This is a genomic window from Saccharomonospora iraqiensis subsp. paurometabolica YIM 90007 (assembly GCF_000231035.2).
GTDB classification, from domain to species: Bacteria; Actinomycetota; Actinomycetes; order Mycobacteriales; family Pseudonocardiaceae; genus Saccharomonospora; species Saccharomonospora paurometabolica.
Genome location: NZ_KI912258.1, coordinates 134716 through 183460, shown reverse-complemented (window position 1 = coordinate 183460; position 48745 = coordinate 134716). Strand labels below are relative to the sequence as shown.

At 71.5% G+C, this 48745-nt stretch carries 45 protein-coding genes, 1 tRNA gene and 1 pseudogene; 25 read left to right on the top strand and 22 right to left on the bottom strand.

Annotation, left to right across the window (positions count from 1 at the left end; genetic code table 11):
- Positions 1-619, top strand: a pseudogene (locus tag SACPADRAFT_RS33355) (serine/threonine protein kinase); the annotation flags it as partial.
- 25 nt (positions 620-644) lie between these two features.
- On the opposite strand, the gene SACPADRAFT_RS0220130 reads toward SACPADRAFT_RS33355, so the two are convergent.
- The 3 genes from SACPADRAFT_RS0220130 to SACPADRAFT_RS0220120 all read right to left on the bottom strand — a co-directional run bounded on the left by SACPADRAFT_RS0220130 (position 645) and on the right by SACPADRAFT_RS0220120 (position 4153).
- Entirely contained in the window at positions 645-1565 is a 921-nt protein-coding gene (locus SACPADRAFT_RS0220130; RefSeq protein WP_007023083.1) for an N-acetylmuramoyl-L-alanine amidase, read from the bottom strand.
- 192 nt (positions 1566-1757) lie between these two features.
- The gene (locus SACPADRAFT_RS0220125) at positions 1758-2813 is read right to left on the bottom strand and encodes a cobalamin B12-binding domain-containing protein (RefSeq protein WP_007023084.1); all 1056 of its coding nucleotides are present in this window, start codon (positions 2811-2813) and stop codon (positions 1758-1760) included.
- Positions 2814-2815: 2 nt separating this feature from the next.
- Entirely contained in the window at positions 2816-4153 is a 1338-nt protein-coding gene (locus SACPADRAFT_RS0220120) for a PP2C family protein-serine/threonine phosphatase (RefSeq protein WP_007023085.1), read from the bottom strand.
- Between the two features lie 218 nt (positions 4154-4371).
- Here SACPADRAFT_RS0220120 and SACPADRAFT_RS0220115 point away from each other — a divergent pair, with 218 nt between their 5' ends.
- Entirely contained in the window at positions 4372-5325 is a 954-nt protein-coding gene (locus SACPADRAFT_RS0220115) for a lipid kinase (protein ID WP_007023086.1), read from the top strand.
- Positions 5326-5425: 100 nt separating this feature from the next.
- Here the strand turns inward: SACPADRAFT_RS0220115 and SACPADRAFT_RS0220110 are convergent.
- A tRNA-Thr gene (locus tag SACPADRAFT_RS0220110) sits at positions 5426-5498 on the bottom strand.
- Between the two features lie 227 nt (positions 5499-5725).
- On the opposite strand from SACPADRAFT_RS0220110, the gene SACPADRAFT_RS0220105 reads away from it, so the two are divergent.
- The 3 genes from SACPADRAFT_RS0220105 to otsB are packed head-to-tail and all read left to right on the top strand — an operon-like array spanning position 5726 to position 11299.
- The gene (locus tag SACPADRAFT_RS0220105) at positions 5726-7252 is read left to right on the top strand and encodes a threonine/serine exporter family protein (protein ID WP_007023087.1); all 1527 of its coding nucleotides are present in this window, start codon (positions 5726-5728) and stop codon (positions 7250-7252) included.
- 24 nt (positions 7253-7276) lie between these two features.
- Positions 7277-8725 carry an alpha,alpha-trehalose-phosphate synthase (UDP-forming) gene (locus SACPADRAFT_RS0220100; RefSeq protein ID WP_007023088.1) on the top strand — a complete coding sequence of 483 codons (1449 nt, stop codon included), beginning with the start codon at positions 7277-7279 and terminating at the stop codon, positions 8723-8725.
- Between the two features lie 42 nt (positions 8726-8767).
- Positions 8768-11299, top strand: a complete 2532-nt coding sequence (otsB, locus tag SACPADRAFT_RS0220095) for a trehalose-phosphatase (protein ID WP_007023089.1) — start codon at positions 8768-8770, stop codon at positions 11297-11299.
- A gap of 120 nt (positions 11300-11419) precedes the next feature.
- On the opposite strand, the gene SACPADRAFT_RS0220090 is transcribed toward otsB, so the two are convergent.
- From SACPADRAFT_RS0220090 to SACPADRAFT_RS0220080, 3 genes are all read right to left on the bottom strand, one after another.
- On the bottom strand, positions 11420-12382 hold the full coding sequence (locus SACPADRAFT_RS0220090; protein WP_007023090.1) for a hypothetical protein: 963 nt from the start codon (positions 12380-12382) through the stop codon (positions 11420-11422).
- A gap of 236 nt (positions 12383-12618) precedes the next feature.
- The gene (gene radA / locus SACPADRAFT_RS0220085; protein WP_007023091.1) at positions 12619-13971 is read right to left on the bottom strand and encodes a DNA repair protein RadA; all 1353 of its coding nucleotides are present in this window, start codon (positions 13969-13971) and stop codon (positions 12619-12621) included.
- A gap of 168 nt (positions 13972-14139) precedes the next feature.
- A complete protein-coding gene (locus SACPADRAFT_RS0220080; protein WP_007023092.1) occupies positions 14140-14787 on the bottom strand; it encodes a copper chaperone PCu(A)C domain-containing protein in 648 nt (215 codons plus the stop codon).
- Between the two features lie 235 nt (positions 14788-15022).
- Between SACPADRAFT_RS0220080 and SACPADRAFT_RS0220075 the strand changes: the two genes are divergently transcribed.
- From SACPADRAFT_RS0220075 to SACPADRAFT_RS0220025, 11 genes are all read left to right on the top strand, one after another.
- Positions 15023-15514, top strand: a complete 492-nt coding sequence (locus SACPADRAFT_RS0220075; protein ID WP_007023093.1) for a CarD family transcriptional regulator — start codon at positions 15023-15025, stop codon at positions 15512-15514.
- Between the two features lie 71 nt (positions 15515-15585).
- The gene (locus SACPADRAFT_RS0220070; protein ID WP_007023094.1) at positions 15586-16203 is read left to right on the top strand and encodes an IspD/TarI family cytidylyltransferase; all 618 of its coding nucleotides are present in this window, start codon (positions 15586-15588) and stop codon (positions 16201-16203) included.
- Positions 16200-16679, top strand: coding sequence for a 2-C-methyl-D-erythritol 2,4-cyclodiphosphate synthase (ispF, locus tag SACPADRAFT_RS0220065; RefSeq protein WP_007023095.1), 480 nt, complete (start codon positions 16200-16202; stop codon positions 16677-16679). The genes SACPADRAFT_RS0220070 and ispF overlap by 4 nt, the downstream gene beginning before the upstream one ends.
- A complete protein-coding gene (locus tag SACPADRAFT_RS0220060; RefSeq protein ID WP_007023096.1) occupies positions 16676-17362 on the top strand; it encodes an HAD family hydrolase in 687 nt (228 codons plus the stop codon). Before ispF ends, SACPADRAFT_RS0220060 begins: the two co-directional genes overlap by 4 nt.
- 18 nt (positions 17363-17380) lie before the next feature.
- On the top strand, positions 17381-18760 hold the full coding sequence (cysS, locus tag SACPADRAFT_RS0220055; protein WP_007023097.1) for a cysteine--tRNA ligase: 1380 nt from the start codon (positions 17381-17383) through the stop codon (positions 18758-18760).
- A 3-nt stretch (positions 18761-18763) separates the two neighbouring features.
- Positions 18764-19732 carry a 23S rRNA (guanosine(2251)-2'-O)-methyltransferase RlmB gene (rlmB, locus tag SACPADRAFT_RS0220050; RefSeq protein ID WP_007023098.1) on the top strand — a complete coding sequence of 323 codons (969 nt, stop codon included), beginning with the start codon at positions 18764-18766 and terminating at the stop codon, positions 19730-19732.
- A 19-nt stretch (positions 19733-19751) separates the two neighbouring features.
- Positions 19752-20351 carry a DJ-1/PfpI family protein gene (locus tag SACPADRAFT_RS0220045; protein WP_007023099.1) on the top strand — a complete coding sequence of 200 codons (600 nt, stop codon included), beginning with the start codon at positions 19752-19754 and terminating at the stop codon, positions 20349-20351.
- Between the two features lie 135 nt (positions 20352-20486).
- Entirely contained in the window at positions 20487-21923 is a 1437-nt protein-coding gene (locus SACPADRAFT_RS0220040; protein WP_028662630.1) for an MBOAT family O-acyltransferase, read from the top strand.
- Between the two features lie 138 nt (positions 21924-22061).
- Positions 22062-23381: an AAA family ATPase gene (locus tag SACPADRAFT_RS0220035; protein WP_007023101.1), complete on the top strand. Its 1320-nt coding sequence runs from the start codon at positions 22062-22064 to the stop codon at positions 23379-23381.
- The gene (locus tag SACPADRAFT_RS28915) at positions 23381-23992 is read left to right on the top strand and encodes an RloB family protein (RefSeq protein ID WP_007023102.1); all 612 of its coding nucleotides are present in this window, start codon (positions 23381-23383) and stop codon (positions 23990-23992) included. The genes SACPADRAFT_RS0220035 and SACPADRAFT_RS28915 overlap by 1 nt, the downstream gene beginning before the upstream one ends.
- Before the next feature lie 112 nt (positions 23993-24104).
- Positions 24105-25451 carry a DUF2252 domain-containing protein gene (locus tag SACPADRAFT_RS0220025; RefSeq protein ID WP_007023103.1) on the top strand — a complete coding sequence of 449 codons (1347 nt, stop codon included), beginning with the start codon at positions 24105-24107 and terminating at the stop codon, positions 25449-25451.
- 39 nt (positions 25452-25490) lie between these two features.
- On the opposite strand, the gene SACPADRAFT_RS0220020 is transcribed toward SACPADRAFT_RS0220025, so the two are convergent.
- The 4 genes from SACPADRAFT_RS0220020 to SACPADRAFT_RS0220005 all read right to left on the bottom strand — a co-directional run bounded on the left by SACPADRAFT_RS0220020 (position 25491) and on the right by SACPADRAFT_RS0220005 (position 28416).
- Positions 25491-25973 carry a hypothetical protein gene (locus tag SACPADRAFT_RS0220020; RefSeq protein WP_007023104.1) on the bottom strand — a complete coding sequence of 161 codons (483 nt, stop codon included), beginning with the start codon at positions 25971-25973 and terminating at the stop codon, positions 25491-25493.
- Between the two features lie 97 nt (positions 25974-26070).
- Entirely contained in the window at positions 26071-26769 is a 699-nt protein-coding gene (locus SACPADRAFT_RS0220015; RefSeq protein ID WP_007023105.1) for a hypothetical protein, read from the bottom strand.
- A gap of 56 nt (positions 26770-26825) precedes the next feature.
- A complete protein-coding gene (locus SACPADRAFT_RS0220010; RefSeq protein WP_007023106.1) occupies positions 26826-27494 on the bottom strand; it encodes a class II aldolase/adducin family protein in 669 nt (222 codons plus the stop codon).
- On the bottom strand, positions 27472-28416 hold the full coding sequence (locus SACPADRAFT_RS0220005) for a DivIVA domain-containing protein (protein WP_040924628.1): 945 nt from the start codon (positions 28414-28416) through the stop codon (positions 27472-27474). Before SACPADRAFT_RS0220005 ends, SACPADRAFT_RS0220010 begins: the two co-directional genes overlap by 23 nt.
- Before the next feature lie 130 nt (positions 28417-28546).
- On the opposite strand from SACPADRAFT_RS0220005, the gene SACPADRAFT_RS0220000 reads away from it, so the two are divergent.
- Positions 28547-29776, top strand: a complete 1230-nt coding sequence (locus SACPADRAFT_RS0220000) for a DUF445 domain-containing protein (protein ID WP_007023108.1) — start codon at positions 28547-28549, stop codon at positions 29774-29776.
- Here the strand turns inward: SACPADRAFT_RS0220000 and SACPADRAFT_RS0219995 are convergent.
- From SACPADRAFT_RS0219995 to SACPADRAFT_RS0219985, 3 genes are all read right to left on the bottom strand, one after another.
- Entirely contained in the window at positions 29773-30714 is a 942-nt protein-coding gene (locus SACPADRAFT_RS0219995; protein ID WP_007023109.1) for a metal ABC transporter permease, read from the bottom strand. The genes SACPADRAFT_RS0220000 and SACPADRAFT_RS0219995 overlap by 4 nt on opposite strands.
- Before the next feature lie 105 nt (positions 30715-30819).
- Entirely contained in the window at positions 30820-31656 is an 837-nt protein-coding gene (locus SACPADRAFT_RS0219990; protein ID WP_051442531.1) for a metal ABC transporter ATP-binding protein, read from the bottom strand.
- A gap of 32 nt (positions 31657-31688) precedes the next feature.
- Positions 31689-32711: a metal ABC transporter solute-binding protein, Zn/Mn family gene (locus tag SACPADRAFT_RS0219985; RefSeq protein WP_007023111.1), complete on the bottom strand. Its 1023-nt coding sequence runs from the start codon at positions 32709-32711 to the stop codon at positions 31689-31691.
- A gap of 157 nt (positions 32712-32868) precedes the next feature.
- On the opposite strand from SACPADRAFT_RS0219985, the gene SACPADRAFT_RS0219980 reads away from it, so the two are divergent.
- From SACPADRAFT_RS0219980 to SACPADRAFT_RS0219960, 5 genes are all read left to right on the top strand, one after another.
- Entirely contained in the window at positions 32869-33969 is a 1101-nt protein-coding gene (locus SACPADRAFT_RS0219980) for a LacI family DNA-binding transcriptional regulator (protein WP_007023112.1), read from the top strand.
- Between the two features lie 49 nt (positions 33970-34018).
- Positions 34019-34510 carry a beta-class carbonic anhydrase gene (locus tag SACPADRAFT_RS0219975; RefSeq protein WP_007023113.1) on the top strand — a complete coding sequence of 164 codons (492 nt, stop codon included), beginning with the start codon at positions 34019-34021 and terminating at the stop codon, positions 34508-34510.
- A 24-nt stretch (positions 34511-34534) separates the two neighbouring features.
- Positions 34535-35461 (top strand): HhH-GPD family protein, encoded by a 927-nt coding sequence (locus SACPADRAFT_RS0219970; RefSeq protein ID WP_007023114.1) that lies wholly within the window; start codon positions 34535-34537, stop codon positions 35459-35461.
- A gap of 113 nt (positions 35462-35574) precedes the next feature.
- Positions 35575-36003, top strand: coding sequence for a helix-turn-helix domain-containing protein (locus SACPADRAFT_RS0219965; RefSeq protein ID WP_040924655.1), 429 nt, complete (start codon positions 35575-35577; stop codon positions 36001-36003).
- 64 nt (positions 36004-36067) lie between these two features.
- Positions 36068-36646: a PIN domain-containing protein gene (locus SACPADRAFT_RS0219960; protein WP_007023116.1), complete on the top strand. Its 579-nt coding sequence runs from the start codon at positions 36068-36070 to the stop codon at positions 36644-36646.
- Here the strand turns inward: SACPADRAFT_RS0219960 and SACPADRAFT_RS0219955 are convergent.
- Positions 36625-37443: an alpha/beta fold hydrolase gene (locus SACPADRAFT_RS0219955; RefSeq protein ID WP_007023117.1), complete on the bottom strand. Its 819-nt coding sequence runs from the start codon at positions 37441-37443 to the stop codon at positions 36625-36627. The genes SACPADRAFT_RS0219960 and SACPADRAFT_RS0219955 overlap by 22 nt on opposite strands.
- Between SACPADRAFT_RS0219955 and SACPADRAFT_RS0219950 the strand changes: the two genes are divergently transcribed.
- The 3 genes from SACPADRAFT_RS0219950 to SACPADRAFT_RS0219940 all read left to right on the top strand — a co-directional run bounded on the left by SACPADRAFT_RS0219950 (position 37442) and on the right by SACPADRAFT_RS0219940 (position 40192).
- Positions 37442-38899: a M1 family metallopeptidase gene (locus SACPADRAFT_RS0219950; protein WP_051442520.1), complete on the top strand. Its 1458-nt coding sequence runs from the start codon at positions 37442-37444 to the stop codon at positions 38897-38899. The genes SACPADRAFT_RS0219955 and SACPADRAFT_RS0219950 overlap by 2 nt on opposite strands.
- A gap of 115 nt (positions 38900-39014) precedes the next feature.
- Positions 39015-39329: an antibiotic biosynthesis monooxygenase family protein gene (locus tag SACPADRAFT_RS0219945; RefSeq protein WP_007023119.1), complete on the top strand. Its 315-nt coding sequence runs from the start codon at positions 39015-39017 to the stop codon at positions 39327-39329.
- Positions 39326-40192, top strand: a complete 867-nt coding sequence (locus SACPADRAFT_RS0219940; RefSeq protein ID WP_007023120.1) for an SIR2 family NAD-dependent protein deacylase — start codon at positions 39326-39328, stop codon at positions 40190-40192. Before SACPADRAFT_RS0219945 ends, SACPADRAFT_RS0219940 begins: the two co-directional genes overlap by 4 nt.
- 96 nt (positions 40193-40288) lie before the next feature.
- On the opposite strand, the gene SACPADRAFT_RS0219935 is transcribed toward SACPADRAFT_RS0219940, so the two are convergent.
- The 7 genes from SACPADRAFT_RS0219935 to SACPADRAFT_RS0219905 form a co-directional block, all read right to left on the bottom strand.
- Complete coding sequence (locus SACPADRAFT_RS0219935; protein ID WP_157577232.1) at positions 40289-41317, bottom strand: endonuclease/exonuclease/phosphatase family protein; 1029 nt, start codon at positions 41315-41317, stop codon at positions 40289-40291.
- 148 nt (positions 41318-41465) lie between these two features.
- Positions 41466-44018 carry an ATP-dependent Clp protease ATP-binding subunit gene (locus SACPADRAFT_RS0219930; protein WP_007023122.1) on the bottom strand — a complete coding sequence of 851 codons (2553 nt, stop codon included), beginning with the start codon at positions 44016-44018 and terminating at the stop codon, positions 41466-41468.
- Between the two features lie 498 nt (positions 44019-44516).
- The gene (locus SACPADRAFT_RS0219925; protein ID WP_007023123.1) at positions 44517-44867 is read right to left on the bottom strand and encodes a histone-like nucleoid-structuring protein Lsr2; all 351 of its coding nucleotides are present in this window, start codon (positions 44865-44867) and stop codon (positions 44517-44519) included.
- 411 nt (positions 44868-45278) lie between these two features.
- Positions 45279-46088: a type III pantothenate kinase gene (locus tag SACPADRAFT_RS0219920; RefSeq protein ID WP_007023124.1), complete on the bottom strand. Its 810-nt coding sequence runs from the start codon at positions 46086-46088 to the stop codon at positions 45279-45281.
- Positions 46089-46568, bottom strand: a complete 480-nt coding sequence (gene panD, locus SACPADRAFT_RS0219915; RefSeq protein ID WP_007023125.1) for an aspartate 1-decarboxylase — start codon at positions 46566-46568, stop codon at positions 46089-46091. It abuts the gene before it with no gap.
- An 11-nt stretch (positions 46569-46579) separates the two neighbouring features.
- Positions 46580-47578: a pantoate--beta-alanine ligase gene (gene panC / locus SACPADRAFT_RS0219910; RefSeq protein ID WP_007023126.1), complete on the bottom strand. Its 999-nt coding sequence runs from the start codon at positions 47576-47578 to the stop codon at positions 46580-46582.
- Positions 47575-48483, bottom strand: coding sequence for a Rossmann-like and DUF2520 domain-containing protein (locus SACPADRAFT_RS0219905; protein ID WP_084258524.1), 909 nt, complete (start codon positions 48481-48483; stop codon positions 47575-47577). The genes panC and SACPADRAFT_RS0219905 overlap by 4 nt, the downstream gene beginning before the upstream one ends.
- Between the last annotated feature and the right edge of the window lie 262 nt (positions 48484-48745).

The following is a 48745-nucleotide window of genomic DNA, read 5'->3' as shown; positions in this document are numbered from 1 at the left end:
GACCGCGACGCGGCCCGGGGCACCGACACCGCGACCGGCGCACACGGTCACCCGGGACGACCTGGACCGGGCCCGGGCCGACGCCGGGGAGTTGGCCACCCAGGCCCGCTACCGGGAGGCCGCCGAGATCCTCGACGCCACCGCCACGGACGCGGTCGCCACGTTCGGCGCCGCCGACCCGGACGTGGTCAATGTCCGCCTGGAGTGGGCCAACGTCCTGTTCGAGGGCGGGGACTACCGCACGGCCGCCCCGGCGTACGAGGCGTTGATCGACGATCTCACCGCGCGGGACGGCCCGGACACCGAACTCGTGTTCCGCTGCCGCGTGCAGTACGCGGAGTGCCACGCCCGGCTCGGGCACACGACGACGGCGCTGGACGTCGCCCACCGGCTGCGCGGCGACGAGGAGCGGGTGTTCGGGCCGTCCGACCCCCGCCCCATCGAGCTGCGCAGGCGGATCGGGTTGTGGCAGCTCGGCGCGGGCCGCCGCGCCGAGGCCCGGCGCACGCTGACCACCCTGCTCGACGACCTGCTGGGCGAACACGGGGAACACCACCCGGCCGTGTCCGGTGTGCGTGATCTCCTCGCCGGGCTCCCCGACGGACCGCCCGGCAACTGAGGCACCACGGACGGGGTACCGGGCTTCAGGCCGTGGTCCGGTCACCCTCCCCGGCCGTGGCCGACGGGTCCGGGGGCGCCGGTGGAGGTGACTCCGGTGACTCCGTCGGCTCCGGGACGTCGTAGGCGGAGGCGGCGTCGTAGCGCTCGACCGCCACCGAGTCGGCCTCGGCCTCGGCCTCGCTCTCGTCCAGTGCGCGCCGGACACCCCTGCGGGCGGCCTCCTCGACAGCGGTGTTGTCCACCTCCCCGCCGGCGACGAGCTGCTCGACCAGGTTGCGGATGGCGGCGACCTCGCCGCGCAGCGGCGCGATCTGCTGTCGGATGATGCGGTCCTCGGAGCTGCCCAACAGGGTCTCGGAGTACTCGCGGCGCTTGAGCCTGCGGTTGTAGATCCAGTGGGTCCACACGGCCCGGGCGACCTCGTCGGAGCTGGGCATGTCGTCCTCCTGTGCCGAACGGTTGATTTCTGCGATGCGTGCCTGCGCGTAGCGGCCGGGGCACAGCGTGGAAGCGCCCGGGGCATCCCGGTGGCCCCCGGTGAGCCGGGCCTGCCGCCACCAGCCCCGCGCGTGGCCGTGCCGCAGCAGCGCGGCCACCGCGTCGACCTGCTGTCTGCTCACCCGCCGCCGCTCGTAGTTGCCGATCAGGCAGATCGCCCGCGAGAAGTCGTTGCGCCCGCCGGTGTGCGCGCCCTGGCGGTGCACACTGTGTCCCTCGAAGACCCGCCCGGACGGGGGCACCACGAACGTGTAGCTGATCCCGCCGCCGAACCGTTCCTGGCCGATCTGTTCGAGGCGGCGGACCGCGGCGGCCTCGTCGGCGAAGTTCCACTCCGGTGCCGGGGTCACCGAGTGGTGTAGCCACACCTCCGAGGCGGGCAGTGGCGCGTTCCGGAACCCGTCCGGATACCGCGCGCCCCACCGTGCTCGACCGATGATCTCCACGTCAGCCTCCCTACCGAGTGCTGATCCTGTGATCTGTACCACCAACGGTAACGCGCTCGTGCGGTTTCGTGCGGACACGTTCAGGTACTACTCGACCCGTTTCCGGTTACGAAGCGTGATATCCGGAGTGTCCGTCGGCCGCGACCCGACCTCGGGGGCATGGCATCGCGGCGCCCGCCGGGCCCGGGCCGGTCACGCGGCCCAGTGACGTTCCAGCAGAGACCACGCCAATGGCAGGTCGTCCAGTACGGCGGCGAGTTCGGCGCCGAGGTCGGCGAAGGCCCCGTCGTCGATCCGCCGTTCGACGAGCACCGTCCGCGCCCAGTCGGCGACCTCGCGCACGAGCCGGTCGTCACCGGTGATCAGCGCACCCTGCAGGGTGCGCAGCGGTTGCTCGACACAGTCGTGCAGCACGGAGGCCAGGTCGCTCTCCGCGTCGGTGCTTTGCCAGGGGCCGGACACGACCTCCGCGGCATCGGGGCGCCACCGCTGCGTCACCCGCTCGACGAGCCGGTGGTGGGTCAGTTCCAGGGCGCGCTGCTCGGCCAACGGTTCCGCGGGCAGCGGCTCGACCGGGTCGACCGTGGTCGGCAGGCGTTCGAGCAGAGCGAACGCCTCCTGCGGGCTCGCCGCCCACGCGGTCGCGCCGAGAGCACGGGCCCGGGCGTCGTCCGGCCCGAACGCGGCCCCGCCCGCGATGACCGGGACGCCCACCGTCGTCGCGGCCTCGATGAAGCGGCGGGCGTGGGGCAGACCGCCCGCCAACGAGGTGCTCACCGCCACCGCGACCGGGTCGAGCTTCTGCAGGTGCGACGACAGCCGCTCCGCCGGGGTGGCCGCGCCCAGGTAGGTCACCTCCCACCCCTGCCTGCGCAGCGCGGTCCCCACCATCAGCGCCGGCAGCGCGTGCCACTCGCGTTCCGGGCAGCCGACCACGGTGCGCCCCCGGGTCACCGGGTACCACTGCCGCACCCGCTGGGCGACACACTCGGTGACCGCCACCGAGACGCCGGTGGCGATGTGTTCCTGCGCCACCGACCACTCACCACGCTGCCAGCGCTCGCCGATCCGGCGTTGGATCGGCGCCAGTAGACCGGAGAGCACGGCCACCGGGTCGCTCCCCGCGTCGAGAGCCTGTTCGACCATCGCGGTGGCCTGCGCGGTGTCGCCCAGAACCAGCGCCCGCTCCAACGGCCGCACCAGCTCCGTCAGGTCCCTCGCCCCCGCGCCCGACACCGCCCGCGGCACGGTCAGCTCTCGTTCCGGATCGCCAACACCGCGATGTCGTCGTGGCCCTCGCCGCCGATGTGCTCGACCACGTGCTGCTCGACCGCCTCGCACACCGTCGCCGGGCTCGCGCCCGCGTAGTGCGGCAGCAGACGCCGCAGCCGGTCGGCGCCGAAGAATCCGTACGGGCCCCGCGCCTCGTCCACCCCGTCGGTGTAGAGCAACAGCGTCTCCCCCGGGGCGAGCCGGAAATCCACCTCGTCGTAGGACAGGTTCGGCACGATGCCCGCCACCGTGCCGCGCGCGTCGGGTTCGTCGACGGTGCCGTCCCGGCGCAGCACCAGCGGGGGTGGATGCCCGGCCACGGCCAGGGTGGCGAGCAGGTCCCCGTCGTCCCGCCCCCGGCGCAGCCGGACGCAGGCGAGACTGACGAAGCGCTTCTCCGGCTGGGTGCGCAGCACCTCGTTCAACGTGCGCAGCACGCGGGACGGTGACCGGTCGACGTGCGCGGCCGTCTTGATCGTCTGCCGCGCCAGGCCGGTGAGCATCGCGGCCCGGATGCCCTTGCCGCAGACGTCCCCGATCACCGCGGTGAAATCGTCCGCGGCGCCGTGGACGTCGTAGAAGTCACCACCGATGTCGGTGCGTTCGGAGGAGGAGCGGTACCGCGCCGCCATCCGGACCTCCGGATACTGCGGCAGCTCGGGCGGTCGCAGAGTCTCCTGCAGCGCCTCCGCCATCTCCGCCCGCTCCTCGTACAGCTTCGCCGACTGCACCGCGACGGCGACCCGACGCCCGAACTCCTCGGTCAGCCGCACCTCACCGTCGGTGTAGGCGCGGTCGGGGCCGGTGACGGTGACCAGCACACCGTTCGTGGTGCCACCGCTGTCCAGCCCCACCGCGAGCACGCTCGACGGTTCGAGGCTCTCCGCCTGCTCCCGGAGCGTTTCCAGCGGAACGAGGTCCCGCAGCACGGCGTGCAGATCGTCGTCCCGCGCGGTGCGCAGCTCCGTGTGGCCGACGCGCTTGATCCGGGGCAGGGCACTGCCCGGGTCGAGCCTGCCGACGGGCACGGGGGCGACGGACGCGTCCACCGACGCCTCCTCCGCCCCGCCGACGACCCACGCCCCCATGTCGTCGAACACCGCGACCATCGCCCAGTCCCCCAGGTAGGGAACGGCCAGGCGCAGTGCGCGCAGCATCGTGCGGCGCACGTTCAGCGACAGCGCGAGCTGGTGGGAGGAATCCTGGATGAACCGCACGGCCGCCCAGTCGGGAGGACGGTCGCAGGATCGGTCGTTCCGACGGCGGGACTGGCCCGGCACTCGGTTCGGGGTCTGTCGGTTCACTGCCGTGTCCACATCGAACTCCTCGGCACAACGGCGACGAATCCGACTGTACGTGACCGCGGCGCCGAGTTCGCCGCGTTGCGGTGACCGGATTTTCGTGGTTTGCCGGACTTCGGCGCTTCTCCCGGACCACCCCTCTCCCGGGGTGCCGGGCCGGGCACAGGGGGCGACCGACCCGGCCCGGAACACGCCACACCGCCGCCGTACACGACCGGGCATAGTCTCGGGTCATGGTGCGGGAAGCGGCAGAGGCCCGGCGCGTCGCGGTCGTCGTCAACACCGGCTCCCGGCGTGGAGCGGAGCACTACGGGCCGGTCGTGCGCCGGCTGGCGCGCACGGGACTGCCCGTGGTGACCACGCACGCGGTCACCGACGGGGCCGAGATGGAACCCACCCTGCGGCAGGTGATCGACGCCGACCACGACCTGATCGTGGTCGGCGGGGGCGACGGCACGCTCAGCACCGCCGCGGGGCTGCTCGCGGGCACCGACCGCACCCTGGGCATCCTGCCGCTGGGCACCGCGAACGACTTCGCCCGGACCCTGCACGTACCCGCCGACCCGGTCACCGCCTGTCACGCACTGGCCTCGGGCAGGGTCGTGGACGTGGACGTGGGGCGGGTGGACGGTGAACCACTGCTCAACGTCGCCTCGGTGGGCCTGGCCGTGGGTGTGACCGAGGCGTTGACCGCGCGGCTGAAGAAGTTCCTCGGCCCGCTGGCCTACCCGGTGGCCACCGCCCGCGCGTACCGGCAGCACCGGCCGTTCCGGGCCCGGCTGGAGTTCCCGGACGGCGACCACGATCCGGTGGACCTCGACGACCTGCTCCAGGTCACGGTCGGCAACGGGCGCTACTACGGCGGGGGCAACGCCATCTCGCCCACCGCGGGCATCGACGACCACGAACTCGACCTCGTCGCCATCGTGCGCGGCAGCCTGCCGGAGCACGTGACGATCGCCCGCCGCCTGCGGGACGGCACCTTCGTGCGGCACGACAACGTGCACTACCTGACGACCCGGCGGGTGCGGCTGAGCACCGACCCGCCGTCGGACGTCACCGTGGACGGCGAGATCGCCGGGACCACGCCGACGCTGTTCACGATCGAGCGCAACGCGCTGCACGTGGTGGTGCCGACCGGCAGCACCGCCGCGACCCTGGACGGTGCCCGCGCCCGGGCGGACTGAGGACCGGGACCGTCCGCCCGGTTCTCCACCGACGGTGACGAACCGGACGCACTCCGCACCTCCGGGGACTTCCGATCATGGCGTCGGCTGTCCGATACTGAGCCGGCAAGGGGGCTCGAACCCCTGACCTTCTGTTTACAAGACAGACGCTCTACCAACTGAGCTATACCGGCCGGACGCCTCCCGTGACGACGGGGGCTCCACCCCAACTATATCCGCCGCGATCTCCGCCACAGTGGCCGCCCACCACCCGGGACGACCCTGCTCAACGGTTTGGCAGCGACTACATTCGATACGGGTCACCGTACTACAACAATGTGGTATACGGCACGACCGTCGGTGTGCAACGGCCGGTGACAAGCGGCCGATGTTCTTTCGGGGATCCCGCGAGGAGGTGGAAATGAAGCTCAGGCCGCGCGCTCGTGCGGCGGCACCCAAGCGCCGGCACGCGTGGCAGATCCTGGAAGCACCGGCCGAGGAGCACACCGAGAAGCGCTCGCCACGGCAACAGCGCGGCGGCAGGACCCGGCAACGGGCCTGGCAGGTTCTGGAGGCCCCGACCGGGGAACTGCCCGCCGTCCAGCCGGCACCGGAAGGGGCCATCGGACCGGAGCTTCCGGACGAGGCGACCGTGCACATGGTGCTCGACCTCGTCACCCGGATCGGTGAGGTCCAGATGGCGAACGGAGCGGGTGCCTCCGACGTCACCGCCACCATCCTGACGTTGACCCGCGCACTGGGTCTGCCGCGGTGCGAGGTCGACGTCATCTTCACCTCCGTCACGGTGAGCTGCCTGCGGGGCAGTGACCTGCCCCCGGTGACCGTGCTGCGCGTCGTCCGCTCCCGCAGCCTCGACTACACGCGGCTGTCGGAGACCGAGCGGCTCGTGCAACGCCTGATCCACAACCGGATCAGCACCGAGGACGCCTACACCGAGCTGCACCGGCTCACCACGGCCAAGCACCCCTACCCGCGCTGGGTCTCCACGCTGGCCTGGGGCGGCATGGCCGCGTTCATCACCCTGCTGCTCGGCGGCTGGGGCACCTGGGCCCCGGTCACCGCGTTCCTGATCAGTTCCGTGGTGGACCGGGTGGGGCGCGTGCTGAACCGGTACTCCCTGCCGTTCTTCTTCCAGCAGGTCGCGGGTGGGTTCGTCGCCACCCTGTCGGCCATGGTGATCGTCAACCTGGACTTCCTCGAACTGCAGAGACCCACGCTCGTGGTGGCCGCCGCGTTGACCGTGCTGCTGTCCGGCCTGTCCACCGTGTCGGCGGTGCAGGACGCCATCACCGGCTACTACGTCACCGCGGCCGGGCGGATGCTGGAGGTCGTGCTGATGAGTGCCGGGCTGATCACCGGGGTGGCGGCCGGGATCAGCATCGCGATCCAGTTCGGCGCGTCCCGGGCGCCGGACCCGATCGCGCCCTCCACCGCCGTCGGCGAACTGCACATCATGATGTTCGCGGGCACGGGGGCGGCGGCCTGCTTCGCGCTGGCGTCCTACTCGAAGATCCGTCCGCTGCTGGTCGCCGCGGTCGCGGGTGCGGTGGGTGCCACCGGATACGGGATCCTGAGCGTCCTCGGGTACAACCCGATCATCGGCGCGGCCTTCGCCACCACGCTCGTCGGCCTCGGTGGGGGTGTCCTCGCCCGGAGGCTCAAGGTGACGCCGCTGGTGGTCGCGGTCTCCGGCATCACCCCGCTGCTGCCCGGGTTCGCCACCTACCGGGGCATGTCCGAACTGATCGACAACGGCACCATCACCGGACTGATGACGGCGGCCGCGATCGGCCTGGCGCTGGCCGCGGGCGTGGTGCTCGGGGAGTTCCTCGCGCAACCCGTCCGCACCGGCCTGAGCAGGCTCGAACGCAAACTGGCGGGACCCCGGATGGCGGGCCCGCTGGACACTGGCCGCCCGCTGGAGTAGCGCCCGCGCGATACTGTTTGAACCATGTCACCCGCCGGAAACGCCGAGTCGCACGCCCGGGCCGAATTCGTGGTCGTGGCCAACCGTCTGCCGGTCGACCTCGAACGCGCCTCCGACGGAACCCAGCGCTGGACACAGAGCCCCGGCGGGCTCGTGTCCGCGCTGGAACCGTTCCTCCGCTCCCGTCAGGGCGCGTGGGTCGGCTGGCCCGGCGTCCCGGACGTCGAGGTGGAGGAGTTCACCGACGACGGCCTGATCCTGCACCCGGTGATGCTGACCTCGACCGACGTCCGGGACTACTACGAGGGCTTCTCCAACGCCACGCTCTGGCCGCTGTACCACGACGTGGTGGCCCGGCCCGTGTTCGACCGGAGCTGGTGGGAGAGCTACGTCCGGGTCAACCGGCGATTCGCCGAGGCCGCCGCCGCCGTGGCGGGCGACGGCGCGACGGTGTGGGTGCAGGACTATCAGCTCCAGCTGGTACCCACGATGCTCCGGGAACTGCGTCCCGACCTGCGGATCGGGTTCTTCCTGCACATCCCGTTCCCGCCGGTGGAGCTGTTCATGCAGATGCCGTGGCGGGCCGAGATCGTGCGCGGGCTGATCGGCGCCGACCTCGTCGGGTTCCACCGGCCCGGTGGTGCGCAGAACTTCCTCTGGCTGGCCCGCCAGCTGATCGGGCTGGAACCCAGCCGCGGGTCGGTCGGGGTGCGGTCCCGGCCCGGCATGGTGCAGGTCGGCGACCGCACCGTGCGGGTCGGCGCGTTCCCCATCTCGATCGACGCGGCCGGGCTGGACACGCTGTCCCGCAGCCGCGCCGTCACCGAGCGGGCGGCCGAGGTGCGGCACGAGCTCGGCGACCCGAGGACCGTGCTGCTCGGCGTCGACCGCCTCGACTACACCAAGGGCATCGACCTGCGGCTGCAGGCCTTCCACGAACTGCTGCAGGAGGGGCGGGTCAAACCCGAGGACGTCACGTTCGTCCAGCTCGCCACGCCGAGCCGCGAGCGCGTCGAGCACTACCAGCGTATGCGCAGCGACATCGAGCAGATGGTGGGCCGGATCAACGGCGAGTTCGCCCGGGTCGGCAGACCGGTGGTGCACTACCTGCACCAGTCGGTGCACCGCTCGGAGCTGGCCGCGTTCTTCGCCGCCGCGGACGTCATGGTCGTCACCCCGCTGCGGGACGGGATGAACCTGGTCTGCAAGGAGTACGTCGCCGCCCGCCACGACCTCGGCGGTGCCCTCGTGCTCTCCGAGTTCGCCGGTGCGGCGGCCGAGCTGAACAGCGCCTTCCTGGTCAACCCGCACGACCTGGACGGGGTGAAGAACGCCCTCGAACAAGCTATTACTCTCGACCCGGCGGAAGGGCGGCGCCGGATGCGCGCCTTGCGCCGTCAGGTCCTGACGCACGACGTGGACAGGTGGGCACGCTCGTTCCTCGACGCGCTCGGGACCGAAACGGCCTCCTGACGTCCCCCGGACTGACTGTGTAGCTCCCCTGAAGGAGGAGTGTTGACCGCTGAGGCCCTGCCTGCTGAGCTGCGGCGCGCGATAGTGCAGATCGCCAGGACGCCGCGCCTGCTGGTCGCCTGCGACTACGACGGGACGCTGGCGCCGATCACGACCCAACCGGAGGACGCCCGCGCCCGCCCCGAGTCCGTCGGCGCGCTGCGGTCGTTGGCGGCGCTGCACGAGACCACCACCGCGGTGATCTCCGGGCGTGCCCTGCGCGACCTCGCCATCCTCTCCCGGCTGCCCGCCGAGGTGCACCTCGTCGGCAGCCACGGCTCCGAGTTCGACATCGGTTTCGTGCACGCGCTGGACCCCGAGGCGCGCGAGCTCCACCGCGCCGTGCAGGCCGAGGTGGAGCGGATCACCGACGGCGTCTCCGGGGCGGCCCTGGAGGCCAAACCAGCGGGGGTCGCCGTGCACGTCCGCAGGGCCGACCGCGACGAGGCACGCCGGGTCGTGGACGCCGTCCACGCGGGACCCTCCACCTGGGACGGGGTGACGACGACCGACGGCAAGGAGGTCGTCGAGCTGTCGGTCGTGCGCACCGACAAGGGGCAGGCCCTCGACACCCTGCGCCACCAGGCGGGCGCCACCGCCGCGGTGTTTCTCGGCGACGACGTCACCGACGAGAAGGCGTTCGCCCGGCTGACCGGACCCGACCTCGGGGTGAAGGTCGGCGACGGGGAGACGCTGGCCCAGTACCGCATCGCCGACACCACCGACGTCGCCACCGTGCTCGCGTTCCTGCTGGAGGAACGGCGCAACTGGCTCTACGGCAAACAGGCCCCGCCCATCGAACGGTTGTCGATGCTGGCCAGTGAGCGGTCGGTGGCGCTGCTGACGCCGGACGCGAAGCTCACGTGGCTGTGCCACCCCGGCCCGGACGCGCCCGCCGTGTTCGCCGACCTGCTCGGCGGCGAGGGCGCGGGGCACTTCTCGGTGAAGCCGCACCGCAACGGTCTGCCACTGGGGCAGCGGTACCTGCCGAACACGATGACCGTGGAAACCCGTTGGTCGCGGCTGCTGGTCACGGACTACCTGGAGCCGGAGAGCCCACCGCACCGCACCGACCTGGTGCGGGTCATCAGTGGGGAGACGCCGGCGTCGGTGGTGTTCGCGCCGCGGCCGGAGTTCGGCGGGGTGCCGGTGCGGCTCCTGCGGGAGGAGGACGGACTGCGGGTGCTCGGCACGTCCGAGCCGTTCGTGCTGCGCTCGCCGGGCGTGCAGTGGGAGATCACCAACGACGGGCTGAACGACACCGCGACCGCGCTCGTCGAGCTGGAGCCGGACCGGCCCGTGGTGCTGGAGCTGCGGTGCGGCACCACCGACCTCGGTCCGCACGACCTGTCCGAGGTCGACCGCCGTGCGCGGGCGGGCCGGTACTGGAGCGAATGGGCCACGACGCTGAAGCTCCCGCAGGTGGCGCCCGACCTCGTCGCCCGGTCGGCGCTGACCCTGCGCGGACTCGCCGACACCGACACCGGCGGTGTGATGGCCGCGGCCACCAGCTCCCTGCCCGAGGAGCTCGGCGGGGTGCGCAACTGGGACTACCGCTACTGCTGGATCCGCGACGGCGCGATGACCGTGCGCGAGCTGGTCACCCTCGGCTCGCTGGACGAGGCCGAGGGGTTCCTGCGCTGGCTGCACGGGGTGCTGTCCACGCTGGCCGGTCCGGAACGGCTGCACCCGCTGTACACGCTCGCCGGGACGCAGATCGGTGCTGAGGCGGTGATCGACTCGCTGCCCGGCTACAAGGGGTCGCGCCCGGTGCGGGTCGGCAACCTCGCCAACCACCAGGTGCAGCTCGACGTGTTCGGGCCCGTGGTGGAGCTGGTGATGACCCTGGCGGAGGCGCGGGGGGAGTTGCGCGACGAGGACTGGCAGATGGTGCGGGCGATGGCGGAGGCCGTCACCCGCCGCTGGTCCGAGCCCGACCACGGCATCTGGGAGGAGCGCCACGTGCCGCGGCACCGGGTGTACTCCCGGGTGATGTGCTGGGTGACGATCGACCGTGCGATCAAGCTCGCCGAGATCTACGGCCGTCCGGTGCCCACAGGTTGGCCGGAACTGCGCGACGAGATCGCCGCCGACGTACTCGAGAACGGCTGGAACCCGACCGTCCGCGCCTACACCACCGCCTACGACGGCACCGACCTCGACGCCGCGTCGCTGTTCGTCGGCCTGTCCGGGCTGCTGGACCCGCAGGACGAGCGGTTCCAGTCGACCGTGACGGCGATCGAGGCGGAGCTGCGCAGCGGGTCGACGGTGTACCGCTACCACCGCGACGACGGCCTGCCCGGTGAGGAGGGCGGTTTCCACCTGTGCGCGGCGTGGATGATCGAGGCGTACCTGCTCAGCGGCCGCCGCACCGAGGCGCAGGAACTGTTCGAGCAGATGATGGACGCGGCGGGCCCCACCGGCCTCCTGCCGGAGCAGTACGACCCGGTCGCCGAACGCTCCCTCGGCAACCACCCCCAGGCCTACTCCCACATCGGCCTCATCCGCTGCGCCCGCCTCCTCTCGGAGACGTGACCGGGGTTGTGCCGTGAAGGACTCCTTGCCTGCTCTGAGTACCGTGAAGGACTCCTTCGCTGCACCTGACGCAGGGAAGGAGTCCTTCACGGCAACACGCCGGCACTGCGCTGCGGGGAGTCAGACCGCCGGTTTCAGGCGGACATCGGGACGTGGGCGCGCGGCGGCAGCGCGGTAGGCGGCGTCGAGTTCGCCGACCACAGCGGCGGTCGCGCTGCGGAGTCGGGACGGCAGGGTCTGCAACACGACTATGCCCGTCTGGGCATAGCGGCCGTTCCGTGCCAGCGTCTGCGCATAGTCACCGCTTGAGTAGTGAAACTCGACAGAATCGATCTCCCATGCGAGGCCGACATCGTCCCACCACGCATCCGGCCGACCGATGTAGGTGCCGTCCGGGGTGTACAGCGCAGGATTCCAGTGTGTCGGCGGAACGCTCAGGTGATTCGTCAGCTGGCGACCGTGTAGCTCGGCCACGGATCGGAGCCCGGCGATGTCACCGAGAATGCGCCTCGGGATCGCGGTACCGCGTTGCGAACCGTGTTCGAGTTCCGACCGAAGTCCGCGAACGGTACAGCCACCCCGCTGCACAGCTTCGATCAGGAGTTTCGCGATATCGTCCGACGAGCGCAGCTTGCGCGCGGCGTCGAGAGCCGCTCTCCCTACCGGAGCGAGTGGCACCTGGCCGCTGAAGACGGTGGCCGGTAACCGATGGGTGCGCTCGACCACCACGAAGCCGCTGCTGACGACCTTTTCGTCATGTGGGGTCAACACGTGGATGGGATCGTGCTCGCGGCCCGGACCTGTCCGGAGATTCTGCCTCCGGCATGCTTCGACTCCGGTCACCAGGGCCCGCGGCCCCGCGTAGAGCAGCGCGGCGATGACCATCTGCTCGCGGGTCGGGGCGGAGTTCTGCAACATCACGACACCGGGGAGGAGCCTCCGCCACGGACCACCCGGCAAGCACCGACGATAGACGGTGGAGCTGTCCATCCCCTCCGCCTCAAGGGTTGCCACCCTGATGACCCGGTTCCTGCTGCGCTGTCGGATGATCTCGAGCCGATCGGCCCAACGTCCTTGCTTCATGGGCCCCACTCCATCGCGACCGCACCTCTTCAGCACCCACGCGGACATGCGGCTGTGGACGGGCACCGCCCTGTGGACAAAGGGAGCATGAAAGGAGCCGTTGCCTACCCATGGAGTGTGCCGTGAAGGACTCCTTCACTGCGTCACATGCAGTGAAGGAGTCCTTCACGGCACCCAGCGCAGGCAAGGGGGCCCTCACGGCACCACACCGGCGCCGCGCCTGGGGAGGTGGGAGGTCAGAGGGTGTTGAGGGCTTCGGCGAGGTTGGTGACTTCGCGGGTCTTGATGCCGTCCGGGAGGGGGCCCGCGTCCGGGGGGACGAAGGCATGGGTGAAGCCGAGGCGCGCGGCCTCGGCCAGGCGGCGGCCGACGCCGGTCACCCGGCGGATCTCCCCCGCGAGGCCGACCTCGCCGATCGCCACCAGCCGTGGGGACAACGCCCGGTCGCTCATCGCCGACCACACCGCCAGGGCGACGGCGAGGTCCACCGCCGGTTCGGTCACCTTCATCCCGCCCACGGTGGCGGTGTAGACGTCCTTCCCGCCGAGCGGATGACCGGTGCGCTTCTCCAGCACCGCCAGCACCATGCTCACCCGGGACGAGTCGAGTCCGCTGACGGCACGCCGGGGCTGCGGCAGGGCGGAGTCGGCCACGAGGGCCTGCACCTCCCCCAGCAGGGGGCGTTTGCCCTCGACAGTGACGGTGACGGCGGTGCCCGGGACGGCCTCGGCGTGCCGGTTCAGGAAGAGCCCGGACGGGTCGGCGACACCGACGATGCCCTCGTCGTGCAGTTCGAAGCAGCCGATCTCGTCGGCGGCGCCGAAACGGTTCTTCACCCCGCGCACCATGCGCAGCGTCGAGTGCTTGTCCCCCTCGAACTGGAGCACGACGTCCACCAGATGCTCCAGCACCCGCGGCCCGGCGACCGAGCCCTCCTTGGTCACGTGCCCGACGAGCACCACCGGCAGGCCCCGCTCCTTGGCCAGCGCCACCAGCGCGGACGCCACGGCCCGCACCTGCGTCACCCCGCCGGGTGCGCCCTCGGCCTGCGGGGACGACATCGTCTGCACCGAGTCCACGATCAACAACCCGGGCTTGACGTCGTCAACGTGGCCGAACACCGCGGAGAGGTCGCTCTCGGCCGCGAGGTACATCCGCTCGGCGACGTTGCCGGTGCGCTCGGCGCGCAGCCGCACCTGGCCGGCCGACTCCTCCCCCGTCACGTACAGCGCGCTGGTGCCACTGTGCGTGGCCCACTGGTGGGTGACCTCCAGCAGCAGCGTCGACTTGCCGACGCCGGGTTCCCCGGCGAGCAGCGTCACCGCACCGGGGACGAAGCCGCCGCCGAGCACCCGGTCCAGCTCGGCCACCCCGGTGGGACGGGCACGGGAGGTCTCGACGTCGACCTCGGAGATCGGCTTCGCGGGCGAGCTCGGCGCGCCGGCCGCGACCTGAGCCACCGGCGACTTCGTCGGGGCGGAGCGCTCCTCGATGGTGCCCCAGGCGTGGCACTCCGGGCAGCGGCCCACCCACTTCGCGACCTCGAGGCCGCACTCCGCACAGCGGTAGCTCGTACCCTTCCTGACCACACCCGGACGCTAACGCCCCCCACCGACGATCCCGGGAGGCACCTCACCGACGCACCGCCCAAGGTGACGCCGTGAGGGGCACTTTGCCTGCATCACACGCAGCGAAAGTGCCCCTCACGGCACTCAACGCAGGGAAGGTGCCCTTCACGGCAAAGCCGCGGTGGGGGCTCAGTGGCCGCCTTCGGCCGCCGGGGAGGGGGAGACGTCGAAGGTGGGGGTGTCCGGGATGACGGCGGGCATGTCGAAGGTGACCCGGCCCGCCTCGCGGAAGGTGAGCGTCATGGTCACCGTCTGGCTCGGGCGCACGTCCCGGTTGAGGCCCTGCAGGGTCATGTCCGCCCGCGTCTGGATCTCCACCTCGGGCCGCGCCGCCTCGGCCGCCTGCTGCTCCTGGGCACCCTGCGCGATCACGAGTGTGCCCTGGGCGGGCACCTCGCGCGAACCGTTCAGCACGACGTTGGCGGCCGCGTCGGTGCTCGCCGACACCAGCGTGTCGTCCTGCAACTCGGCCTCGTTCACCAGGTACATGGCCACGCCCGGGCTCGTGCCCGCACGGTAGATCGGGGCGTCACCCTCGGGGTAGGCGAGTTCGGCCTTCCGGATGGCGATGTCGCCGACCTCGGCACGGGTTCCGTTGATCGTCGCGACCTGGGAGTCCGTCTGCGTGATCTGGCCCGCCGCGCAACCGGAGACGAGCAGTGCGGCACCGACAGCGACCACGGCCGCGGACACCATGCGACGTTTCACTTCTCCGAGTCCCTTCTCCCTGGGGCTACCTTTCCGGGAGAGTATCCGCAGCGCGACCGTGCGCGTCATCGGGTGCCCCGGACGTGTGGCACACCTTGCACCGTGCCGGCCGCCCCAGTCCGGAGTGGACCTCCCTGGGCGCGCCCGACCCCCGCGGCCCACCTGCGTGAGTATGCGGATCACGTGTTTGTCAACCCCTCGACCGGTCAGCTCAGGCCACTGACCTGCGAGGACGAGGCCGGGTGCCTGGTTCGGCCGCGAAACCGCGTGCTAGGATGGGGACAGCGAAAGGGGCAGAGGACACATGGTTTTCAAGGTCGGAGAGACCGTCGTCTACCCGCACCACGGTGCCGCACTCATCGAAGCAATCGAGACCCGCGTGATCAAGGGCGAGGAGAAACAGTACCTCGTCCTGAAAGTCGCGCAAGGCGATCTCACGGTTCGCGTTCCCGCCGACAATGCCGAGGTCGTCGGCGTGCGTGACGTGGTCAACCAGGACGGCTTGAACCACGTTTTCGATGTGTTGCGGACACCACACACCGACGAACCGACGAACTGGTCTCGGCGGTACAAGGCCAACGTGGAGAAACTCGCCTCGGGCGACGTGAACAAGGTGGCCGAAGTGGTGCGCGACCTGTGGCGGCGCGAGAAGGACCGTGGTTTGTCCGCGGGAGAGAAGCGCATGTTGGCCAAGGCGCGGCAGATCCTGGTCAGTGAGCTCGCCCTCGCCGAGGGCACCGACGAAGGCAAGGCCGAGGTGCTGCTGGACGAGGTGCTCGACACCACGGTGGTCTGACGGCTCTGAACGTCTTCGCACTGATCCCCCTCGGAGCGGGGGACGTCCAGGGCTCGGGCGCACTCGCCGAGGTGTGTGACACATCACCGCTGACGCACTGTGTGCGGGCGCTGTCCCGGTCGGGGTGTGTCGACCGGATCGTCGTGGCGGGTCCGCCCGGCACCGCGGACGAATACCGGGGAACCGGCACCTCCGTGGGCGCGGCCGCTCTGGACGCGGTCTCTGTGGGCGCTGACCACTGTCCGGTGGACGTCGTCCCGGGTCAGGACGACCGTGTCGGCTCGCTGCGGTCCGCGTGGGACGCCGTGGCGCCCGGGTCGGCAGACATGGTCCTGCTGCACGACGCCGAGTACCCGTGTACGCCGCCGGAGACGGTCCGCGCGGTCGTGGAGGCCCTGCGCGCCGGGGCCCGGGCGGTGGTGCCGGTGGAGGCCGTCACCGACACGGTGAAGCGTACCGACCCCGACGACCTGCTGCTGGGCACCCGGGACCGGGACGGTCTGCGCCGGACGCTGGCGCCGTGGGGATTCACCGCCGACGCGCTCACCGACGCCGACCTTGCCGACCCCTTGACCACCTGCGGCGCCGCCGTCCACACGGTGCCGGGACACCCCCACGGGATGCGGGTGCGCACGGCCTTCGACCGCGCCGTACTGGAGGCGCTGTTGGAGGCGGAGGGAGAACCATGAGGATCGGCCAGGGCGTCGACGTCCACCCCGTCGAGGTGGGCCGGGAGTGCTGGATCGCCGGGCTGCACTGGCCGGGCGTGGACGGCTGCACGGGTCACTCGGACGGTGACGTGGCCGCGCACGCGCTGTGTGACGCGCTGCTGTCGGCGGCCGGGCTGGGGGATCTCGGTTCGGTGTTCGGCACGGGCGACGACCGCTGGGCCGGCGCGCACGGCACCGAGCTCGTGGCGGAGGTGCGCGGCCGGGTCGAGACGGCGGGCCACCGCCTGGGCAACGCCGTCGTGCAGGTGATCGGCAACGCTCCCCGGATCGGCCCCCGCCGCGCGGAGGCCGAGGAGACGCTCGGCACGGCGGCCGGCGGGCCGGTGGCCGTGTCCGCGACGACCAGCGACGGTCTCGGCCTCACCGGGCGCGGTGAGGGCCTCGCGGCCGTGGCGAGCGCACTGCTGCTGCCGCGGGACGGGGAGCCGCGGTGAGCGTCGACGCGGTGCTGTTCGACTTCTCCGGCACCCTGTTCCGTCTGGAGCACGACCCCGACTGGCTGACCGACCTCACCGACCACGACGGCGACCCGCTCGACGTCGAGGCGCAGGCCGAGCTGCTGCGGAGGATGACCGCGCCGGTGACGTTGACCGTCGACCTCGACGACGAACACCGGCACGCCTGGGAGAACCGCGACCTGGACCCGGCGCTGCACCGGAAGGTGTACCTGGAGGTGCTGCGGCAGTCCGGTGTCCCGGGGGTGGAACAGGCGAAGGCGCTGTACCGCAGGCTCGTCGACCCGTCCGAGTGGACGCCCTACCCCGACGCGGGCCCGGCGCTCGGGGCGCTGGCCGGACGCGGGGTGTCGGTGGGGGTGCTGAGCAACATCGCGTTCGACATCCGGCCCGCCTTCGCCGCGCACGGGTTGGACGCCCACGTCGACGAGTTCGTGCTCTCCTACGAGGTGGGCGCGATCAAACCCGACCCGGCCGTCTTCCGCCTCGTGCTGGACCGGCTCGGCGCGGCCCCCGAACGGACCCTCATGGTGGGCGACAGCGCGGAGGCGGACGGCGGCGCCCGCCGTCTGGGCTGCGCGTTCGCGCAGGTGGAACCGCTCCCGACGGCGGAGCGGACGGACGGATTGCTGGCCGCCCTGCGCGAACACGCCGTGCTTTGACCCGTACCATCTGACGACGTGGCCCTTCGACTGTTCGACACCGCGACCAGGCAGGTGCGCGAGTTCACGCCCGCGCGGACCGGCACGGCGACCATGTACGTCTGCGGGGCCACCGTGCAGGGCGTCCCGCACATCGGGCACGTCCGGGGTGCGCTGAACTACGACGTGCTGCGCCGCTGGCTCGTCCACAAGGGGATGGACGTGCTGCTGGTCCGCAACGTCACCGACATCGACGACAAGATCATCGCCAAGGCCGCCGACGCGGGCAGGCCCTGGTGGGAGTGGGCGGCCACCCACGAACGGGCGTTCGAGGAGGCCTTCGACGCGCTGGGCTGCCTGCCCCCCTCCGCGACCCCGCGCGCGACCGGGCACATCACCCAGATGATCGACCTGATCCAGCGGCTGCTGGACCGCGGACACGCCTACGCCGAGGGCGGCGACGTCTACTTCTCGGTGGGCTCGTTCGACGACTACGGCGTGCTGTCCAACCAGCGCCCGGACGAGGTGCAGCAGGGCGAGTCGCAGACCGGGGCCAAGCGCGACCCCCGCGACTTCACCCTGTGGAAGGGCAGCAAGCCGGGTGAACCGTCCTGGCCGACGCCGTGGGGCGACGGGCGGCCCGGCTGGCACCTGGAGTGCTCGGCGATGGCCACGACCTACCTCGGCTCGGAGTTCGACATCCACGGCGGCGGGGTGGACCTGGTCTTCCCGCACCACGAGAACGAACGGGCGCAGTCGCACGCCGCGGGCGACGGCTTCGCGCGGTACTGGCTGCACAACGCCTGGGTGACGCTGTCCGGCGAGAAGATGTCGAAGTCGCTGGGCAACATCGTCTCGATCCCGCAGATGCTGCGCAGGCACCGCCCGGTGGAGCTGCGCTTCTACCTCATCCAGCCGCACTACCGCTCCACCATCGAGTACTCCGACGAGGCGCTGTCCGAGTCCGCGCACGGCTACCGGCGGATCGAGCACTTCCTGCGCCGGGTGGCCGGGCAGGCCGGCGAGGTGCCTGTCGGCGCGGTCCCGGCCGAGTTCGGCGACGCGCTCGACGACGACCTCGGCACGCCGCAGGCGTTCGCGGTCCTGCACAACACCGTGCGGGACGGCAACGCCGCGCTCGACGCGGGCGACGACGCCAAGGCGGCGGAGCTGGCCGGCACGGTGCGGGCGATGGTCGACGTGCTCGGCGTCGACCCGCTGTCGCAGCGGTGGGCCGAGCACACCGGCGCGGAGGCGGACGCGCTGGGCAGACTGGTGGAGGCGATGCTGGCCGACCGCACGCAGGCCCGCGCGGACCGGGACTTCGCGAGGGCGGACGCCCTCCGCGACCGGCTGACCGAGGCGGGTATCGCGGTGGAGGACACCCCCAATGGTCCCCAGTGGACAGTGAGAGACTGAATCATGGCAGGCAATTCCCGCCGCCGCGGAGCGGTGCGCAAGGAAAGCACGAAGAAGGGGCCGGTCGTCGGCTCCGGCGGTAAGCGGCGCAAGGCCTTGGAGGGCAAGGGCCCGACCCCCAAGGCGAAGGAGCGCACCGGACATCCGGCGCAGCGCAAGGCCGCCGCGGCGGCCGCGAAGGCGGAGAAGCAGCGGGCGGCCGCGAAGCGGGCCGAGGAGACCCCGGAGATCATCGCCGGGCGCAATCCCGTGGTGGAGTCGCTGCGCGCCCGGGTACCGGCGACCGCGCTGTACGTCGCGCTGAACATCGACAGCGACGACCGGGTGCGCGAGGCGGTGCGCACGGCGGCCGACCACGGCATCTCGATCCTGGAGGTGCCCCGCGACGAGCTGGACCGCAAGACCGGCGGCGCGGTGCATCAGGGCCTGGGCCTGCAGGTGCCGCCGTTCGACTACACCGACGCGGACGACCTGCTCACCATCGCCCGCAACTCCGGGGACGCGCCGCTGCTGGTGGCGCTCGACGGGGTGACCGACCCGCGGAACCTGGGCGCGGTGGTGCGCTCGGCGGCGGCGTTCGGCGCGCACGGGGTGCTGTTGCCGCGCAGGCGCAGCGCGAGCATGACGGCGGTGGCCTGGCGCACGAGCGCGGGCGCGGCGGCGCGGATGCCGATCGGTGTCGCCCCGAACCTCACCCGCCAGCTCCGGACGTGGGCGGACGAGGGGCTGATGGTCGCCGGGCTGGACGCGGACGGCTCGACCGACATCGACGGCCTCGACCTGGCCACCGAACCGCTGGTGGTCGTGGTCGGCTCCGAGGGGCGGGGCCTGTCCCGGCTGGTGCGCGAGACGTGCGACGTCACGGTGTCCATCCCGATGGCCACCGGGGTGGAGTCGTTGAACGCCTCGGTGGCGGGGGCCGTGCTGCTGTCCGAGGTCGCCCGCAGGCGCCGCGCGGCGGGCCGGACCTGACGAGCCGGGAACGCCGGGCATGACCGACACGTCGCGGACACTCGGGATCGTGCTCTTCGACGACCTGGCCGAGCTGGACGCGGTCGGTCCGTGGGAGGTGTTGGCGCACTGGACCCGGGCGTTCCCGGAGGACGGCTGGTCGGTGGTGTCGCTGAGCCCGGACGGCGACGTGGTGCACGGCGCGAAGGGCCTCGACCTGCACGCCCGGTACTCGTTCGCCGACGCGCCCGCGCTGGACGCACTGCTCTACCCGGGCGGGCCGGGCACCCGCGCGCACCTCCGGGACGACGTCTGGATCGACTGGGTCCGCGCCCAGCGGGCCGAGGTGCCGCTGCTGACCAGCGTGTGCACCGGCGCGCTGGTCTACGCCGCCGCGGGCGTACTGCGCGACCGCCCCGCGACGACCCACCACGCGTCGCTGGACCTGCTCGGCGAACTGGACGACACGATCGACGTCCGGCGCGAGGAGCGGTTCGTGGACGACGGGGACGTCGTCACCTCGGCCGGGGTGTCCGCCGGGATCGACATGGCGCTGCACCTGGTGGCCCGCCTGGGCGGGACGGAGCACGCCCGCACCGTGCGCCACGCGATCCAGTACGACCCGGAACCCCCGGTGTAGACCGGCGAGGCACACCGGTCCGGAATCGGGGCGCGTCACGCCCATATGGCCCGCGCCACGGTCCCCGGCATCTCACTCCGGCGGGGGGTCGCCTCCGCTAGGGTCACGGTGCCGGATCGTGAGCAGGGGGCCGCGTTGTCGTTCGTGTCGCCACTTTTCCTGTGGTTCTTCATGCCCGCGGTGCTGGTCGCACTGCTGGTGCTGCCCCGGGGTTGGCGCAACGGCATCGTCGCGGTCGGCAGTCTGCTCTTCTACGCCACCGGCGCGGGCGCGTTCACCCTGCTCCTGCTGACCTGCATGGTCGTGAACTTCGCCGTCGGCCGGGTGCTGGAGCCCGACCCGTGGAATCCGCGGGACGCCGTCCGGCGACGGCGGTTGCTGTTCGGCGTGGTCGCGTTCGACCTGGCGATCCTGTTCGTGTGGAAGTACGCGGGATTCGCCACCGAACAGATCGCACATTTCGCCGGACTGTTCGGCGGAAGCATTCCGGTGGTGGAACTGGCGCTGCCGATCGGGATCTCGTTCTTCACGTTCCACCACATCTCGTACGTGGTCGACATCTACCGGGGGGAGCGCCCCGCGCTGCGGGAACCGGTGGCGTTCGGCACCTACATCTCGATGTTCCCGCAGCTCGCGGCCGGGCCGATCGTGCGCTACCACGAGATCGCCGACCAGCTACCGCAGCAGCGCTCGCACCGGCTGGACGACATCGCCGCGGGCTTTCCCCGGTTCGCGCTGGGCCTGTGCAAGAAGGCCGTGATCGCCGATTCGCTGGCACCGGTGGTGGACGCGTGCTTCTCCACCCCCGGCGACGACATGACGTTCGCGATCGCCTGGACCGGCGCGCTCGCCTTCACCCTGCAACTGTTCTTCGACTTCTCCGGCTATTCCGACATGGCGATCGGGCTGGGGCGGATGCTGGGCTTCCGGCTGCCGGAGAACTTCGCGCGGCCCTACTCGTCGGTGACGATCACCGAGTTCTGGCGGCGCTGGCACATGTCGCTGTCCCGCTGGTTCCGCGACTACGTCTACATCCCGCTGGGCGGCAGCCGCGACGGCGCGGCGCGGACCTACCGCAACCTGTGGATCGTGTTCCTGCTGACCGGCTTCTGGCACGGCGCGGCCTGGACCTACGTGGTGTGGGGTGTGTACCACGGGGTGCTGCTGGTGATCGAGCGTGCGAGCGGCCGGGACTCCTCCCCCGACACGCCGTACGGGCGCGTCGCACGGCGCGTGCTCACCGCCGTGCTGGTGGTCATCGGGTGGGTGTTCTTCCGCGCCCCCGACCTCGGGGCCGCGTTCACCATGCTCGGCCACATGCTGGTGCCGGACACCGGCGGCCTCACCGACCTCGTGGACACCGCGCTGACCCACCAGCGCCTGGTCATCCTGCTCGCCGCGCTCGCCGTGTTCGCCCTCCCGGCGCAGCCGGTCACCGGTCCGACGCTGGAGGCCGCCCGCACCCGCACGGCCACCGTCCTGCGCGTCGGTGTCATGACCGTCGGCGTCGCCTACGCCGCGATCCTCGTCGCCGGCGGCACCTTCAGCCCGTTCCTGTACTACCAGTTCTGACGGGCACCGCGACCCGTGCACACCGTTCACCTGAACGGGTTTTGATGGCGGGGAAGATGCCGCTGGGTCCGGTTTTGCGTTGAATCTCGACCCACACCGCGATTAGATTACCATGACCCTGTTCGCGAGGAGGCTCCGATGCTGCTCCGGTTCAGCACGTCGAACCACGGTCCTTTCCGGGACACGGCCGAACTGTCCCTGGTCTCCGGCGCGGCGAGCGGTACGACGGCCCCGGAGGACGACTGGACTGCGGCCACCACCCGTGTCGCCGGTATCTACGGGGCCAACGCCTCCGGTAAGTCGTCCGTCCTCGACGCCATGAAGCTGTTCCGGAGCGCTGTGCGGTTCTCCGCAACCCGATGGGGAGAACGAAAGCACTTCCCGTTCCGACCGTTCCGCCTCGACCGCCGCACGATCGAAAGCCCGTCCTCCTACGAGGTCGACTTCGTCGCGTCCGGAACACGCTACAACTACGGCTTCGAATCGGATTCGGATGGGATACGGGAGGAATGGCTCCTGTCCTATCCGTTCAAGCGCCCCCGCACACTCTTCCACCGATCCGGCCCGAGCGACGAGCCGACGTTCCAATTCAGTCGGCATCTACGCGGACCGAATTCGACCATCGCCAAGCTCGTCCGCGGCAACTCCCTCTATCTCTCGACGGCGGCGAACAACAACCATCCGGTCCTGACTCCGCTTGCGAGGGACCTGGTCGAGAGTTTCGTCCATGCCGAGTTCGACGAGAGTGACCGCCTCTCCCGGCTCAACTGGACCAAGAACGCTATCGAGAACCCGGATATCCTCCGCGAGGCGGAGGTCCTGCTCGCGATGGCCGACACCGGGATCACCGGCCTTGAACTGAGCCGATCCGACATGGACGGGGAACTACGGTCGAAGATCGAACGTCTTTTCGAGATTCTCCACGATGACCGTCCCGCCACTGATCATCCCGAGGGGGTTCAGGCGATCGTCGACGACCTGCAGCGCGAGATCCGCTTCAAGCACCGTTCGACCGACCCGGAGACGACGACACTAGGGATCAACGAGGAGAGTTCCGGAACCGTATCCTGGCTCACCATCGGTCTGCCCGCTCTCCAATGCATCAAGCACGGTAAGACCCTGGTCGTCGACGAACTGGACGCGAGCCTGCATCCTATGCTCTCCACCACGCTCATCGAGATGTTCAAGAACTCCGAGATCAACTCGACTGGCGCCCAGCTCGTGTTCACCTCGCATGACACGTCGTTCCTCGGGAAGTCGACCGTGGGGGCCCTGGAACGGGACGAGGTATGGTTCACCGAGAAGAACGGTGCGGGCAACGCGGAACTCTACTCACTCTACGAGTTCCGTGCGCGCGGCGACGACAATTTCGAACGTCGCTACCTGCAGGGCCGGTACGGCGCCGTGCCGCTGATCGACCTCGAGCACGTCCGTACGTTGATGGGCACCGCACGGTGATGGCGAGGAGATTGCGCGACAAGCACGACCTCCGCCGCACTCGGGGCACTCGTCGCGAGCGGCCCCGGGTTCTCGTGGTCGTGGAAGGTGTGCGTACTGAGGTCGAGTACTTCCGTGGACTGGCCAACCACCTCCGCGCCAGCGCCGTGTCGGTCGTCGACGTGAAGGTGAGAGGTGTCGGCGGTAAGCCCGGCGATCTACTGGACGCCGCGCGGGTCGAGACGGACGGCGGTGAATCGATCGGTTCACCGGACGGGTATGACGCCGCCTGGTGCGTCTTCGATGTGGACGAGCACCTCCGCATCCCGGAGATCGTCGCAGCCGCGCGGCGTGCGGGTATCCGTACCGCGATCAGCAACCCTTGCTTCGAAGTATGGCTCCTCTGGCACTTCCGGGAGTACTCGCGGCACACGGACAGCAAAACCTTGAAGCGAGAGCTCCGGAAGCACGGCTTCCACGGCGACTGCAAGTCCGTTCCCGCACGTTTCGACTTCTCACTGGCTGAACGGGCCCACGAGCGGGCACTGCCTGCCGCTCACCGCGATCTGCCGGAGAACCCGGGTTCCGGCGTCGCCCTTCTGTACGCGGCGCTACGCGGCGATGTCGACTGACATGGGCGTGCCGGAGCATGGCGCTGCCCCGGTGGGCGTGTGAGACTGGCGGAGAGGCGCCGTCCCGCGGGCGGCCACGGTCCCGGCCGGAGGAGGATGCGAGGTCGCGGCGATGAGCGATCCGATGGTGCGGCTCCGCGAGCACAGCGACCAGCGGCGCGGCGAGATCGTCGAGGTGCTGGTCGAGGCGTTCGACGAGTTGATGCGGGCGAACCCGGCCGCGTTCCGCAAGAAGTTCCGCAAGATGGCCGCCGACCCGTTCAGCTTCTACCGGGGCTCGGCACCGCTGTTCTACCGGGACATGGTCGCGCTCGACGACCCGTGGGCCGACGACCACACCGGGCGGGTGTGGATCCAGGGCGACCTGCACGCGGAGAACTTCGGCACCTACATGGACTCCGGCGGGGTCCTCGTCTTCGACGTCAACGACTTCGACGAGGCCTTCCTCGGCAGCTTCACCTGGGATCTGCGGCGGCTGGTGGCCAGTGTCGCGCTGATCGCGTGGACGAAGGCGATCTCGGACGACGACATCGCCCAACTGATCGAGACCTACCTGCACGCCTACGTCGACCAGGTGCGGCACTTCGTCGACAACCCGGACGACGAGCTGTTCCGGCTCCAGCTCGACAACACCGAGGGTCTGGTGCACGACGTGCTGCTGGACGCCCGGATGAGCACCCGGGTGGAGCTGCTCGACGCGGTGACCGTGGTCGAGAACTACGACCGGCGGTTCCGCCACGGCCCCGGAACCCGGGAACTCGATGACGACGAGTACGCCACCGTGCGGGCGGCGTTCGACCGGTATCTGGGCACGATCCCGGAGAACAAGCGCTTCGGCAGCCTCACCTACGAGGTGAAGAGCATCGTCGGGCGCGCGGGTTTCGGCATCGGCTCGGCGGGGCTGCCCGCATACAACGTGCTGGTGGAAGGGCGCACCCAGGCGCTGGAGAACGACGTCGTGCTCTCGATGAAGCAGGGCAACGTCGCCGCGCCGAGTCGGGTGGTCGACGACGCGCGGATCCACGACCACTTTCACCACCACGGGCACCGCACGGCGGTCTCCCAGCGGGCGTTGCAGGCCCACGCCGACCCGTGGCTCGGGCACACCGAGATCGACGGGACCGGGTTCGTCGTCTCCGAGCTGTCCCCGTACGTGCGCGACCTCGACTGGTCGGACCTGACCGAGCCCGCCGAGATGGCGCCCGTCCTGCGCTACCTGGGCATGGCGACGGCGAAGATGCACTGCGTCGCCGACGCCGACTCCGAGCAGACGCTGGTGACCTTCCAGGCCGAGGACGCGATCGCCGCGGCGATCGGTACGGACCCCTCGGCGTTCGTCCGGGATCTCGTGGACTTCGGGATGCACTACGCCGTGCGGACCCGGGAGGACCACCGGCTGTTCGTCAACGCCTTCCGCAACGGCGAGATCCCGGGCGTACGCTCCTCCGACACCGGGTGAGGGCTGTCCGCGCGAGCACAGCCGTGCCCTGCTCGCGGCTCAGCGGCGACGCCGTGCCACGACGTCGTCCAGGACGAGTGAGGCGCCGATGCCGAGCATCCAGACGTCCTTGGCCAGAGACAGGCCCTCCTCGGTCGGGCGGATGCTGCTCTCCCGGCGCATGCCCGGCGTGCGCACGTACAGCCCGAGCAGGCCCGCCGAGAACGCGGCCAGGCCCGCTCCGGCGACGGCCGACGGGATGACCGGAACCAGCAGCGCCGTGCCGAGCACCATCTCCCCGGCCGAGAGCAGGCGCACGAAGGTGCGCGGCTCGACCTTCTTCAGCTGCGGATAGGTGCCCGCGGCGAAGCCGTGCAGCTGGCCCGCCGTGTCCTCGTCGGCGCCGCGTTTGGTGTAGCCGGAGTTGAGGATGAACGCGCCGGTGGTGATCCGGGCGGGGAGGTGCGTGGCGTTCCACGACCGCGGGTTCAGCGGACCGCCGGTGTTGCGGCGCCTGCGCGGTTTGCGACACCTGTTCGTCACGGCTGGAGACCTCCTCGCTCCCGGGTCCTGTCCACCGCCCGGATGCCCCGGTGCGCCGCGGCGCAATCACCGTCCGTCCGCGCCGTCCCCGTCCGGGTCAGCTCGGCTCCGTGTCGGGCAGGAACGCGAGCTGGTCCGGGTGGAAGTCGTCGCGCCGGGGCGGGGGCAGCCACGCCTCCGGCCGCACGCTCTTCTTCCGCCCCAGTTCCGCGAAGTCCAGCGGCGCGGTGAGGTCGGCGTCGTAGACGGAGGTGTCCTCGATCGGGACGAACGACAGGTTCGCCGGGTCCGTCCCGACGCCCACGGCCACGAGGTAGGCGTCGTCCAGCGCGGTGGAGAACGCGGCCCACCCGCCCGCGAAGTGCCACACCCGGGCGCGCACCTCGGCACCCTCGATCTCCCACCACACGATCGGCCAGTCCGGGTAGCGGCGGGCCTGCTGCTCGGCGTGCTCCACCAGCGACGGGATGAACCCTTCCGGGCGCGGCACCGTGGAACTCGGCAGGGTCAGGTTGATGACCCCGAACGCCCCGCTGAAGGCTACCTCCACCAGCGGGTCCTTGCCGTTCGGGCACATCACCGCTGCGTAGCGCTGCCGGGGCAGGGTGCCCACCCGCACCCCGCTGTCCGAGTCCGGTTCGCGGTGGCCGAGCCACAGCGCCCACGGCGGCCTGCCGGGCAGTCCCTCGAAGAAGTCCACCCAACGCGCGCCCTCGAAGCTCGCGTCGAGTCCGTACACGTCGAAGTCGACGACCGACGAGGGCTTCTCGACGGTGTCCGAGTCGTCCGGGTCCACACCGTCGATGGTGCCCCGCCCGTGCCGCTCCGGCAGGACGTTCGCCCGGCCGGGTGTCAGCGTGCGCCGGGCTGTCCGTAACCGCGCAGACGGTCGACGACGTGCTCCACCTCGGCGGGCGGCAACACCCGGGGGGTGCCCGCCGAGCGGGCGAGCAGCCACAGCCGGCAGGCCCATTCCAGCTGCTGCGCCCGGTGGTAGGCGGCGTCGAGACCGTCGCCGTAGGTCACCGTGCCGTGGTTGCCGAGTAGGCAGCCGCGCCGGCCGTCCAGCGCGGCCAGCATCCGCTCGGCGAGCTCGGTGGTCCCGTAGGTGGCGTACGGCGCCACCCGCACGCTCGGGCCGAGCGTGGCGAGGATGTAGTGCACCGGGGGCACCTCGTCGACCAGGGTGGACACCGCCGTGGCGTGCACCGAATGGGTGTGCACCACGGCGGTGACCGGCGCCCCGTCCGGGTCCTCCGCCTCCCGGTACACCGCCAGGTGCATGGGCAGCTCACTCGTCGGCCGCAGCGAACCGTCCACGACCGACCCGTCCAGCGCCACGACGGGGATGTCGTCGGGACGCAGCGACCCGTAGTCGACGCCGGTGGGGGTCACGGCGACGTACTCACCCGCGCGGGCGGAGACGTTGCCGGAGGTACCGACGACGAGGCCGTCGGCGACCATCCGCCGGGCGTGGTCGCAGACGGCCGTCCGTTGTTCATTCAGCAGCACGACCGCCATTCTCCCCGGCCTTCGTCGTGCCGGAGGACCCGGACTTCTTCGCCCCGGTGGAGCCGGACTTCGCGCGGGAGGTTCCTGCGGACTTCCCACCCTGTGCGGTGGACTTCTCGGCGGAGGACTCCGCACCCGCGGTGGCGGACTCCGCGGCGTCGGGATCGGGGCCGGACTCCCGGGCGCCCTCGCGGCGGATCTCCTCCGGTGTGGGGTCCGAGCCGAGCCGGTCGAGCGCGTCGGTCACCGCCTGCTGGCTCGCCGTCAACCGGTCGGCCACCAGCGCACGCAGTTCGTAGGCCTCCCGGCGGCGTGCCTCGGCCTCGGCCAGCCTGCGCTCGGCGTCGGCGATCAGCTCGTCGCACTTCTCGCGGGTGGTCCGCTCCAGCTCGGCCGCGGCCCGCTCCGCCTCGGCGCGCTCGTCGGCGAGCTGTCTGTCCGTGGCCTCCTGCTGCTCCCGGCGGCGCCGGTCGGCCTCCTCGTCCAGGCGGGTGCGTTCGGCCTCGGCCTCCTCCGCCCGCTTCTCGGCCGCCTCGTCCGCCTTCTTCCGGGTCTTCTCCGCGTAGGCGTCGGCGGCCTGGCGCGCGTCCGTGGCGTCCTGCTCGGCCTTGGCCCGTAGTTCGGCGATCTCCTCCTCGGCAAGCTGCATCATGGTCTTGACCCGTTCGGTCATCGCGGCGGGGCCCGCCGGATCGTCGACCATGCGGGACAGGGCCGTCTTCGTGTCGGCGAGTTCCTGCTGGGCGTAGCTCAGCGCCTTCGTCAGTTCCGCCACCGAGGCCGAGGCCTCGTCCCGGTGCCTGGTGGCCTCGGCCAGTTCGTCGGTGAGCCGCTGGACGTGCTCGTCCACCTGGCTCTGCTCGTAACCGCGGAAGGCGGTCGCGAACTGCGGGTTGGTCGCTTGCGTGGGGGATACCTGCGCGTCAGCCATCGGGCAACCATAATGATCCGACGTGATGAATCCCATACCCGGCGCGCCGCCGGTCCGGCGAGCTGCCCGCAGGGTGCGGCGAAAGGCACGATGGGATTTCGGTTCCCCCGAACGGTAAGGAGGTCGCGCGGTGGCGGCTGTCCTCGACGACCTCGCCGCGAACTGGCCGCTCTACGCCGCGATCCCCGTGGTCGCCGCGCTGATCGGCTACGTCACCAAGCGGGTCGCCGTCGAGATGATGTTCCGCCCGCTGGAGTTCGTCGGGATCCCCGGAACCGTGCTCGGCTGGCAGGGCGTGGTGCCCGCGCACGGCGGCCGGATGGCGGCCAAGGCCGCCGAGCTGCTCACCACCAACCTGCTCAGCGTCTCCGACGTGTTCTCCCGCATCGACCCGGCCCGGTTGACACGGGAGATGGAACAACCGCTGCTACGGGCCGTCGACGACATCGCCCGGGACGTGCTGGCCGAGTACCACCCGAGGTTGTGGGAACGGCTCCCGCCGATGGCGCGCGACCTGGTGGTCAAGCAGGTCCAGGCCTCCTCACCCCGGGTGGTCCGGCAGGTGATGGACGAGCTGCGCGACGACATCGACAACATCCTCGACATCAAGCACATGAGCGTGCAGCGCCTCACCCGGGACAAGGCCCTGTTGGTGCGGCTGATCCGGGAGACCTCGCGGCCGGAGATGGCCTTCATCGCCCGCTCCGGCATCTGGTTCGGCCTCGTCCTCGGCGTCGTGCAGTCGATCGTGTGGGCGGTGACGAAGAACCCGCTGGTCATGCCGATCTTCGGGGCCGCGATCGGTCTGTTCACCGACTGGCTCGCGATCAAGCTCGTGTTCGTGCCCCGCGATCCGGTGCGGCTGCCCGGCGGACTGCTGCTGCACGGCAAGTTCCAGCGCAGGCGCGCCGAGGTGGCCCGGCAGTACGGCGATCTCGTCGCCAACGAGCTGCTGACCGTGCCGAACCTGCTCGACGCCGTGCTGCGCGGGCCGCGCTCCGACCGCGTGGTCGCGCTGATCCGCCGCGAGGTCTCCGCGGCGGTCGACGAGCACGCCCGCAACGCCGGGCCGCTGGTGACGGCCACCGTCGGCCGCCGCAGGCTGGAGGAGATGAAGGACGCGGCGGCCACCCGCGCGGTCGAGGCGCTGCCGGACACCCTCGCCCACGCCGAGGGCTACCTGGCGCGGGCGATGGACGTGGCCAACCTCGTCGAGAACCGGATGCTGCGGATGACGTCGGTCGAGTTCGAGGGCCTGCTGCGCCCCGCGGTCCGCCAGGACGAGTGGAAACTCGTGGTCGTCGGCGGGGTCATCGGCGGGGTCGTCGGTGAACTCCAGGTGCTGTTGATGCTGCACTAGGCGCGGCGCACACCGGCGGTGTCCCCGGTGCCCACCCTGGCTCCGTCGTCCGCACCGGGGGCTGTCCCGGCGCCGTCGTCGGCACCGGCCCGGTCGAGTCGGCGGGTGGCCCGTCCGCGGACGAACGCGACCACCCGGCAGGTCAGGTAGATCGCGAACGAGATCGCGGTGACGAAGAAGCTGACCGGGGCGCCCGGCGCCAGCGACAGGACGATGCCGCCCAGCGCGGCCGTCTCGGCGAACAGCACCGCCAGCACCGTCGCCCGCAGCGGACTGGCGGTCACCCGCGCGGCGGCCGCCGCCGGGGTCACCATCAGTGCCATCACCAGCAACGCGCCGACGATCTGCACGCCGAGCGCGGTGCCCACCCCGATGAGCACGGCGAACAGCGGGGCGAGCAGCCGTTCCGGCACCCCCCGCGCGGCCGCCACCACCGGGTCGACGCTGGCGAACCACAGCGGACGGTAGATCAGGGCGAGCACGACCAGCACCACCGCCGAGGCGATCAGCAGCGCGGTGAGGTCGGTGGGTTCGACGGCGACGATCTGGCCGACCAGGATGCCGAACTTGTTCGCCGCGCGGCCCGGGTAGTACCACAGCAACAGCACCCCGAGGCCGAGTCCGAAGGCGAGGACGACGCCGATCACCGAGTCCCGCTCGGACTCCCGGCTCCCCAGCAGGCCCAGCAGCAGCGCGGCGACGACGGCCCCGGCCAGCGCACCGTAGCTGACCCCGATGCCCAGCAGCAGCGCCGCCGCGGCACCGGTGAACGCCAACTCGGCCGTGCCGTGCACGGCGAACGACATCCGCCGGGTGACGATGATCGGGCCCAGCACGCCCGCCACGACCCCGAGCACGGCCGCGGCGAGCAGCGCGGTCTGCACGAAGTCGAGGCCGAGCAGGCGCATCGTCAGGTCGAGATCGAACAGCTTGTCCATGGGCGGACCCTCAGGCGACGGGCCGGGCGTGCCGGGCGGTGGGTGACGGTTCCGGTTTCCGGGCAGGGGGCGGGAGACCGAGCCGGGCTCGGGCGACACACCGCGTCACGAGTGGTGCACCTCGTCCTCGCACAGGCCGCTCTGCGCACCCGCGACGTGGATCTGACCGCCGACCCGCAGCACCTCGACCCGCGACCGGTACAGCTCGGACAGGGTCTCCGAGGTCATCACCTCGTCCGGGGTGCCGACGCGGAACTTCCCGTCCACCAGGTACAGCACCTTGTCCACGTAGGGCAGCACCGGGTTGATCTCGTGCGTGACGAACAGGACGGCCGTGTCCGCCTCGCGCCGCCGACGGTCGATCAGCTCCGCGACCACCCGCTGCTGGGCCGGGTCGAGCGAGGCCAGCGGCTCGTCGCACAACAACACGTCCGGGTGACCGATGAGCGCCTGGGCCACCCGGAGCCGCTGCTGCTCGCCCCCGGAGAGCGTGCCCACCGGGGCGTTGGCGTAGTGCCGGGCGCCCACCGACTCGATCGCCTCCGTGATCCGTCGGCGCCGCCGCCGCAGCCCGCTCAGGCCGAGGCCCCACCGGTGCCCGTCCAGGCCGAGCCCGACGAGGTCCCGGCCACGCAGGGTGAGCCCCCGGTCCATCGCGCGCTGCTGCGGCACGTGCCCGACGCGCTCGTTGCCCCGCCCGGGTGGCGAGCCCGCGACCAGGGCGCTGCCCGCGCTCAGCGACTGCAGGCCGAGCAACACCCGGAGGAGGCTCGTCTTGCCGGACCCGTTCGGCCCGAGCACCGCGACGAACTCACCGGGGGCGACGTCCAGGTCGAGACCCGACCACAGGGTGCGCGCACCGAAGCCCAGTGCGGCCTCCCGGAGTCGCACGACGGCACCGTCCCCGGCCACGGCACCGGCCGCAGCCGTCTCACCGTCCATGTTGCTCACCTCGACCTCGGCCGACCGTCGACTCATCCGGACAGCGCCCGCGACAAGGCGTCGAGCTGCCCCTCCATCCAGGCAATGTAATCGTCCTCGCCCTCCGGCAGGGTCTCGGTGACGTCCACGACCGGAACGCCCGCGCCCCGGGCCGCCTCGACGATCTTCCCGGTCGCGGGGCTCGTGGTCTGCACGTTCCGCACCACGGCGCCGACCTCGGACTCCGAGACGACTTCCAGCATCCGCTGCTGCGCGGCGACGGGAACGTCGGTCTCGTTCTCGATCGCGGCGGTGAACTCCCTCGGCGTCACGTCCTCGATCCCGGCGTCGGCGAGCAGGTAGTGCGCCACCGGGGCGGTGGCCGCGACCCGCGCCCCGCCGTGTTCGTCGGCGATGCCGTCGACCCGCGTGGAGAGCTCGTCGACCCGGTCGGTGAACGCGGCCGCGTTGCGGCGGAAGGTGTCCCGCTGCTCCGGGGCCACCTCGCCGAGCCGCTCGGCGGTCCGTTCCGCGACGGCGGCGACGACCGGCAGGTCGTACCAGACGTGCTCGTTGCCGGAACCGTGATCATGGCCCGCGTGGGACTCCTGGTTACCGTGGCCCTCCTCGTCACCGGAGCCGTGCTCCGCACCCTCGTGCGCCCCGCTCCCGTCGTCCGTACCGTGCCCGGGCGCCGAGTCGACGGCGACGACCGTCGGGACGTCGGGAGCCCGGTCGGCGAGTTGGGTGAAGAAATCGTCGTAGCCGTCCCCGTTGGACACCAGGAAGTCCGCCGACTGCACATCGGCGGCGTCCTCGGCGTCGGCCTGGTACGAGTGCGGGTCGTCCGAGGGATCGTCGATGAGGGAACTGACCTCGACGTGTGGCCCGCCGACCGCCTTCACCACGCTCGCCCAGACGTTGGTCGAGGCGACCACGGCGAGGCCCCCGTCGCCGTCCCCGTCGCCCGCGCCGTTCCCGCTGCCACAGGCCGTCGCCGTCAGGGCCACCGCGCTGCCCAGCGCGGCGACCGTCAGCCACCCCTTCGAGTGAGCACCGCTGCACCGCACCCGCATCACCCCACACAGTTGGAAATGATTGTCGACTTCACCTTACCCGATCCATCGACCCGACGACCACCGGTCGGGTGAACAATTCGACGACGCGGAGTTACCGTGTGAGCCACGTTGGGCTCTCCTTCTGCTGCGACTTCTGAACCGTTACGGTTTCTCCATGAACCGGCCGATGCGAACCAGGCGACAGGCGACCTTGGCGTCGCTGGCCGCCGAGCTGGGCGTGTCCAGGACCACGGTGTCGAACGCGTACAACCGGCCGGACCAGCTGTCGCCGGAACTGCGGCGGCGGGTCCTGGACACGGCCCGTCGTCTCGGATACCCCGGACCCGACCCGGTGGCACGCTCACTGCGCACCCGCAAGGCCGGCGCGGTCGGGCTGCTGCTCACCGAGAACCTCTCCTACGCCTTCCGCGACCCCGCGGCGGTCGGCGTGCTGGAAGGGCTCGCGCTGGCCTGCGAGGACGCGGGCGTCGGGCTGCACCTCGTCCCCGCCAGCCCGGGCCGGGAGGAGGTGGCCGCGGTGCACCAGGCGGCGGTCGACGGCTTCGTCGTCTACTCGGTGCCCGACGACGACCCGCACCTGTCGGCCGTGCTGTCCCGCCCCGTGCCCACGGTGGTGGTCGACCAGCCCCAGCTCGACGGCGTCGACCGGGTCGGCCCGGACGACGAGAACGCGACCGTCGAGGTCGCCAATCACGTGGTCGGGCTCGGCCACCGGCAGGTCGGCGTGCTGTGCATGCGGCTGGCCAGCGACCGCAACGACGACTTCGTCCCCCTGCGGCGGCAGCGGGAGGCCCACTACCACGTGCAGCGCACCCGGCTCGCCGCGCTGGCGCGGACGTTCGAGGCGGCCGGGGTCGCCTGGGACACCGTGCCCGTCGTGGAACGGTTCGACCACACCGTCGATGACGGCGCCACCGCCGCCCGGCAACTGCTCGACGCCCACCCGCGGGTGACAGCGTTGATCTGCACCTCGGACATTCTCGCCCTCGGCGCGATGGCCGAGGCCGGGCGACGCGGCCTGCGCGTGCCCGCCGATCTCACGATCACCGGGTTCGACGGCATCGCCGAGGCCTCGCGCGCGGGGCTGACCACGGTGCACCAGCCGGTGCTGGAGAAGGGCCGAGCCGCGGGCAGGCTGCTGCTGGAGGAGGCCGACCGGACCACGCCGAAGGTCATCACGCTGCCCACGGAACTGCGCCTCGGCGGCACGTCGGCCGCCCCGCGCACCGCGGAGGAGCAGTGGTTCGGCCCCTGACCGAGGCCGGTGCACCGCCGTCGGACGGCGGCGGAAAGAATACGGGACCATGAGCTCGATCGACGAACTGCTGGCCCGCGCGGCCGGACGGGACCGCGCCACGACCGAGGACGACACACCGGCCCCGCCCGCGCTCGCCGTCGCGGTGGTCACCTGCATGGACGCGCGCATCCGCGTGCCCGAGCTGTTCGGGCTGGCGCACGGCGAGGCGCACGTGCTGCGCAACGCGGGCGGGGTCGTCACCGACGACGTGATCCGGTCGCTGGCGTTGAGTCAGCGCAAGCTCGGCACCCGGGAGGTCATGGTCGTCGGGCACACCGAGTGCGGCGTGAGCACGGTGACCGAGGACGGGTTCCGGGACGAACTCGAAGCCGACACCGGCCTGCGGCCGTCGTGGGCCGTCGAGGCCTTCCGGGACGCCGAGGACGGCGTGCGGCGGTCCGTCGCGCGGGTGCGGCGCAGCCCGTACCTGCCGCACACCGACGGCGTGCGGGGATTCGTCCTGGACATCCGCACCGGAGAGCTGCGCGAGGTCACCTGAGGCGGTGTCGATACCCTGGCGCCGATGTCCGACCTCGTTCCTTCCGTCGACACCGTCGACACCGTCGACACCGTCGACACCGTCGACGCCGACACCCTGCTCGACTGGTTCGCCGACCACGCACGGGACCTGCCGTGGCGGCGGTCCGACGTCACGCCGTGGGGGGTGCTGGTCAGCGAGATCATGCTCCAGCAGACCCCGGTGAACCGGGTGTGGCCGGTGTGGGAGCAGTGGCTGGCCCGGTGGCCGCGGCCGTCGGACCTCGCCGCGGAGAGCCAGGGTGAGGTGGTCCGGGCGTGGGGCAAGCTCGGCTATCCGCGGCGGGCGCTGCGGCTGCACGAGGCGGCCGGGGTGCTGGCCGCCGAGCACGGCGACGCGGTGCCCGCCGACGTGGACACCCTGCTCGCGCTGCCGGGGATCGGCACCTACACCGCCCGTGCGGTGGCCGCCTTCGCCCACGGCAGGCGTGCGCCGGTGGTGGACACCAACGTCCGCCGGGTGGTGGCCAGGGCCGTCCACGGCGCGGGGGACGCCGGTCCACCGTCGAACACCCGCGACCTCGCCGACGTCGAGGCGCTGCTGCCGGAGGACGACGCCCGGGCGGCGCGGTTCTCCGCCGCTCTGATGGAACTGGGCGCGGTGGTGTGCACGGCGCGCAACCCGCGGTGCGCGGACTGCCCGCTCGTGGACGCCTGCGCCTGGCACCGCGCGGGCAAACCCGCCTACACCGGCCCGACCCGCCCGACCCAGCGCTACAGCGGCACCGACCGGCAGGTGCGCGGGCGGCTGCTGGACGTCCTGCGGGGCACGGACGGGCCGGTGGACAAGGCCACGCTCGACCTCGCCTGGCCGAAGGCGGGCCAGCGCGAGGAGTGCCTCGACTCACTGCTCACCGACGGCCTGGTCGAGCAGACCCCGGACGGCCACTTCGCCCTCCCGGGCGAACAGTGAGAGATCGCCACGTCCCCGTCCCGCGGAGAACACAACGACCTTGCAGATACATCTGAAATCATTACACTGATATCTGCAAGCGGCTCCTGTCGAACCCGGGAAGGTCGATGGTCATGTCAGCCACGCTGGGCGAGCGTGACGTGCTGGTGACGGACGAGCGTCAACAGCAGGCCGAGCAGGTGGCCCGGGCGCTCCCGCACGAGCAGCAACGGTTCACCGTGGCCGCGGCCGACGGCGAACCGATCGAGCTCCCCGGTGAGTTGTCCGCGGTTCTGGGCCGGATCCTGCACGGGATGGCACAGGGACACACGATCACCATCGGCACGATGCCGGAGGAGCTGACAACCACCGCTGCGGCGAAGCTGGTGGGGGTGTCCCGTCCCACCTTGATGAAGATGATCAAGGACGGCGAGGTCCCCGCGCACAAGGTCGGCACCCACACGCGGCTCCGCACCTCCGATGTCCTGAGCCTGCAGCGGGAACGGCAGCAACGTCGGCGCCGGGCCTTCGACGAACTCCGCGCCCTCGAGGACGACGGCTGACGTTACGGGAGCCACCGGGGTGGCCCCGTGCCCGCACGGCCACCGAGCGTTCTAGCCTGTGCCGATGACGCTCCGGGTTCTCGTCGACGCGAACGTGTTGTACTCCAGGACCCTGCGCGACTGGCTGGCGTTGATCTACCTGTCTCCACGGGGACAGCTGTACACCGTGCACTGGACGGAGGACATCCTCGCCGAAGTCCTCTACCGGCTCCGGCGGAAGCATCCCGACTGGACCGGGCAGAAGACGAACGCGATCAGAAGGCGGATCGCCGAAACCTTCGAGGGTGGACGTGTGGAGGATTTCGTCGTGGACGGTTCGTTCCAGGGTGTTGACCCTGACGACCGGCACGTCCACGCGGCCGCCCTCGCCTGCGCCGCGGATATCGTTCTGACCGGCGACCACGGCTTCGTCGGCGAGGGCGTCGACGCGGACCTGCTGCCGTACGAGGTCCTCTTCCCGGATGCCTTCTTCGTCCTCGCGGACGACAGCGCATCGGAGATTGTCGCGGAGGTGACCCGGGAGCAGACCCGGTACTGGTACGCGAAACATGGCCGGGCGCCGCTAGCACAACAGCTCGAAGCGGCGGGCTGCCCCGAGTTCGCACGACGGGTGCAGAAGCATCAGAGCAACCTGTCGCTCTGACGAGCGCCCACCTCCCCGGACCCGCGGCCGGACAGGAAGGCCTCGACCGCGCCGCGGTACTCGTCCGGGGCGTCGTCGTGGACCATGTGGGCGGCGCCGGGGACGACGACGTGCCGCCCGCCCGGGACCCGGGCGGCGAGTTCGGCCTGCTGACCCGGCGGCATGGCCGAGTCCCCCGCCTCGATCACCAGCACCGGACACCGCACCGCGTCGACGTACGGACGGAAGTCGCGCCGGGTCCACTCCTCCGCGACGGCGTAGAGGTCGTCCGGATCGGCGATCAGGTGGTAGCCGTCGTCGCGCCGTTCGACGCACTCGACGAAGTAGTCCCCCGCACGGCCGAAGAACTCGCGCACCTGCTCCGGCGACGCGAACGGCACCGGCCACGAGTCGAAGTGGCCGCGCCACGTCTCGACCGACAGCTCCCGCAGGTCAGGCGCCATGTCCTCGACCACGACGGCGCGCACCAGCTCCGGGCGGGTCGCGGCGGTCACCAGGGCGTGCAACCCGCCCATCGAGTGACCGACGAGGACGGCAGGCCCCTCCCCCAGCTCCGTGACCAGCTCGGCCACGTCGGCGGCGAAGTCCTCGGTGCGTCCGACCGGCAGGTTCCGGGCGTGGCCGTGTCCCCGCGCGTCGAGCCCGACCACCTGCCCGTAGGGCCTCAGCCACCGCGCCACCGACCGCCAGGTGCGGGCCCGCCCCATCAGCGCGTGCAGCAGAACGATCGGGGTCCCGTGCCCGCCGAAGTCGACGACCCGGGATTCCGTCCCGGGTGCGGGATAGGGTCCGTTCATGGTCTCCCAGGCGTTCCGGGGCGGCCGGCACCCACGCACGGCCGGTGCCGTCGCGTTGTGCGGGCTCGTTTCCGTCCTCGTGTCCTGCACGGCCCCCGAACCCGATCCGGGTGACGGGGACACCACCGGCGCCGACGCGCCCGCCGGGGCCGCGCACGGGGCTCCCGGCATCGGCGACGACTACTATCCCACGGCGGGCAACGGGGGATACGACGCCCGGCACTACGCCGTGACGGTGCGCTACGACCCGGAGCAGGGCCACCTCGACGGGGACACGGCCGTGACCGCCCGCGCCACCCGGGCACTGGATCGGTTCAACCTCGACCTCCGGGGCTTCGAGGTCTCCTCGGTGGAGGTGGACGGCGAACCGGCCGAGCACCGCAGGGCCGACGAGGGCGAACTGGTCGTCACCCCGGCGCAGAGGCTGGGGGACGGCGACACGTTCGAGGCCCGGGTCCGCTACGCGGGCGAGCCCGTCCGGGGGGACTCGGAGGACTCCCTCGGCGAAGGGTGGTCCGGGACCCCCTCCGGCGGGGCGTTCGTGCTCGGGGAGCCACGGTCCGCGTCGTACTGGTACCCGGTCAACGAACATCCCCGGGACAAGGCCACCTTCGAACTGACGGCCCGGGTGCCCGAGGACTGGACGGCGGTGTCGATCGGCCGCAAGGAGGGCGAGCGCACCGACGACGGCTGGACGACGACCACCTGGAACGAGCCCGACCCGGTCGCCAGCTACCTCACCGTGTTCGCCGTCGACCGGTTCACGGTCGAGCGCGGCGAATTACCGGACGGCACCCCGGTGCGCAACGCCTTCGCGCCGGGCACCGGGGACGCCCGGGACGTGGCCGGGCGGGTCGACGACGTCGTCGCGTTCCTGGAGGAGCGGTTCGGCGACTACCCGGCGAGCACCGCGGGCGGGATCTACCTGAACGAGAACACCGGGTTCGCCCTGGAGACGCAGGGCACGCCGACCTACCCGCCGGAGCCGGACGTGGACCTGGTGGTCCACGAGATGGCGCACCAGTGGTACGGCAACTCGGTGTCGCTGCACTCGTGGGCCGACATCTGCCTCAACGAGTGCTTCGCCAGCTACGCCACCTGGCTGTGGGCCGAACACCGGCGGGGCGCCGACCTCGACGCGCACTACGCGGAACAGATCGAGCGGCTGCGCGGCAACGACGACTTCTGGTCCCGGCCGCTGTACGACATGGGCGCGGGCAACGAGTTCGGCGCCGTCTACGGTAAGGGCCCGTTGGCGGTGCACGCCCTGCGCAGGCAGGTCGGCGACGCGGCGTTCGACCGGATACTGCGGGAGTGGCCCGCCGAACACGCCGACGGCAACGCGCGCTGGCCCCAGTTCGAGAAGTTCGCCGAGCGGATCTCCGGGAAGGACCTGCGCGGATTCTTCGACGCCTGGTTCCGCGGCGCGCAGCAACCCGCGGACGAGTACCTCTGACGCCGCACGCGCCGCGGCGCGGCGCCGGTCCGGGTACGGGTGTGCTTCCCACGCGGCCGCCGGCCGGGTGCGTCGCCGTGCGCGTCCGCCGGATCGAGCCGCTACGGTGGCCGGTATGGCAGTTGTGAAGATCAACGCGATCACGATCCCCGAGGGCGCGGGGGAGGAGCTGGAGAAGCGGTTCGCCGCGCGGCTGCACGCCGTGGACGACCAGCCCGGCTTCCTCGGCTTCGAGCTGTTGCGCCCGGTCTCCGGCGACGACCGCTACTTCGTCTACACGAAGTGGGCCTCCGAGGAGGACTACCAGGCGTGGGCGCAGGGGCCCGCCCGCGAGGCCCACTCGGGTGAGCGGAGCAAGCCCGTGGCCAGTGGCGCCAGCCTGCTGGAGTTCGAGGTGGTGCAGAGCTCCGTCCCCGGCGAGCGGGAGTGAGCGGGGAGTCCGACGCCGCGGCCGGTTCGGAGGTGATCGACCCCGGTCTCGCCGAGGAGCTCGACCGCGCCGCGGAGTGGATCCGCGACGCGGAGGCGCTGCTCGTGTGTGCGGGCGCGGGGATGGGGGTCGACTCCGGACTGCCGGACTTCCGCGGCGACGAGGGCTTCTGGCGTGCGTACCCGCCGTACGCCCGGCTCGGCCTGCGGTTCGTGGAGCTGGCCGACCCGGCGCACTTCGCCGACGATCCCGAACTGGCGTGGGGCTTCTACGGCCACCGGTTGCAGCTGTACCGGCGGACCGAACCGCACGACGGGTTCCGGCTGCTGCGCGAGTGGGGCGGGCGGCTGCCCGGCGGGGTGCGCGTGTTCACCTCGAACGTGGACGGGCAGTTCCAGTGCGCCGGGTTCGGCGGGGTGGCCGAGGTGCACGGCTCGATCCACCACCTCCAGTGCCTCGCGCACTGCGGCGCGGGGATCTGGCCCGCCGACGACGTCGAGGTCGACGTCGACCAGGAGACGATGCGGGCGCGACCGCCGTTGCCGTCCTGCCCGGAGTGCGGTTCCCCGGCGCGGCCGAACATCCTCATGTTCGGCGACGGCGACTGGCTGGCGGACCGCAGCGAGCCCCAGCTCGACGAGCTGGCCCGGTGGCGCCGACAGCACCCCGGCCTCGTCGTGGTCGAAATCGGCGCGGGCACGGCGGTGCCGACGGTGCGCAGGCACGCCGAACTGGCCAGCGCGGCGGGCGGCACGCTGATCCGCATCAACCTCCGCGAACCGGAGATCCGACACGGCCGCGGCGTCTCCCTCCCCCTCCCCGCCCTCCGCGCCCTCCGCGAGATCGACACCCGCCTGTCCTGACCCCGCGCGTCACCAGGTGTGTCGTGAGGGGCACTTTCCCTGCATCACACGCAGCGAGGGGCACATTCACTGCGTCACACGCAGCAAATGTGCCCTTCACGGCACACCCGCGGTGGGGGTGGGCAGGCGGAGGTGGGCGAGGACGGCGCGGTGGTCGCTGCCGGGGATGTCGTGGGTGGAGTAGTGGTCGACGGTGGCGCGGGTGTCCACGAGGACGTGGTCCAGGGTGACGGGTGGGCCGAAGCGGTCGCGTGGCCAGGTGGGGACCAACGCGCGGCCGCGTTGTTCGGCGGCGTCGACGTAGCCGGTGGCCACGAGGTCGCGGAACGCCGCGTGGTCGGCGGTCGCGTTGAAGTCACCCGCCAGGACGCGCACGGCGCCGTCCGGGTCCGCCTCCGGCAGGGCGCCGAGTTCCGAGCGCCAGGTGCGCGCGTCCGTGACCGGGGGGACGGGGTGCACCGCCACCACCTCGACGGCGACGCCGTCGACCCGCATCCGGGCGGCGGGCTGCTCGAACGTGGACGGTCCCGCGAGTTCGGCCCCGGTCAGCGGATACCGGGAGATCAGCGCGGAGCCCACCCCGCCCGCGCCGGGCCGGGAGATCCGGTGCGGGAGCAGCTCGGGCAGTCCGGCGTCGGTGAGCGCCCGCACCGTGTCGGTCTCCAGCTCGGTCAGCACGAGCACGTCCACCCGGTGCTCGGCCACCAGGTCGACGACGCGCCGCGCGTCCGCCTCGCCGAAGTACATGTTGAACGCGAGCACGCGGAGCCCGGGCCCGTCGGCGGCGGGCCCGCCGTCGACCACCACCCTCGGCACCAGCGGCACCACGAGCGCCAGCGCCAACAACGCCGACGCGACACCGATCAGCCGCTGTCGGCCCACGAACGCCAGCACCGCCAGGACCACCCCGAACGGCACGGCGAACGGGGTGAGCGCGAGCGCGGCGGCGGTGTAGCGGTTGCCGTCGACGCCGAGCACCCCGGAGACCACCAGCCGCAGCACCGCGAACACGAACAGTCCCGCCAGCGCCGCACCCAGGACGATCAGCAGGATCCGGTTGCCGTCCCGCCCCGGCGTCGGCCCGGACATGCTGACGGTGTCCCCGGCGTCCTCGGTGGCGGTCACGCATCCAGCTTTCCAGAGCCGCCGCGCCCCCGCCGGAGCGGCCTGCGCCGTCCGCCCGGCCACACAGGCGAAGGCGCCCCCGGACACGGTCGGTCCGGGGGCGCCTTCGCTGGTGTCGACTATGCGGTTGTGTCGGCGAGTGGGTCCGTCACTCGTTCTCGTTCTCGTTGCCGGACTCCTCGCCCGCGGCGGCGATGCTCACCGGGGGAGCGTCCGGGACGTCCATCGGCTTGGCCTCGCCACGGAAGACGAACCGGGCGTCCTCGTCGCGCGACTCGCCGATCTCCCAACCCTCGACATCCACGATGATGATCTGCCCGGGCTGGACCTCGCCGAACAGGATCTTCTCCGAGAGCTGGTCCTCGACCTCGCGCTGGATGGTCCGGCGCAGCGGCCGGGCACCGAGCACCGGGTCGAACCCACGCTTGGCCAGCAGGGCCTTGGCCTTGTCGGTCAACTCCAGAGCCATGTCCCGGCCCTTCAGCTGCTCCTCGACCCGCGAGGTCATCAGGTCCACCATCTCGATGATCTGGTCCCGCGTGAGCTGGTGGAAGACGATGACGTCGTCGATCCGGTTGAGGAACTCCGGCCGGAAGTGCTTCTTCATCTCCTCGTTGACCTTCTGCTTCATCTTGTCGTAGCGCGTCTCCTCGTCGCTACCCGAGGTGAAGCCGAGGCTCACGGACTTGGAGATGTCCTGTGTGCCCAGGTTGGAGGTGAAGATCAGCACCGTGTTCTTGAAGTCCACCGTGCGGCCCTGGCCGTCGGTGAGCCGCCCGTCCTCCAACACCTGCAGCAAGGTGTTGTAGATCTCCTGGTGCGCCTTCTCGATCTCGTCGAACAGCACCACGGAGAACGGCTTGCGGCGCACCTTCTCGGTGAGCTGGCCGCCCTCCTCGTAGCCGACGTACCCCGGAGGGGCACCGAACAGCCGCGAGGCCGTGTAGCGGTCGTGGAACTCACCCATGTCGATCTGGATGAGCGCGTCGTCCTCACCGAACAGGAAGTTGGCCAGCGCCTTGGACAGCTCGGTCTTCCCGACACCGGAGGGGCCGGCGAAGATGAACGAGCCGGACGGGCGCTTCGGGTCCTTCAGCCCGGCGCGGGTACGGCGGATGGCCTGCGACACGGCCTTGACCGCGTCCTCCTGGCCGATGATCCGCTTGTGCAGCTCGTCCTCCATGCGGAGCAGACGGGTGGTCTCCTCCTCGGTGAGCCGGAACACGGGGATCCCGGTCCAGTGGGCCAGGACCTCGGCGATCTGCTCGTCGTCGACCTCCGCGACGACGTCCAGGTCACCGTCCTTCCACTGCTTCTCCCGCTCGGACTTCTGGCCGAGCAGCGTCTTCTCCTCGTCGCGCAGGCGGGCGGCACGCTCGAAGTCCTGCGCGTCGATGGCGGACTCCTTGTCCCGGCGCACGTCGGCGATCTTCTCGTCGAACTCGCGCAGGTCCGGCGGAGCCGTCATCCGGCGGATCCGCATCCGGGCGCCCGCCTCGTCGATCAGGTCGATCGCCTTGTCCGGCAGGTACCGGTCGTTGATGTAGCGGTCGGCCAGGGACGCGGCCGCGACCAGGGCGGAGTCGGTGATCGAGATGCGGTGGTGCGCCTCGTACCGGTCGCGCAGCCCCTTCAGGATCTCGATCGTGTGCTCCAGCGACGGCTCGCCGACCTGGATCGGCTGGAACCGGCGCTCCAGCGCGGCGTCCTTCTCGATGTACTTGCGGTACTCCTCGAGCGTGGTCGCGCCGATGGTCTGCAGCTCGCCGCGGGCCAGCATCGGCTTGAGGATGCTCGCCGCGTCGATCGCGCCCTCGGCGGCACCCGCGCCGACGAGCGTGTGCAGCTCGTCGATGAACAGGATGATGTCGCCGCGGGTCTTGATCTCCTTGAGGACCTTCTTCAACCGCTCCTCGAAGTCACCGCGGTAGCGCGAGCCCGCCACCAGCGACCCGAGGTCGAGGGTGTAGAGCTGCTTCTCCTTGAGCGTCTCCGGGACCTCGCCCTTGACGATGTTCTGCGCGAGCCCCTCGACGACGGCGGTCTTGCCGACACCGGGCTCACCGATCATCACCGGGTTGTTCTTGGTGCGCCGGGACAGCACCTGCATGACCCGCTCGATCTCGGAGTTCCGGCCGATCACCGGGTCGAGGTTGCCCTCCCGCGCGGCGGCGGTCAGGTTGCGCCCGAACTGGTCGAGCACCAGCGACGACGACGGGGTGCCCTCGCCACGGCCGGCCCCGGCCTCCGCGGGCTCTTTGCCCTGGTAGCCGGACAGCAGCTGCAGGACCTGCTGACGCACCCGGTTGAGGTCCGCGCCGAGTTTCACCAGCACCTGGGCGGCGACGCCCTCGCCCTCGCGGATGAGGCCGAGCAGGATGTGCTCGGTGCCGATGTAGTTGTGGCCGAGCTGGAGCGCCTCCCGCAGGGACAGCTCCAGTACCTTCTTGGCACGCGGCGTGAAGGGAATGTGCCCGCTGGGGGCCTGCTGGCCCTGGCCGATGATCTCCTCGACCTGCTGGCGGACACCCTCCAGCGCGATACCCAACGACTCGAGCGCCTTGGCGGCGACACCCTCACCCTCGTGGATCAAGCCCAGGAGGATGTGCTCGGTGCCGATGTAGTTGTGGTTGAGCATCCGGGCCTCTTCCTGGGCCAGGACAACCACCCGCCTCGCGCGGTCGGTGAACCTTTCGAACATTCCCACTCCCTCGACTGCTGCGCCGGCGGCCCGATCTCACCGGAGTCCGGCGACCCACCGGGGTGAGCCCGGCACCGTGAGACCACTGTAGTAGCCGGACGCACGTGTCGGCCTACCACTGGGGCGGGTTGGACCCGCCCGACCAAGGTCGCGCGCCTCTCGGGGACGGACAGTCAGTCGACTTCGTTGCTGGCAGCTGACGTATTGGACAACGTGCGCGGGCCCGGGTGCATTCCACCGGAATCCGCTGTCCGCTCCCCGCGAACACGCCCCGGAGCCCCCTCGACGACCGGTCGGCACCCGCCCCGGGGGCCGGTCCGCGGCCACGACCGCCGCCGGTCGGTAAGGTGAGGCAATACTAACCCCGATCCCCGCGGGTTCGGCCCGAACCGCCGCACAACCGCGCCCGGTGCGTCCCGGTAACGCCCCGGGCCGCGCCGCCACCGCACACGAAAGCGGCCCCCGGCGGGAACACCGGGGGCCGCGGGACGCACACGTTCAGTTGCGCCGGTGGTAGGCCTCCACGACCTCGGACGGGATCCGCCCCCGGTCCGAGACCTCGTACCCGTTCTTGCGGGCCCACACCCGGATCGCCTGATTCTGCTCCCGGTCGGCGGCCACCGAGCGCGCGGGAGCCTTCGCGGAGCTCCGCGTCTGGGGCCGCTGCTTGCGCCCACCCGCCCGGCGGGCGTGCTCGACGTACTGGGCGAGGGCGTCCCGCAATTCTTCCGCATTCTCCGTGGAGAGATCGATCTCGTAGCTGACGCCGTCCAGACCGAACTGAACCGTCTCCTCGGCCTCCGATCCGTCCAGATCGTCGACGAGTGAGACAAGGACCTTCTGCGCCATCTTTCCTCCTGCACTGAGCCGTCATAAGATCACGAGGTGCCCACGCCCGAGCCGAAAACCTCGACCGAGGATATTGTTACCCGCCGCGGCGGAATAACGCAAATCATCCCCCGGATTGTGTTGCGACGGCATATGCGACCCGACACATTCGTGCGGGGAGAACTCGCGGGGAATACGCACACCGGGCGCTCGTCCACGGGACCGTTACGTGATCTTGACGAAGTCTGCCACACCGCGCCCGAGCGGGGTGCACCCGGCGGTGCGACCCGGATCCGCACGGCCGCCCGGTTGCGGACCGGAGAGCACGTGCGGAGGCGAGCCGCACGACGCGCCCGGCACGGCGCCCCGGAACGGACACCGCGTACCGCCCCGGATCCGACCGCACCACGACCCGCCGGGGGCGGTATTCACTCACCCACGGCCGGAACGCCGCCCGCGCACGGTGTTGCGCTCGAAAACGAGCCGGAGCCCCACCATGCTCAGGTGCGGCAGATGCCGGGTGACGGTTTCGGACTCGTTCACCACCAGCGGCGCCAGTCCCCCGGTCGCGATCACCTCGACCGGACCGGTACGAACCGGATCCAACTCGGCCGTGATCCGGCGGACGAGTCCGTCGACCTGCCCCGCGAAGCCGTAGAGAATGCCGGACTGGAGACATTCCACCGTGTTCTTGCCGATGACCGAGCGCGGCGGCACCAGCTCGACCTTGCGTAACGCCGCCGCACGGGAGGCGAGGGCGTCGACCGAAATATCGATCCCGGGGGCGAAGGCCCCGCCCAGAAACTCACCTTTCGCCGAAATCGCGTCCACGGTGGTCGACGTGCCGAAATCCACCACCACACACGCCGTACCGTAGAGGTGCTGGGCGGCCAGCGTGTTGACGAGCCGGTCGCCGCCGACCTCCTTCGGATTGTCCACCAGTAACGGCACGCCGGTGCGGACACCCGGCTCGATCACCACACGGGGAACATCGGGATAGTAGCGCTCGAACATCGTCCGCAGTTCCCGCAGCACCACGGGAACCGTGGACAGCGCACTGATCCCGGTGATCCGGTCGGCATCCGACCCCAGCAGACCCCGGATGGTCAGCGCGAGCTCGTCCGAGGTCATCTGCGGATCGGTGCGCATCCGCCAGTCCCGCACCGGCCCGGCCTGCTCACCCTGCCCGGTGTGCAGGCCGAGCGCGATGTTCGAGTTTCCGACGTCGACGGTCAGCAGCACCTACCGCTCCGCGGACAACAACTCGTCGCGATGCGCGTGCGGCGCGGGCTCCGCCGACCACGCCGCGCCGGCCGGGACGGCGCCACTGCTCAGCCCGGACCCCTCCGGGGCCCGTCCGGCGTCCGCGCCGAGATCGGCGACCCGGTTGTCGCCGTCGACGAACACGACCCTCGGCTCGTAGGCGGCGGCCTCGGCGGAGTCCATCTGGCCGTAGGCGATGAGGATGACCAGATCACCCGGATGCACCAGGTGCGCGGCGGCACCGTTGATGCCCAGCACACCGCTGTCGCGTTCACCGGGGATGACGTAGGTCTCCAGCCGGGCGCCGTTGGTGATATCCACGATGTGCACCAGTTCGCCGGGCAGCAGGTCCGCGGCCTCCATCAGGGCCCGGTCCACCGTCACCGACCCCACGTAGTGCAGGTCGGCCTGGGTCACGGTCGCCCGGTGGATCTTCGATTTCAGCATGGTGCGATACATGACCGGCTCCTCTATACCCCGGCGTCCCCGCGGACGCCGGTCCCGTCGGTGCTCTCGGCGCTCGCCCCGGCGAGGTCGCCGACGGCGTGGTCGGGGGTGTCGTCGCCGCCGTTCCCGTCGTCGTCGGGAACCTCGCCCAGCCGGACGGCGACGTTGTCGATCAGCCTGGTCCCGCCGATCCGGGCGGCGACCAGCAACCGGGCCTGCCCGTCCACCGGTGGGTCACCGAGCTCGGGCCCGCGCAGTTCCAGGTAGTCGACCTCGACCTCGGGGCGGGCGGCGAGCGTGCGCCGCGCGGCGTCCAGCACCGCGTCGGCACCTCCCGGACCGGCGTGCGCCCCGGCCGTGAGCGCGGCGGACAACGTCGCGGCCCGCTCCCGCTCCGCCGGGGCGAGGTAGGCGTTGCGCGAGGACAGGGCGAGGCCGTCGTGCTCGCGCACCGTGGGCGCGCCGATCACGTGCGTGTCCATGTTCAGGTCGCGCACCATCCGCTTGATGAGCACGAGCTGCTGATAGTCCTTCTCCCCGAACAGCGCGTAGTGCGGGCGCACGATGTTGAACAGCTTCGCCACGACCGTGAGCACCCCGGCGAAGTGCCCCGGACGCGCCGCACCCTCCAGCTCGTCGCCCTGTGGGCCCGGGTGCACGGTGACGGACGCATCGGGCGCGTAGAGGTCCTCGGTCCGCGGGATGAACGCGATCTCCACCCCCTCCTCGCGGAGCGCGTCGAGATCGGCATCGAGGGTCCGGGGGTAGGCGTCGAAGTCCTCGCCCTCGCCGAACTGCAGCGGATTGACGAAGATCGAGGCCGCCACGACGGTGTTCGGCAGCCGCTTCGCCCGGCGCAGCAACTCACGGTGCCCCTCGTGCAGCGCGCCCATCGTGGGCACGAGCGCGACCTTGCGGCCGACCGAGCGCAGGGCCCCGGTGACCCGGGCCGCCTGCTCCGGGGTGCGGTAGACGTTGACCTCGCCCCGGGTGAACGTCGGCGTCGGTGGTGGTGTCGTCACTGGGTCTCACGTCCGTCGTCGAGCAGATTGGTGATCTCGGCGGCGTCGGCGACGCCGAGGAGTCCGGCGCGGCTCGCCCGCGCCACGGTGCGGTGCGCCAGCGCCGTGTAGGTGGAGCGCACGTCCGGTGCGCGGTCGCCGAGCACGTCGAGGTGCGTGCCGACCGTCCCGGTGTCACCGCGGGCGACCGGCCCGGTCAACGCGCGGTCGCCGTGCCGGAGGACGTTGTCCAGTGCCGCCGACAGCAACGGGCCCAGCAGGCGCTCCGGCTCGGCGACCCCGCCCTCGGAGAGCAGCTCCACACAGTCGGCGACCAGGGTGGTGAGGTGGTTGGCACCGTGCGCCAGCGCGGCATGGTAGAGCGGGCGTGCGGCCTCGGGGATGCGCACCGGCTCGGCACCCATCTCCATGGTCAGCGCCTCACCGACGTTGAAGGCGGCCTCGTCGTCCGTCGACGCGGTGACCCCCACGCTGCACGAGGCCAGGCGCTGGAGATCCTCCGACGCGCCGGTGAACGTCATCACCGGGTGCAGTGCCAACGGCAGCGCCCCCGCCTCCGCCGCGGGATCGAGCACGGCGACACCGTGGGCACCGGAGGTGTGCACGACGATCTGGCCCGCGCGGAACGCCCCGGCGCCGGCCATGCCGTGCACCATCGGCGCCAGCGCGTCGTCGGGCAGGGCGAGCAGGACGAGGTCGGCGTCACGGGTCACCTCGTCGGGCGGCCGCAGCGGCACCCCGGGGAGCAGTCGTTCGGCGCGCTTCACCGAGGCGTCGGACACCCCGACCGCGGCCGTGACGGTGTGCCCGGCGCGGGCCAGCGCCGCCCCCAGGACACTGCCGACCCGGCCCGCCGACACGACGCCCACCGCCAGTCGTGCGGGGCGGGTCATCGCGTCTCCCACCGGACGCTCATGCGCAAACTCCCAAGCTCGTTCCAGTCCCACTCCGTACCGCGGGTACCGGACGACGGCGCGAGACTAGCCCGCCGCACCGCGGTGCGTGCCGGGGAGGTGACCAGCTTCACCCGTCGGTGCCGGTGTCCCGACCGGCCCGTGCGGCACGTCCGGCCGCGGCCACGCGGACCGCCTCGGCACGGGCGCTGCGCACCACGGCGAGCAGGTCGTCGTGCCGCTTCCGCGCACCCTCCCCACCCGGTCGACCGGT

Excerpts from the sequence above, each read along its gene's own strand:
- SACPADRAFT_RS0219955 (WP_007023117.1), bottom strand. The coding sequence starts at position 37,443 with ATGAACGGACCCTATCCCGCACCCGGGACGGAATCCCGGGTCGTCGAC.
- SACPADRAFT_RS0219985 (WP_007023111.1), bottom strand. The coding sequence starts at position 32,711 with ATGCGGGTGCGGTGCAGCGGTGCTCACTCGAAGGGGTGGCTGACGGTC.
- SACPADRAFT_RS0219930 (WP_007023122.1), bottom strand. The coding sequence starts at position 44,018 with ATGTTCGAAAGGTTCACCGACCGCGCGAGGCGGGTGGTTGTCCTGGCC.
- SACPADRAFT_RS0220005 (WP_040924628.1), bottom strand. The coding sequence starts at position 28,416 with ATGGCTGACGCGCAGGTATCCCCCACGCAAGCGACCAACCCGCAGTTC.
- SACPADRAFT_RS0219990 (WP_051442531.1), bottom strand. The coding sequence starts at position 31,656 with ATGGACGGTGAGACGGCTGCGGCCGGTGCCGTGGCCGGGGACGGTGCC.
- SACPADRAFT_RS0220010 (WP_007023106.1), bottom strand. The coding sequence starts at position 27,494 with ATGGCGGTCGTGCTGCTGAATGAACAACGGACGGCCGTCTGCGACCAC.
- SACPADRAFT_RS0219980 (WP_007023112.1), top strand. The coding sequence starts at position 32,869 with ATGAACCGGCCGATGCGAACCAGGCGACAGGCGACCTTGGCGTCGCTG.
- SACPADRAFT_RS0220090 (WP_007023090.1), bottom strand. The coding sequence starts at position 12,382 with ATGAAGCAAGGACGTTGGGCCGATCGGCTCGAGATCATCCGACAGCGC.
- rlmB (WP_007023098.1), top strand. The coding sequence starts at position 18,764 with ATGGCAGGCAATTCCCGCCGCCGCGGAGCGGTGCGCAAGGAAAGCACG.
- ispF (WP_007023095.1), top strand. The coding sequence starts at position 16,200 with ATGAGGATCGGCCAGGGCGTCGACGTCCACCCCGTCGAGGTGGGCCGG.
- SACPADRAFT_RS0220105 (WP_007023087.1), top strand. The coding sequence starts at position 5,726 with ATGAAGCTCAGGCCGCGCGCTCGTGCGGCGGCACCCAAGCGCCGGCAC.
- panD (WP_007023125.1), bottom strand. The coding sequence starts at position 46,568 with ATGTATCGCACCATGCTGAAATCGAAGATCCACCGGGCGACCGTGACC.
- SACPADRAFT_RS0220100 (WP_007023088.1), top strand. The coding sequence starts at position 7,277 with ATGTCACCCGCCGGAAACGCCGAGTCGCACGCCCGGGCCGAATTCGTG.
- SACPADRAFT_RS0219945 (WP_007023119.1), top strand. The coding sequence starts at position 39,015 with ATGGCAGTTGTGAAGATCAACGCGATCACGATCCCCGAGGGCGCGGGG.
- SACPADRAFT_RS0220080 (WP_007023092.1), bottom strand. The coding sequence starts at position 14,787 with ATGACGCGCACGGTCGCGCTGCGGATACTCTCCCGGAAAGGTAGCCCC.
- SACPADRAFT_RS0220035 (WP_007023101.1), top strand. The coding sequence starts at position 22,062 with ATGCTGCTCCGGTTCAGCACGTCGAACCACGGTCCTTTCCGGGACACG.
- SACPADRAFT_RS0219995 (WP_007023109.1), bottom strand. The coding sequence starts at position 30,714 with ATGGACAAGCTGTTCGATCTCGACCTGACGATGCGCCTGCTCGGCCTC.
- SACPADRAFT_RS0219970 (WP_007023114.1), top strand. The coding sequence starts at position 34,535 with ATGTCCGACCTCGTTCCTTCCGTCGACACCGTCGACACCGTCGACACC.
- SACPADRAFT_RS0219925 (WP_007023123.1), bottom strand. The coding sequence starts at position 44,867 with ATGGCGCAGAAGGTCCTTGTCTCACTCGTCGACGATCTGGACGGATCG.
- SACPADRAFT_RS0220075 (WP_007023093.1), top strand. The coding sequence starts at position 15,023 with ATGGTTTTCAAGGTCGGAGAGACCGTCGTCTACCCGCACCACGGTGCC.
- SACPADRAFT_RS0219950 (WP_051442520.1), top strand. The coding sequence starts at position 37,442 with ATGGTCTCCCAGGCGTTCCGGGGCGGCCGGCACCCACGCACGGCCGGT.
- SACPADRAFT_RS28915 (WP_007023102.1), top strand. The coding sequence starts at position 23,381 with ATGGCGAGGAGATTGCGCGACAAGCACGACCTCCGCCGCACTCGGGGC.
- SACPADRAFT_RS0219975 (WP_007023113.1), top strand. The coding sequence starts at position 34,019 with ATGAGCTCGATCGACGAACTGCTGGCCCGCGCGGCCGGACGGGACCGC.
- SACPADRAFT_RS0220045 (WP_007023099.1), top strand. The coding sequence starts at position 19,752 with ATGACCGACACGTCGCGGACACTCGGGATCGTGCTCTTCGACGACCTG.
- SACPADRAFT_RS0219960 (WP_007023116.1), top strand. The coding sequence starts at position 36,068 with ATGACGCTCCGGGTTCTCGTCGACGCGAACGTGTTGTACTCCAGGACC.
- SACPADRAFT_RS0219965 (WP_040924655.1), top strand. The coding sequence starts at position 35,575 with ATGTCAGCCACGCTGGGCGAGCGTGACGTGCTGGTGACGGACGAGCGT.
- SACPADRAFT_RS0220025 (WP_007023103.1), top strand. The coding sequence starts at position 24,105 with ATGAGCGATCCGATGGTGCGGCTCCGCGAGCACAGCGACCAGCGGCGC.
- SACPADRAFT_RS0220115 (WP_007023086.1), top strand. The coding sequence starts at position 4,372 with ATGGTGCGGGAAGCGGCAGAGGCCCGGCGCGTCGCGGTCGTCGTCAAC.